Below are 57,671 nucleotides of genomic sequence, written 5' to 3' on the forward strand. Positions count from 1 at the left end.
TCCTGCGCGACCAGTACGTCAAGGACCCCGCCAACGCCGAATTCCGGTTCGCGCTCACCGAGATCGCCGACGAATGCAGGCACTCGATCATGTTCGCGCGCGCCTGCGCGAAGATGGAGGTGCCCGCGTACCTGCCGCCGCCGTTCGTCGCGCAGCTCGGCCGGTTGTTCAAGACGGTCGCCAGCGCCGAATCCGCCTACGGCGGCATCCTCGTCGCCGAAGAGGTCCTCGACGTCATGCAGCGCGACTGGATGCGCGGCGACGACGTGCTGCCGATCGTGCGCACCACCAGCAAGATCCACGTGGTCGAGGAATCCCGGCACATGAAGTTCGCCCGCCAGGAGATCAAGGAGAGCCTGCGCGGCGCCGGCACCGTGCGCCGCCACGCCAGCGCCCTGCTGATCTCGCTGGTCGCGAACGTCGTCGTGACGAACATGGTGCAGAAGGACGTCTACAAGTCCGTGGGGCTCGACCCGGAACGGGCCATGGCCGCAGTGCGGCGCAACGAGCACCGCAAGTCCATGCTGCGCAACAGTTGCGTGCACCTGATGGACTTCCTGTCCGAAGCCGGGTTGCTCACCAAACCGGCAATGGCGATCTACCGCCGCACGAACATGATTTGAGGGTGTCCGGGTCGTTCGGCGCAGGGGGCAGGTGGCGGAACCTCACTGCCTGTCCTTGATCTTGTCGTTCCAGGTGAGCGGCGTTTGCTGGTCGTTGTCCTGTCAGCGGCGAAGCCGCTGAGCAGCGACCACGCACGCAGCCGGACCACCCGCGGGTTCTCAGCGGTTTCCTCGCGAGGACAGCTTTTTTCCTCGTGGCGGAGCCACTTGGAAAAAAGATCCCGCAGCGAGGAAACCGCTGAGGTTCCGCCACCCGACCCGCTACGCAGGCCAAGTCGAAGACAGGCAGTCACATCCGAGAACAGGGTTTCCGTCATGGCGTATGCGATCACTCAGACCTGCTGCAATGACGCGTCGTGCGTGTCGGTGTGCCCGGTCAACTGCATCCACCCGACCCCGGAGGAGCCGGGCTTCGGGAGCACCGACATGCTCTACGTCGATCCGCAGACGTGCATCGACTGCGGGGCGTGCGCCGACGCCTGCCCGGTCGACGCGATCTTCCCGGTGGATCGGCTGCGCGGTGCGGACACCATCTACGCCCGGCTCAACCGCGAGTACTACGAGACGACGCCGACCTCCCACGAGTGGGGCGCGCCGCGGTTCCCCCGATCGCTGCCCGCTTCGGTGGGCACGCTGCGGGTCGCCATCGTCGGCACCGGACCGGCCGCCGCCTACACGGCGCAGGCGCTGCTGCGGGACACCGGCGCCGAGCTCACGATGATCGACCGGTTGCCGATCGCGGGCGGGCTGCTGCGCTCCGGAGTGGCGCCGGACCACCAGTCGACGAAGAAGATCGGCGACGGATTCTCCTGGCTCTACCGGCATCCTCGGCTGAACCTGCACATGAACGTCGAAGTCGGCCGGGACATCACGCACGAGGAACTGGCGGCGCACCACCACGCGGTCATCTACGCCGTGGGCGCCGCCGCCGACCGCGAGCTCGACGTCGACGGTGCCGACCTGCCCGGCAGCATGTCGGCGACCTCGTTCGTGGCCTGGTACAACGCGCACCCGGACGCCGCCGACGTGGAAGTGGACCTCTCCGCGGAACGCGCCGTCGTCGTCGGCAACGGCAACGTGGCGCTGGACGTGGCGCGCATCCTGCTCAGCGACCCCGAACGGCTCGCGAGCACCGACATCGCCGACCACGCGCTGCGGCGGTTGCGCGGGAGCGAGGTGCGGGAGGTCGTGCTGCTCGCCCGTCGCGGACCGGAGCACGCCGCGTTCACCACCCCGGAATTCCTCGCCATGCGGGAGATCCCGGGCGTCGAGCTGGTCGTGCGGGACGGGCCGGAGGCGCGCGCGGCCTTCGCCGACGCGGAACCCGGTGGCAAGGCGGCGCTGCTCGCGGAGCTGCCGATCGAGGACGCCGACCGGCAGGCGCCGCCCGGCGACGGCAAGCGGCTCGTGTTCGCGTTCGGGACGGAACCGGTCGCGGTGCTCGGCGACGACCGGGTGGACTCGGTGCGGGTGCACGACGCCGGCGGCGAAGGCGCGATCAGCACCGGGCTGCTGATCAGGGCCATCGGCTACCGCTCGTCGCCCATCGCCGGATTGCCCTTCGACACCACGACGTCGACGGTGCCGAACGAGTCCGGCCGGGTGCTCGCCGGAGCGGGCGAACCGATGCCGGGGACCTACGTCGTCGGCTGGGCCAAGCGCGGCCCGTCCGGCGGGATCGGGACCAACCGCGGCTGCGCGGGCGAGACCGTCGGGACCCTGATGGACGACGCGGCGGCGGGACGCCTGGCGCCACCGGAGAAGACCGGGTTCGACCGGCTGGTGCGCACGCGCGCGCCGGGCTCCGTCGGCAGCCGCGGCATGCTCGCCATCGACAAGGCCGAACGCGACCGCGGCGCGCGGGAAGGCAGGCCCCGCGTCAAGTTCGCCACCACGCCGGAACTGCTCGGCGCGGCGAACCGGCGGTTCGGCAGGTAGTCAGCCGATCTCGCGCAGCAGCGGCGCGATCTGCTCCGCCACCACGGGATCGTGGCTCGCGGTGGTGCTGATCATGGTGATGAGCTGATCGGTGAGCCAGTCCTCGAACACCTCGCGCGGCGGGTTGTGCGTCTGCAACCAGGTGACGCACGTCGTCTCCACCAGCGCCACCCAGCCTCGCAGCGTCAGCAGCAGCAGCGGGGCGGGATCGTCGATGCCGACGCGCTGGCGCACGATCTCCACCACGTGGTTGCGCACCTTGTCGATGAGCGTCTCGGTCTCGCTGGTCGCGATGGTGGAGCCGCTGCGCAGCAGCGCGGTGTAGCTGCTGGCGAAGACCTCCACGGACGAGACGAACTCGGCGAGCCCGAGGCGCAGCTGCGTGATGAGGTCGCCTTCCTGCGGCAGCGCGATCCGCTCGATCAGCCCGTCGACGACCGTGGTCAGCGCCGCGACGTGCACTTCGCGCAGGTTCGAGAAGTAGCGGTAGAACAACGCCCGCGACACCCCGGCCTCGGCGACGATGTCGTCGATCGTCACGTCGTCCATCGCGCGTTCGCCGTAGAGCTGCAAGGCCGCGCCGAGCAGGTGCTCCCGGCGCTCGGCGGGACTCATCCGGCGTCGCGGACGTTCGGTGCCCGAGGCGGCCTCGGATCGGGGCGGTGCGGACGTGTCTCTGGTGCGCGGCATCGTCCCTACATCATCACATGTTTGCCCACGTCAGTCCCACCCGTGCTGGTCACAGGGCACCGCTGCGCACCGCGTTCCGTCCACTGTGCGCAGCCGGAGCGAAGTGGACGGTGCGCCGACGTGCGATCCGATGCGCCGGTGGCGGCGCGACGAATGCACCATGACTCCCCGGAACGGGCCGTGCGCATGTCATGCGGAAATCGGCGGAACCATGAGTGCGATGCGCGGAAAATGTGCACCGCCGATTTTCCCCATGTCTGCTGACAATTCCACGATGGTGATCTCGTTTCACCGATGAACGCCGGTTCGAGTGAAGATTGTTGCTTCGTCGATCGGGACTTGGTCTGATTTTTTGTATTCGCCGCGTCCGGAATCGACGACGCGGCCCGGGTGAGATCAGGGGAGTTTTCATGGGGAAATCCAGCACGTCCGGTATCGGAGCGAAGAAGGCCGCCGGCATCGCCGCGGCCGTGCTCTGCTGCATCGGCGCGACGATCACGACGACCTCCGCCGCGGCGGCCGACGACACCGCGGCGCGGGCGACCTCCGTTCGGTGTGACGCCGGCGGGAGAGTGGAGTTCAGCCCCGGCCTGCTCCCGATGCCGCAGGACGTGACGGCGTCGGTGACCAGCACTCGGCACTCCTGCACGGACTTCAGCGGCAACGGGATCGCCCGCGCCTCGTTCGAAGGCGTCTTCGGGGCGAGGCTGTCCTGCGGGCTCGGTGCGGGCACCGGAACGCCGGGAAGCGCGCGAATCGGCTGGGAATACGAGAACGGCACGACCGCGGAGAGCGCGGCCGAGGTGACCTTGACCGGGCAGACGCTCAACCAGGGCAATTTCACCGGAACCGTCGAGGACGGTCCGTTGGCGGGGCAGAGCGTAGAAGGGAACTTCGCCGTCGATCTCGCCTCGGGCGGTATCGGTTGCGCTCAAGGGGCGCCCACCGGCGGATTGACGACCGCCAAGTTCACCGGTGGGTTCACCATCGTCGAATGATCCGAAACGGATGCGCGTTGCCGATGTGCGGTGCCCTCGGTACGAGGCACCGCACATCGGCGTGCACGTCCCGGAGTCCGCGAACAGGCCGTCCCGCTCAGCGGGAGTGCGGATCCGGCGGGGTGCGCGGGCCGGTGTGCAGCAGCGGGTCGCGGTGGGCGTTCAGGCGGGACGTCGCCAGGTCCTTCAGCCGACGCAACTTCGCCAGCGGGGAGTTCGTGGAGTGGCGCATCTCGTCCTCCTCGTCAGTCGTCGGGTGATCCGCATCCGCCGGTTTTCCACACCTGGCTCCGGAAAAACCTCTTTCCGCGGAACGTCACCGGAGATCCGCGATCACCCCAGGGCGCGCACGGCGACGCGGGTGGCTTCCGCGATCAGGGCGTTGTCGTAGTCGGCGTCCGGAGCGGGCCGGTCGGACAGCACCGCGAGCATGATCGGGGCGCGGTGCGGCGGCCGGATGATCGCGATGTCGTTGCGCGTTCCGTAGTCCGCGGCACCCGACTTGTCGCCGACCACCCAGCCCTCGGGAACACCGGCCGGGATGAGCTCCTGGGTGATCGGGCTCCCGGTCATCGTGTCGTTGAGCAGCGCGCGTTGCGGCTCGGGCAGCACGTCACCCGCGGTGAACGCGCGCAGGGTGTTCGCGAGGGCGCGGGGTGTGCTGGTGTCGCGCGGATCGCCGGGGGAGGTCCGGTTCAGGTCGGTCTCCGTCCGGTCGGAGCGGGTCGTCGCGTCGCCGAGCGCGCGCAGCGCGGCGGTGAGCTCGCCGGGGCCGCCGAGCTCGCGGAACAGCAGGTTCGCGGCGGTGTTGTCGCTGTAGCGGATGGCGGCGTCGATCACCTCGCGCAACGTCATCCCGTCGGCCACGTGCTGCTCGGTCACGGGCGAGTTGTCCACGAGGTCGTCGGCGGAGTACGTGATGCGGCGTTCGAGCGCGTCGATCGTGTTGCGCCGCAGCACGACGCCGGCCGAGAACGCCTTGTGCGTGGAGGCGAAGGCGAAGCGGTCATCGGCCCGGAACGCGACCTCCCGGCCGGTCCCGGTGTCCAGCGCGTACACCCCGAGGCGCGCGTCGAAACGGCGCTCCAGGTCGTCGAACTCCGCGTAGTGGACGGTGGCCGCGGTCGCCGGGGGAGCGGGCGTGGTCGGTGCCGCGTCGACACCCGAGCAGCCCGCGAGGGCGAGCAGGGTCGTGGCGGCGACGGTGGCTTGGCGCAGGCGCTGCGTGAGCACGGTGTTCCTCTCATCGGTGGTGGTCGCGATCAGTCTTGCGAGCACCGGTGATGCTGTCCAAGACGAAAACGATCGGTTCCATGCCGAAAGCGCATACACTGAGGTGGTGGATCTCGTGGGCGGCTGCCGGGCGTTCGTCAGCGTGAGCGAAGTCGGCAGCTTCACCGGCGGTTCGGCGGCGGCGGGCATCCCGCAGCCGGTCGCCAGCCGGCGCATCGCCGCGCTGGAACGCCACCTAGGGGAGCGGCTGTTCGACCGCTCGGCCCGGCGGGCGCGGCTGACCCCGTTCGGCCGGGACATGCTGCCCCGGGCACGCCGCCTGGTGCGGCTCGCGGACGCGCTGGAGCAGGACGCGAAGCGCGCGCGGTTGCGGCCGCTGCGGCTGGCGGTGCCCGCGACCTGCCCCACCCGGGCGCTCGCGGAGCTCGACGCCGAGGCGCGCTCGCACGAGCTGTTCCTCGAGTTCCGCCCGGCCGCCCCCGCGGAACGGCTCGACTTCGCCCACACCCACGACGTGCGCGCCGCGCTCACCGCCGTGCCCGCCGACGAGGCCGTGTGGACCGTGCCGCTGGGCGTCGCCTCGGCCGTGGACCTCGATCGGGCGGCGGTGCACCTGGATTCGCTGCGCGCCGGTCGCACCGGCCGGGCGCCGCGCCGCCGGGTGTGGATCCAGCCGGAGGACGACGTGCCGCACGTGCGGGACCGGCTGCTGCGGGTGCGCGACGCGGTGGGGCTGCGGCCCACGCAGGTCGTCGTGGCAGAGTCGTTGAGCGCGGGCGTCGCCGACGTCCTGGGCTCGGCGGACCTGCTGCTGTGCTCGCGGGCGCAGGCGGACGAGTTCGCGTTGCACTGGCGTCCGATCGCCGAGCTGCCGCTGGCGCGCGGCTACGACGTCACCGCGGAGGCCGGTCCCGACGCCGACCGGTTGCGCACCGCGTTGTGGCGGGGCATCGCCCGCTGCCTCGGCGCGGACGCCTGACCGCCCGTCCCTGCCGAGGACTCCTTTCGAGATGATCTTTTGATCGGTCTCTTGTCAGTGGCCGGAGCCGCTGAGCGGTGACCGGCTTGAGCAAGGTGACCATCGGCGGGTTCTCAGCGGCTTCCTCGCGATGACAGCGATTTCGTGGTGTATGGACATACATGAGAAAGCGATCCTGCGGCGGCGGAGCCGCTGAGGTTCCGCTACCCGACCAGCCACGCAGGTCATTCTGAACCGCCCCCGAACCGGAGAACCAGTTGAACGCCGAAGCACTGATCAGCGATCTCGTCGCCGAACTCGACGACGGGGGCCTGCGCGGCTCGTTCCTGGTGCGCGACCTGCGTTCCGGGCGGGAGATCGGCATCGAACCGGACGTCGCCCACCCCGTCGCCTCGCTGATCAAGATCCCGCTGGCCGCCGCCACCGCGGAGCGCATCCGCCGCGGCGAGCTCGACGGCGCCACCGAACTGCTGGTGCTGCCCGGCCAGGTCACCACCCCCGGGCCGACCGGGCTGAGCCGGTTCCGGCATCCGGCGCGGGTGGCGGTCGACGACCTGATGTACCTGGCGATGGCGCTGTCCGACAACGTCGCGGCCGACTCGCTGTTCGCGATCACCCCGCCCGCGGAGGTCACCCGGATGCTGCGGGACTGGGGGCTGCGCGGCATCACCGCGCGGCACCGCGTCGGTGACCTCAGCGAGACGCCCGCGGAGCGCTTCGACGACGCGGACGTGCACCTGGCGCACTCGCTGGCGATCGGCGCCGCCACCGCCGGGCGCGGGCACCCGATCGCGCAGCTCGACGTGACCCGCGCGAATTCAGGTTCGGCGCGCGATTTCGTGAACCTGCTGCAGGCGCTGTGGACGCCGTCGTCGATCGACGGCGGTGTCGCCGAGCGGGTGCGGGAGCTCATGGGCGCCAACCTGATCCGGCACCGGCTCGCGCCGGACTTCAGCTCCGACGCCACGTCGTGGTCGTCGAAGACGGGGACGGTGCTGAACCTGCGCCACGAGGTCGGCGTCGTCGAGCACGCGGGCGGCGGGGTGTTCGCCGTCGCGGCGCTCACCGAGTCGCGAGTGCCCGCCGCGACGCAGCCGGAAGCCGAAGCGCTCATGGCGCGCGTCGCCCGCGTGCTGCACGACCGGTTGCGCACCGGCTGACGCGGCGGTCGCGCGCGGCGGACTCCGATCAAGTCAATTCGGGTATCGAACGGTACCGATTCGGGTTTGGACGCGCGGTGATCACCGCTCCTACGGTGAGGCGCGTCCGGTGCCGGGCCGCGACCGAAGGAGTGACCGATGTCGTTCACGCCCGATCAGCACGATTCCGCGCTGAACGCCGCCATCGGCAAGATCTTCCGGCGGATCGTCCCGCTGTTCGTGATCATGCTGATCTGCAACCAGCTCAACCGCTCCAACATCGGCTACGCGGAGAGCCACCTGGAAGCCGACGTCGGCATCGGTGCCGCCGCCTACGGATTCGGCGCCGGGTTGTTCTTCATCGCCTACGCGCTGTTCGAGCTGCCCAGCAACGTGCTGATGGAGCGCTTCGGCGCGAAGATCTGGCTCACCCGGATCATGGTCAGCTGGGGGCTGGTGTCGGCGGCGATGGCGCTGGTCTCCAGCCCGGAGATGTTCTACGTGCTGCGTTTCCTGCTCGGCGCGGCCGAAGCCGGCTTCTTCCCCGCGGTGCTGTTCTACTTCACCCGCTGGTTGCCGGATTCGCACCGGGGCCGGGCGACCGCGCTGTTCGTCGCGGGTTCGTCGATCGCCGCCGCCATCTCGGGTCCGCTGTCGGGCCCGCTGCTGTCGATGGACGGGCTGCTGGGCGCGCACGGCTGGCAGTGGATGTTCGGGCTGGAAGGCGCGCTGTCGGTCGTCGTCGGCATCATCGCGTTCTTCTTCCTCGACGCCCAGGTCCGCGACGCGCGCTGGCTCACCGACGGCGAGAAGGACGCGCTGACGAACCGGATCGCCGCCGAGGACGCGGTGAAGTCCTCCGGTGATCGCGGCGGTTCGCGCTGGCGGCTGCTGGCGCAGCCGAAGCTGCTGCTGTTCTGCTGGATCTACTTCGCCATCCAGTTGTCCATCTACGCCAACACGTTCTGGTTGCCCTCGATCGTGCGGCGCATCGACGGGACCGACGACGTCACGGTCGGACTGCTGTCCTCCTTGCCGTGGATCTGCGCGATCATCGCGATGTACCTGGCGGGCCGCGCCGGGGACCGGATGGGCGATCGGCGCCCGCTGCTGATCATCGCGCTGCTCACCGCGGCGGTCGGGACCTGGCTGGCGGCGGTCGTGTCGCCGTGGCCCGCGCTGGTGTTCCTGTGCCTGGCCGCGATGGGCTTCAAGAGCGCCAGCCCGCTGTTCTGGTCCATCCCGCAGCAGACCTTGAGCCCGCGCATCGTCGCCCCCGCCATCGCCGTGATCAACTCGCTGGGCAACCTGGGCGGTTTCGTCGCCCCGTTCGGCTTCGGCGTCCTCAAGGAGCAGACCGGCACCGTCACCTACGGCCTCTACGCCCTGGCCTTCGCCTCGTTGCTGGCGGCGGCATCGGTACTGGTCATGCGGAGCGGAAAGGCAAGGCCCGCAGCGGAGACGAACGAGCCCGCGGCGCGGTGAGGAAGCCACTTGCCGAGCGACCACCCGGGCGAACCGAGCAGCGCAGCGATCACCCCGGCAGCGCGCCGATCTCCGGGCTGTCGGGGCCGAAGGTGCGGCGCAGGTCCCGCTGCGCGAAGCGGTCGCCGGCGCGTTCCAGGTAGCGGCGTCCGCGGCGGCTGCGGGCGATCAGCCCGGACCGCACGAGGTTCGTCGCGACGATCGGCGGGATCGCCCAGATCGGCGTCACCGGCAGCTCCAGGTCGCGCAGGTCCCGCTTGCCGAGGAAGTACCGCAGCATGCTCAGCAGCCGCAGCCGCGCGTACGGTCCGGCGATCGCGCCGAACCGGCCGTGGTCCAGGTTGCGCTTGCCTTCGACCAGCGCTCCGGACAACGCCGCGCCCGCCGGCGTGACGTCGTCCTGCACGCGCAGGATGTGGTAGTTGAAGCGGTTTTGCTCGCGTTCGGTGTCGAACAGGCAGTCCTCGTCGACGCCCATCAACCAACCCACGTACTTCCACGCGTGCATCACCGCGCGCGACTCCGCGGGCGTCACGATCCAGCCGAGCGCGCGCACCCCGAGCAGCAGGGTGCTGTTGAACAGGCCGAGCGTGGAGGCCTGATCGGCCTGGTTGATCGGCAGTCCCCACCGCTGCGCGTCCCACCGGCCGTTCGTCTCGAAGCGGTGGTTGATCAGCGCGTGCATCGCCCGCACGTGCACGGTGAGCTTGAAGCCCTCGCCGTCGCGGCGCATCCCGCCCGGCCGGCTGATGGCCAGCGCCCACTTCTTCGTCTCACCGAGCCTGCGCATCGCGGTGGAGCCGGTCAGCCCACCGGTGGCCACCAGCAGATCCGCGGGCCCGCCGAACCGATAACCGCCGATCAGCGACAGCTGCAGCAGCACGTCGTCCACGCTGCGGCCCATCCGGCGGATCGTGCGCGCTCCGCGCTCCACCTCGTCGAAGTCGACCCAGTCCGGAACCTCGTCCACCACCGCGAAGAACTCGCGCAGCGGCTCCGGCGCGTCCGGCACCGAGTCGATGCCGTGCTCCAGCGCCTCCCCGAACCGGGCCATCGTCACGCGCTCCGCGTCCGGCCGATCCCGGCCCATCGCGCGCACCAGCCGCGCGCCGACCTCGTCGCGGGTGGACATCTTGCGCCCGATCCGGTCCACCAGTTCCTCGTCGAGCTCCTTCACCCCGGCCGCCAGGCGCAGGACGCGCCCGATGCGCTCGGAGCGCTCCGGCGCCCCGCGGAACCGGGTGGGGTACGCGGTCTCGGAAGGGCGTTGCGCCACGGAGGTCATGTGAACGATGCTGACACGAAGATTCATTCGCGTTCAATTCGCTTTTGCGGGATCGGGGAGGGCTTTTCGGTGTCCGGGTGGCGGAATCCCAGCTGCTCGCTCGCTGCGGGATCTTCTCGCGAGCGGCTCTCCTACGGGGGAAGAAGCCGTCCTCCCGAGGAAATGGCGGAGACACCGCCGGTGGCCGGTTCGCTGCGGCGGTCGGTCGCCGCCGAGAGGACGGGGCTCAACGCGCGGTGGCTATTCGTCGAGGAGTGGTCGTGACGTCGCGTGCTCGGCGGCCGGTGCGCCGCGAACCCCGGCAGGAGCGGTCCCGCGCGATGGTCGAGCGAATCCTCGACGCGGGTCACGCGGTCCTGCTGGAGCACGGCTACGACCGGGCGAGCACCAGCCGCATCGCCGCCGCCGCGGAGATCAGCCCCGGCTCGCTGTACCAGTACTTCCCGGACAAGCACGTGCTGCTGGCCCAGGTCATCGACCGCTCCACCGATCGGATGCACGCTCGCATTTCGAGCGCGTTCGTCGGCAACCTCGCGGGCGGATCGCTGACGGGCGCGGTGCGCGGCAACGTGCTCGCGCTGCTCGACGCGTTCGAGGAGAACGCGGGCCTGGTGCGGGTGCTCCACGAGCAGCTGCCGCCCGCCGCCGACACCCGGCGGGGCGACTTCAAGCAGCGCATCGACGAGCTGGTGACGACCACGCTGCTGCTGCACGACGGCGGGCGCGGCGGCCGGGTGGACGCGGTCGCGTGGGTGCTGGTGCGCACCGTGGAGTACCTGACGATCAGCTACGTCCTGGACCGCCCGCGCATCGACCGCGACACCGTCGTCGACGAGATCACCGGCCTGCTCACCGGCTACCTCGCCGACCGGATCGGCGCCCGGCGGCCCGGAACCGGGTGAGCGGGCGACGTCAAGCCGCACGGCTCCCGGATGTCCCCGCACCGCACGGGATCCGCCGCGCCCGAACTCACTCGACGGCGCGCGGGTCGACCGACAGCAACGGCCGGAACGAGGCGATGTTCGCGTCCTCGCCCACCGCGCGCCCCTCCGCTTCCACCCACGCGTGCGCGCCGAACGGCGCCGTGCGCGCCCCCACCCGCCAGCTCGGCCACTGGCCGCGCATCCGGCTCAGCAGCGCGGTCGCGATCGAGCGCGGCAGGCATCCCTTGCCCGCGCAGGTCACGCTGATCGCCACGACCGCCCGCCTGGCCGCCAGCACCTGATCGTGCTCGGCGGGCCGCGCCCGGCCCCGCACCGCCACGAGCACCGCCCTGATCCGCCGCGGTGGCAGCCGCGACAACCCCAGCGCGAGCACGACGGCGAGGCGGGCGGCGAGCCGGATCCGCAGCGGGGCGCGGTCGTCGTGGCGGAACAACGTCTCGGGTGTGCTCATGAGCGCACCGCCAGCTTCGCTGCCGTCAGCTGCTCCGCCAGCTCGTGCACGTCCGCCAGCACCTGCGCGGGGTCCACCTCGCCGGGCGGGCACTCGGCGACGAGCGCGGTCGCGACGTCCTGCTCGCAGGCTCCGTCGAGCAGCATCCGCACCGTGGTCGCGGCCGTGCGGTTGAGCTGCCAGTACTCCCCGGAGCGCTGGTCGAGAAGCACGCCGCCGTCGTCGGTGCCGACCAGGGAGACGTCCCGGTGCAGGCGCACGGTCATGAGGTCACCTCGGTGCGTTCGGCGAGCACCCGGGGCGCGGTCCGCTCGTCGAGATCGCGCAGCCAGCGCTCGCAGCTGAACGTCATGGACATCGCGTACGGGGTGAACAGGCGCAGCTGGAAACCGGTGCACACGGCGCGCAACCTGCTCTCGTCGATCAGGCCCAGCCCCGCGAGGCGCGAGTCCTCGCACAGCTCGGTCAGCGCGGCCACGTTCCGGCGGATCCCGGCGTGCTCCAGGTTGGAACCCTCCGCCTTGGTGACCCGCCGCAACGAGCGGTCCGGCACGATCCCGCGCATCGCCTCGGTCAGCAGCGGCTTGTAGCGCCACGGGGAACGACGCTCGTAGGGGCGGGCGGCGACGCACGCGGCGATGACCGCGTCGTCCAGGTACGGCGAGCTGAGCCGGATCCCTTCGGCGGCGTACACCGGCACGGTGCCGCGCACCAGGTTCGCGCACAGCCGGATGCCCCACATCGTGTGGTGCTCGGTCCAGCCGACGTCGTGGCGGCCCGCGGCGTCGGCCTCCTCGACGAGCAGTTCCCGCACCGCCTCCACCGCGTCCCGGGTCGCCCACGGCGGTAGTTGCAGCAGCGCCGAAGCCCCTTCGTCGTCCAGCGGGGAGGCGATCACGCGGCGCGCGCGGTCGGCCAGCCAAGCCGGGTAGGTGCGGCGCTGCTCCCACGCCATGCGGGCGATGTCGGCCCACGTCCAGTGCTCCAGCGCGCGGTATCCGCGCAACTGGGAGAACGCGGTCCACGGCCGGGTGTGCATGAAGTCGAACACGCCGGACGACCCGCCGGGCAGCACTTCGTCCCCGCCGTCCCCGGTGAGGTGCAGCTCCGTCCCGGTATCGCCGAGGTGCGCCGCGAGCGCCCGGTACATCGTGCGGTCCTCGATGCCGGGGAACGGTTCCTCCCCGGCGGGCCCGGCGCGCAGCAGGTCGTCGTAGGGCGTGGGCAGGTCGGCGAACGCGAATTGCAGGCGGCGCACACCGGGAAGGGCTTCGGCGGCGAGGTCCGCCCAGTGCGGGTCGTCGTCGCCGACGTCGGTGGCCAACGTGGTGAGCGTCGTCAGCGGTCGTCCGCCCTGGGCGGCGAGGAAGCACAACGTCGTCGAGTCGAGGCCGCCGGAGAGGTCGCTGCTCACGGTCAGCCCGGAGTCCACCCGCGCCCGCACCGCGTGGTCGAGCGCCACGCGCAGCCGTGCCGCCGCGTCCCGCAGCGGAACGTCGTCGGGAGGCGGGCTCCACCGCCGGTGCACCTGCGCCCGCCCCTGCTCGTCCAGCACGAGGCAGCCGTCCTCGTCGACCGCGTGCAACCCCTGCCACAGCGGGGTGTTCACCGTGTGCAGCGCGACTTCGGAGAGCAGCAGCCGCAGCAGCAGCCGCCGCGGGTCCACGTCCGCTCCGGTGATCGCGCCGAGCACGTCGGCGCGGGTGGCGGCCACGGTGATGCCGCCGACCCGGGCGTGCACCAGCCTGCGCAGCCCGGACAGGGTTCCTTGAGCGCGCACCACGCCGCGCACCGACGCCAGCAGGTGGTAGCAGCCCGCCTGCTCGAACGCCGTCCCGTCGAGGTCCGCGACCGAACGGGTGCGGTCGGCGATCCGGCTCAGCACTTCGGGGTCCGCGGCGCACGAGCCGAGCGCGGCGACCTTCGTATGGCCTGCCACGCCGACCCGCAGGTCCGCCGCACCCCAGTCGCCGACCAGCCAGGGACGTCCGGACGGGTGGTCGACGCGGTGCGCGCCGCCCAGCTCGTCCGCGATCGGGGCGGACGACGGGTGGTCCGGCAGGACGACGAGCCACTCGCCCGCGCGGTTGAAACGGTTCATGGAAGAGGCCTCCAGCCGGGAACGGGCGAGCGATTGGCGCGAGCCACGGTGGCCCGTGGCTCGCGCTCCTGTCCGCGGTGCTCGGTGGCTCAGAGCAGGATGTGCCGGGGGCGACGGCGCCCGGCCTTGTCCTTCTTCGCCGGCCGGCTGTGCTGGGTCAGCTTCTGGAAGCCGCCGACCTTGAGGATGCTGGGCTTGGAATACATGGCCACTCCTTGGAATCGGTGGTGCCCTGTTCTCATTTCCCTAGACGCTGATCAGCGTAATGATGATGCTATCCGGGGTGTGGCCGGCAATCCATGTCGAGCCGGGATTCCGGCTGCCTTTCCGCGGTCGGAAAGTGTCGTTCGCGATGGCGCGAAAGGCGCACTTCGATGGCACGTACGTGCAGGTGGTGGCCGTTTCCATGGCGGATTCGTGACGTGTCGTCAGGTATGTTCGACAGGATTCTGGAAGTAATCGCGTCGATTCCGGTGATTCATCGTGATCGTGGGTCGTTACCCTTTTTCGGGCGTGCGAGAAGGGCTTCGCCGGAATGGTTCGGCGAAGCCCTTCTCGGGTGCGGACGCGCTCAGTTCGCGGTGGTTCCGGTGACCCGGCCGGCGTCCAGCGTCACCACCGCGTCCGCGGCGCGCACCGTGGACGGGCGGTGCGCGATCACCAGCAATGTGCACTCGTCGGAGACCTTCGCGATGGTCTCGGTCAGCGCCGCCTCGTTCGCGCTGTCGAGCTGCGAGGTCGGCTCGTCCAGCAGCAGCAACCGGGGCCGCGGCAGCAGCGCGCGGGCCAGCGCGATCCGTTGCCGCTCGCCACCGGAGAGCAGATCGCCGTGCTCACCGACGGGCGTGTCCAGCCCGTGCGGCAGTCGCCGCACCAAGGTCTCCAGCGCCGCCAGCCGCAGCACGCGCTGGACCTCCTCGGCGGGAGCGTCCGGGCGGGCGTAGGCGATGTTCTCGCCCAAGGTGCCGTGCATGATCGGGCAGTGCTGCTCCACGAGGCTCAGCTGCGCCCGGCACTCGCGGCGGCTCATGCCCTCGCGCACGTCGACGCCGTCGAGCAGGATCCGCCCGCTGTCCTGGTCGTAGAACCGGGCCAGCAGCGCGAAGATCGTCGACTTGCCGGCGCCGGACGCCCCGACGAGCGCGACGTGGGTGTTGCGCGGCACGGCGAACGAGACGCCGCGCAGCACCGGTTCGTCCGGGTCGTAGCCGAACCAGACGTCGCGCAGCTCCACCGCGGGCACCTCCGGCGCGACCGGTTCGCGCGGTGTGGTGGTGACCGGGGCGCGATCCTCCTCCACCGGCATCCGCGTCACGTCGTCGACGCGCTGCAACGCGGCCAGGCCGCGCTGCAAGGTGGCCATCACGTCGAAGATGTTGGCCATCGGCGTGGCGATGTAGGTGACGTAGAGCAGGAACCCCACCAGGTCGGCGAGCGTCGAGGCGCCGCTGACGACCCGGATGCCGCCGACGACGAGCACCGCGATCAGCGAGGCGTGCATGGCCAGCGTCATCGCCGGGTTCACCACGGAATCCCGTTTGGCGGCACCCAGGTTCTGCTCGTACACCTGCCGGGCGCGCCGCCCGATGCGCTCCTGCTCGCGGTCCTCCGCGCGCAGCACCCGCACCGTGCGGATCGCCGAGAGCGCCCGCTCCAGTTCCGCGGTCATCCCGCCGAGGCTGTCCTGCGCGTCCTCCACGTTCCGGCGAATCCCCGCCAGCAGCAGCATGGTCAGCGCCCCGATCGCCCCGATGATCACCAGCACGATGAGGAACATCGCGGCGTCCAGCCAGATCATCATGGCGGTCCCGCCGAGCACGACGAACACGCCGACGACGACCTCGGAGAGGTCGTAGGCCAAGGTGTCCCGCAGCAGCGTCGTATCGCTGGTGGTGCGCGCGAGCAGGTCGCCGAGCCGCCGCTGCTCGTAGCGGCGCATCGGCAGCCGCAGCAGCGTGCCGATCACCCGCAGCCGCAGGCCCAGCACGATGCCCTCGCCGGAGCGTTCCAGCGCGTAGTGCCCGAGCGCGGAGACCACGGCCTCGCTGAGGAACACCGCGGCCAGCAACCAGATCAGCGGCAGGTACGGCTGCTGCCGGGAGAACGCGTCGATGGCGCGACCGGCAAGCAGCGGCTGCACCAGCCCCAAACCGGCGCCCAGCAGCGAGAGCACCAGCGCGATCATGATCGCGCGCTGGTGCCCGCGGGCGACCCTGATCAGGTCGCGGACGCCGACCCGCCTGGCCGGTTCGTCCGGGACCTGCTCGTCGACGAGTTCGGGGGAGTCCTCCTCGTCGTCGTCGCCATGCCTGGTCGGCCGGAAGACTTGTAGCACGTGACTCCTTCGGGGCGTTGATCGAGGAACTTCCGGGGAATCCGGGCGGATCCGCCGGCGCGAGTCAGTGGCAGCGGGCGCGTGGCGGCGGTCGTCCGGCCGCCTCCGAGCCCGCCGCGGTCGCGCTTTCGTCCCCTGAGATGAGTCCCCACCGCGTGGCGGTGGCGATGGCCTCGCTGCGGTTGCGGGAGCCCAGCCGGTGGTAGATCTCCCGGACCAGCCGGTACATCTGCCGTTCCGAGTACCCGGCGGACTTGGCGATGTCGGCGACGGGACTGCCCATCGCCAGCCGGGTCAGCAATTCGCGATCCACGCCGGTGAGGTTCAGCGCGGTCGGCGGGCGGGTGGTTCCGGCCGACAGCGACCGGGCGACGTCGAGCGGCAGCAGGACCGACCCGCGCAGCGCCAGCCGCAGCACGGTGATGATCTCGTCGAGCGCCGCGTCCTGGGCCACCAGGCCGTCGGCTCCGAGGCGCAGCGCCGCGCGGTAGTCCTCGGGGTCCGGCTCGTCGAGCAGTGCGATCAGCACTCGGGCCCGCCGGGTCGCGCGCAGCGTGGCCAGCATCGTGGCGTCGGACCGCGACACCTCGACGAGGCACGCGTCCCACTCGCCGGTGTCCGGCGCGTCCGCCGGAGCGGACTCCTGCACCGCGAATTCTGATTTCTCCAAGCCCAGCGCGAGCCCGTAGCGGTAAGCGGGAATGCCGTGCGCGATGAGGATGGCCGCATTCCGTGTGGACCCGTCACCGGAAATGCTTCCCCCCACTGTTCCTCCTCCGGATCGTCTTGCTCATCGAACGCGCATGGTGCACGTGTTCGGTGCAACGGCGGATGTCCGGCTGCCCGGCGGGTGCGGCGCGCGAATCGACGTCGATTCGCGCGCCGCGATGGCCCGTCCCGCGTCAGCGGTCTGATTTCCCGACGTCAACAGGTGCGGAGCCCGGTCGACGCGGGCCGTACGGCATCGGTCGGATCACGCCACATCTGATGTGATCCGATGCCGCCGACCGAATCGGGTCGATCACCTTCCCAGTTCTTCCAAGTTACTGGAAGTGGGCGGTAATCGCATACGTCCCTTCGGGTGTCACGCTCGTGCGCAGGAGTGTTCTTCGCGCGCTCTACCGGTTTCCCATTGCCGGTTCTGTTGTTCCGCATGCCGGTCGGAAATTCCTGTTTCGGATACCGTGCGGATTGTTCTGATCGGCCGGGATCGTCTCAGCGGATTCCTCGCCGGTGCCGCCCGATCAGCTCGGCCCGTCCGCTTCGCGCAGTGCACCGCCGGACAGGTGCAGTCTTCGGGTCACGCCGATCTCGGTGAGGAACCGGTCGTCGTGGCTGACCACGACGAGGGCGCCTTCGTAGGCGTGCAGCGCGCTCTCCAGCTGACCGACGCTCACCAGGTCGAGGTTGTTCGTCGGCTCGTCGAGCAGCAGCAGCTGCGGCGCGGGTTCCGCGCACAGCACGCAGGCCAGCGTCGCGCGCAGCCGCTCCCCGCCGGAGAGGACTTCGACGGGCAGGTGCATCCGGTCGCCCTTGAACAGGAACCGGGCCAGCACGTGCATGAACCGCGACTGCGGCAGTTCCGGCGCGAACGCCCGCAGGTTCTCGGCGACGGTGCGGCCGGTGTCGAGCAGGTCCAGCCGCTGCGAGAGGTAGGCGATGCGCCCCTCGGTCCGGGTGATCTCGCCGTGCTCCGGGGCGAGCTCACCGGTGATCAGGCGCAGCAGCGTCGACTTCCCGGACCCGTTGGCCCCGGTGAGCGCGACGCGCTCCGGACCACGGATCGCCAGGTCCACCCCCGGCTCGGCGAACACGGGCGGACCCGCGTAGCCGACGCGCAGCCCTTCGCCGAGGAACACCGTGCGCCCGGCGGGCACGCGGGTTCCGGGCAGTGCCAAGGAGATCTTCTCGTCGTCGCGCAGCGCCCGACCGGCCTCGTCGAGCTTGGCCTTGGCCTCCTCGACCCGCTGCGCGTGCGTCCCGTCCGCCCGGCCCGCGGATTCCTGCGCGCGGCGCTTGCGGGCTCCGGCGAGGATCTTCGGCAGCCCGGCGGACTTGACGTTGCGGGCGGCGTTGCTCGCGCGGCGGTCCGCGCGTTCCCGAGCCTGCTGGCGTTCCCGCTTCTCCCGCTTGACCTCGTGCTCGGCGTTGCGGACGTTGCGCTCGGCGACCTCCTGCTCGGCGCGCAGCGCGGCCTCGTAGTCGGTGAAGTTGCCGCCGTACCAGCGCATCTCACCCCGGTCGAGCTCGGCGATGCGGTCCATCCGGTCGAGCAGTTCGCGGTCGTGACCCACCAGCAGCAGGCACCCGCTCCAGTCCTCCAGCACGGAGTGCAGGCGTCGGCGCGCGTCGCGGTCGAGGTTGTTGGTGGGCTCGTCCAGCAGCAGCACGTCGGGCCGCTTGAGCAGTTGCGCGGCGAGTCCGAGGGACACGACCTGGCCGCCGCTGAACGTGCCCAGCGGCCGGTCCAGCGCCACGTCGCCCAGCCCGAGCCGATCCAGCTCGGCCCGAGCCCGTTCTTCGATGTCCCAGTCGTTGCCGACGACGGCGAAGTGGTGCTCGTCGACGTCCCCGGCTTCGATGGCGCGCAACGCGGCGAGCACCGGGGCGATCTCCAGCACTTCGGCCACGGTGAGCTCCCCGGCCAGCGGCAGGTTCTGCGGCAGGTAGCCGACGACGCCGTGGACGGTGACGGAGCCGGACCGCGGCCGGTGCCGCCCGGCGATGAGCTTGAGCAGCGTGCTCTTGCCCGCGCCGTTGGGCGCGACGAGCCCGGTGCGACCCGTGCCCGCGGTGAACGACAGCTCGTCGAACACGGGCGTGTCATCGGGCCAGGAGAAGGTGAGATCGGAACACACGATCAGTGCGTCGGGCATGGAGGATGCCTTCCAACGCCGGGCGGGCGCGCCACCGCGGCCCGCTGAGCGGACGGGGAAACAGGTACGACGACAAGACCTCCCGGACCACCCGGAGACGGGTGCGGAGGTGCTCGGGCTCCGGAATCACCCGGAGATGTCGTCGTCGCTCACCACGTCGGAACTCCCTGCTCAGCGGCACCGCAGAACCTCGTCCTGCGCTCGTACGGCACCGTAACAGCCGACCTCACCCCGGCGACAACGGTTTTTCCCGCCGAGCGGGTGCGGCGTCAGTACAGCCGGCGGTACCCGGCCTGCAGCTCGCGTTCGAGCACCGCGGGGTCGATGTCCAGGCCCGCCTGCGAGGCGGCGATCTCGCCCGGCGACGGGATTTCCTGGGCGAGGGCCTGGCTGTCCGGATCCCACAGCCGGGACCGCAGCAGCGCCCGCCCGCAGTGGAAGAAGACCTGCTCCACTTCGACGATCAGCGCGAACTGCGCGTCCCTGCCGTCGACCCGCATCCGGGCGAGCACGTCGGGTTCGTCGGTGGCGTAGGCGCTTCCGTTGACGCGCAGCACTTCCGCGACGCCGGGCACGAGGAACAGCAGCCCGATCCCGTCGTTCTCGGCGAGGTTGTGGAACGAGTCGGCCATCTTGTTGCCCGGACGGTCCGGGATCGCCAGCGTGCGCTCGTCGAGCACCTTCACGAACCCGGGCTGATCACCGCGCGGCGAGCAGTCGGCCCGGCCCGCCGCGTCGGAGGTGGCCATCGACAGGTACGGGGAGTGCGCGATGAAGCGGTGCACGTGCTCGTCGACGCGGTCCCCGGACTTGAGCGCCTTGAGCATGTCGTCGGGGTGGCCGAGCCGTGCGCGCAGCTCGTCCATCGACACCCGGCGGGGGCGGGTTCGGGCGTGAGTCATGGTCGGTTCCTCCCACGGCGGGAAATGTCGGGTCAGCCCACCGGTGATGGCCACATCACCGCAGGCTGTGGCACAATTATGAGCAATTGTTCGCTTCGTGCGCTACTCGCTTTCCGGCGCACTCCAGGAGGTGCCGTGAACTCGGGTGAGCGTCGGCTGCGACCACGCAAGCAACCGCGCCAGGTCCGGGCCGAACTGACCCGGCAGCGCATCCTCACGGCGGCTGCTCGCGTTTTCACCGAGCACGGCTACGCCGCGGGCACCACCAACCGCATCGCGGAGCGGGCGCGGATCTCCATCGGCTCGCTGTACCAGTACTTCCCGAACAAGGACGCGATCCTCGTCGAGCTGCTGACCCGCCACCTCGACGACGGCCTGCGCAACACCCGCGAGCGGTTGCCCGAGCCGCTGCCGGACTCCGTCGAGGACACGATCCGGCTGTTCGTCCGCGCCGCCATCGACAACCACCTCGACGATCCGAAGCTGCTGCGCATCATGATCGAGGAGGCGCCGCGCTCGCAGGCGCTGCTGGACAAGATCGCGCGCGTCGAGCGCTTCCACATCACCTACGCCCGCGACCTGATCGAGCAGCACCCCGCGGTCCGAGTGGCCGATCCGCACACCGCGGCCCGCCTGGTCGTCTCCACCGTCGAGCTCGTCGTGCACCGGCTCATCGCCGCCGCCGACCCGATCGACATCCCGAGCTTCGAGAACGAACTGGTCGCCATGCTGACCCGGTACCTCACGGCGGGCTGAGCTCCGCGCCCCGGAATTCCGCTCGACCGCAGCCTGTTCGAGTCGAGCTGCTGAACGTCGTCCGCCGGCACCGAAGGCGCGCTGCGCCGCCGCCCGGACCGGCGTCCACCCTCCGCAGGTGGCCGGGTTCGGAGTTCGGGAAGGGTTTCCCTGCGCAATCCGGCGCGACCCCGGTCCGCCCGACGTGCCGACCGGTGTTCCGGTCGACTCGGTGGTGCGGGGGCTGATCCGACCAGGGGGAATCTCGTTCATCGCGCGGCGGGTGCGCCGCGCGGCGAATCCCTGCGATCTCCGCCCCCGGGAATGGGGCGAGGCCGACCGGCGAGAACGCGTCGGTCCGGTCGGCACGCCGTCACGCAGGTCGACGAAGGGATCACTGTGAAGAAGTTTGCGACCGGTGCCGCGCTCGGGCTCGGAATGCTGCTGGCCACCGCGGCGCCCGCCGCCGCGGAGGGCTACGTCTACACCGGCAAGTGGTACAACACCGCCGCCGCGTGCGAGAAGGCGTGGGACGACGCGCACGGCGGCGGCCCGAGCCTGGGCCACGAGTGCCGCCGCAACGCCGTCGGCGTGTACGAGCTCTGGGCCTACCAGCTCTGACGCCCCGGCAGTGACCGGCTGACCCGGCGAGGCCCCCTCCGGCGGCGGAGGGAGCCTCGCCGAACGCCGCGATCGCCGCGATCGCCGGGTTCGCCGGGTTCGCCGACGATCGTCGTCCGGGCGCCTCACTGCTGGGCCAAGGGCACGTCACCTGTGCGCCTGGCCGTTCCGGCATCAACTCGCGGTGTCCGGCCGGACTCCAGGGGGCGATCCGGATCAAGATCGGGGATCTGGTGAAACGCCGTCCGAACGAGCGGCCTGGGAGAGCTCGGATGTTCGCGGGCGGCCGGGAAACCCGCCATGACAACGAATCGTGGCGGTGCGGCCTCCGCGAAGTGCTTCCGGGGTCGCGGACTCAGCCGTGGAGGGCGGCGTTGATGGTGCGGTGGGTGAAGTCGTCGAGGGTGCTGGGCTGGTGAGTGCGTTCCAGGGGGAGGGTGCCGGTGATGGCGGCGCCGAAGACCTCGCGGATCTCGTCGGTGCCGTAGAAGGCGCGGACCCGGCCGAAGTGCTCGACGAGCCGGTCCGCCGAGCGGGTCAGCACGTCGGTGCCGGTGACCGGGTCGAGGAAGGCGTTGGCGAGGTTCCACGAACCGTGCTCGCGCACCACGGCCAGCACCACCTCGGGCACGGTGCGGGCGGCGGTGGCGTTCGGGCCGCTGCCGGGGACGGCGTGCACCGTCGAGCGCAGCCAGAGCTTCGCGGCGCGCTCGACGAGTTCGCGGTCGCCGCCGAGGTTGTGCGCGAGTCGAGCCAGGTCGAGGCGGGCGTAGCGGTAGTAGCACGCGGCGTCGACCTCGACGGTGCCGTCCGGTGCCGCGTCGGCGCCGGACTCGGCGGGGTGGGTGGACAGCGCGTGCGCGACCTCGACGGCGGGCTCGGCGCTGAAGCCGTCGTACTCCGCGATCCCGCTGCCGTGCAGCGCCACGTCGAGGGCCTGGCGGGGAGCGAGGATGCGTTCGGCCGCCGCGAGCTGCTCCTCCTTGGTCTTGACGTTCGGGAGCTTGAGCTCGTCCGCCCGCGCGTGCTCGGGGTTCTCGGCGTTCGCGTGGATCTTCTTGCGCCGGTCGGCGCGGTCGGCGTAGTCGTCCCAGTCGTCGAGGCAGAACCGGGCGAGCTCCTCGCTCGCCCGCTGCCCGGTGAACATCACCGACGGGGTCAGATCCGCTTTGGCGACGCCGAATCCGAGTTCGTAGAAGGCCTCCCGCACGGCGTCGTCGGTGTCGTCGCTGGGATCGTCGAGGCAGCTGGCCGAGTCGATCCATCGGCCCGCGTCGGAGACCAGCCGGCGGGTGGAGATCCCGGCGGAGGAGAGGTCCGCCCCGCTCTCGGCGAGCAGGCCGCGCGTGGAGCGGCGCAGGAAGTGGGCGGAGATCGAGCCGCGGGCGACGTTGCCGAAGCCGGTGTGCCGAGGGTGCTCCACGTCCTCCCGGTTGAGCGTGCTCGCCGGAACGGACTGGAGCAGGTGTAACTCGACGATCATGGCGGGTTCTTCCTCCGGGGGTTCGCGTGATGTCGCGTGCTGGGGAGAGCGGCGGACGTCACGGACCACCGCGGGTGGAGTCGGGTGCGCGCGCGGCGCGGAGCTGTCAGGTCGTGGCACCGGCCGGGGACGACATCGATGTGGTCCACCGGTCGCCCGCGAATTCCGTTGCGGGCGAAGGGAAATGCGGTGCCGCGACGTCCACTGGGGACCGGGGTCGGCTTCGCCGCGCTTCGTGCATCCGCACCGCGGCCGAGCCGGCCGTGGCGGCACGCCGGGGCGCGCGGATCGGGGAGATCCGCGGTCCGTCCAGCGGGCCGGAACTCACTGGCTTTCCTCCGGGGAAGCAGTGGGGCACAACGAATGAGTGGCGCCGACGACTAGGGGCGTGCTGCGAGTCGCGTTGCTCGGTGCTGCCGGACGTCCCGGTTCTGCTGATGTGCAGGGGAAATCTGCTGTGCACTCCGCGCTGAGTGCGATCCGGAATGCGACTTCGAGGTGACGGTAGCAAGTCCCGCCGGTGATGCCAACGTGACCCCGTGCTATGCGCGCGACGCTGTGAACTGCGAAAACGTGGTATCGGCGGAAGTGGTTTCAGCGTGAACCGTCGGATCACCTGCGGTCGTTCCGGCGCCACCAGGGCGGATGCGCGAACCCGTTCTATTCGAAACCTCGCGGTCTCGATGGTCGTGATCGTGCTGTGATCTATGCTTCGCTCTCGCGCGGCGCACGAGGAGTCCCGCCGGGCCGGCGCGCGGCGGTGGTCGGCGGGGGCGCGGGCTCCGCCGCATTGCGGACCGGAGTTTTCCGGTATTGCCGTTGTCGAGCGGCGAGGGGAATCAAGCCGACGTATACAAAGAGGCGTCGGCGTCATTATTCGGTGGGGGATGTGCCGGTGGCGTCTCGTCGCGGGTATCGGGGCGGTCCGCTATTCGCGGGCGTGCGCGCCGAGTGGTGGTACCGGGTGTTCCGGGAACGGGTTCACCGTTCCCATGACGAATGCAATGGTCTCGCGTCGTGCTGCCGGTCGGGAATCCCGGAGGTGCTCGATTCGAATGTTCACCCCGCGTGTTCGCATGGTGACGCGGCCGGATGCGCGGGCGACGTCCGGTCGGCGGTGCCGAATCCCTCCGCTGGCCGCTGCGTGGGGTGTGAACTGGGAATTCTTGCTCCTGATGGGGGTGGACTCGGGCCGTCCGGTGTGTGACCCTGATCCGGCGCAGAACGAGGAGCGCCATTCGGCTCCGCGCGCGATGCGGCTGGGCGCTATTCCTAGGGGAATCACCCACGAGTCGTTTCGCCTGGGAAGACGGTTGCCGGTGGTCTCGCCGAGTCGGTGGCTGGGGCGAATGGGTTAGTTGCTGGTGATTTCCTTAGAAGTGCCTCTGGGGATTTCACTAGATGTCCGTCGGGCGCAGTTCTGAAGATTGCGAACAGTTCCGGAGCGTCTCTAGCGTGCTGATGAGATCGGCTCTGCTGATGGGGTCGTCGTGCAATCAGGAGGCACTCGATGTGGCGAGGTCGCGCCCTGTTCCGGAACACCACCGCGGTGTCGGCATGAGTGCTGCCGTCGCGGGCGCGCGTTCCGTGCTCTTCCCCGGCCAGGGATCGCAGGCCGTCGGCATGGGGGCCGGATTGTTCGAGCGCTACCCGCGGCTGGCGGAGCGGGCGAGCGACGTCCTCGGCTACGACCTCCCCCGGTTGTGCCTGGAGGACCCGGACGGGCGGCTCGACGACACCCGCTACACCCAGCCCGCGCTGTACGCGGTCAACGCGCTGTCCTACGTGGACTCGCTGGAGCGCGGTGAGCCCGCTGGCGACTACCTGCTCGGGCACAGCCTCGGCGAGTACAACGCGCTGCACGCCGCCGGCGCCTTCGACTTCGAGACCGGCCTCAAGCTCGTGGCCAAGCGCGGCGAACTGATGGCACGGGCCGAGAACGGCGCGATGCTCGCCGTCGTCGGGCTCGGCGTCGCCGACCTGAGGGCGTTCCTCGCCGAGCACGAGCTGACCCGGCTGGACCTCGCGAACATCAACACCGACAGCCAGCTGGTGCTCTCCGGCGACCGCGCGGAGATCGACCGCGCGCAGCCGCTGCTCGACGAGCGCCGCGTCCGCACCGCCCGGCTGAAGGTCTCCGCCGCGTTCCACTCCCGGTTCATGGCGCCCGCCCGCGACGAGTTCGCCGCGTTCCTCAAGGGATTCCGGTTCGGCCCGCTCAACGCCACCGTGATCGCGAACCTCACCGCGCGCCCCTACGCGGAGCAGGACATCGCCGCGACGCTCAGCGAGCAGATCGCCGGGTCGGTGCGCTGGCTGGAGAGCGTGCGCTACCTGATGCGGCACGCCTCGCTGGACGACTGCCGCGAAGTGGGGGAGCGCCAGGTCCTCACCCGCATGGTCAAGCAGATCGACGCCACCCCGGAGGCGCCGAAGGTGCGGCCCCGGCTGTTCTGCGTCGCCTACGCGGGCGGCGACGAGCGCGCCTACGCGGGCCTGGCCGAGCACACCGACCTCGACGTGGTCACGCTGGAGCGGCCGGGCCACGGCAAGCGGATCTCCGAACCGCTGCTGCACGACCCGGTCGCGATCGTCGACGACCTGCTCGGCCAGCTGCGCGGCAGGCTCGACGCGCCGTTCGCCGTGTACGGGCACAGCCTCGGGGCGCGGCTGGCCTTCCTGCTGTGCCACCGGCTGCGGGCCGAAGGACTGCCCGCGCCGGAGCACCTGTACGTCTCCGGCGAGAGCGGACCGGTGATCCCCAGCCGGGAGCGCGACACCTGGCGGCTGCCCACCGACGAGTTCTGGGCGCACCTGGACCGGCTCGGCGGGCTCCCCGCGGAGCTGCGCGACCACCCGGACCTGATGGCGTTCTACGAGCGAATCCTGCGCGCCGACTTCACCGCGCTCGGCGCCTACGCGCACCCCGACGCGGCACCGCTGGACATCCCCATCACGGCGATGAACGGCGCCGCCGAGTGGTTCACCCGCGCCGACGTCGACGCCTGGCAGCGGGAGAGCACCCGGCCGCTGACCACGCACCTGTTCCCCGGAGACCACTTCTTCATCCGCGACCGGTGGTCCGCGCTGGCGCGGATCGTCGGCTCCGGATTCGCGGTCACCTGACCGAGCCAGCACCCGCAACGACAACCCGAGGGCAGAGGACGGCCATGAAGGACGAACTGAAGGCGTACCTGGAAGAGCAGTTCATGTTCGAGTTCGACGCGGAGATCACCGAGGAGACCGACCTGTTCAAAGCGGGCATCCTCGACTCCTTCGGCTACATCTCGCTGATGACGCACATCGAGCAGTCCTACGGCGTGCAGTTCGGCGAGGACGAGCTGCTCGGCAACGTGATGGTGTCGCTGGCGGGCATCGCCGAGTTCGTCGACGGCGCCCGCGAGCGGGCCCTCGAAAGCCGGTGACGCGATGTGCGGCATCGCGGGTTTCTACGGCAGTTCGCTGCATCCGGAGCAGTACCGGGACCTGATGCACGACATGCTCGCGCAGATCGAGCACCGCGGACCGGACGAGGCGGGCTGCTACCTCGACGACCGGCTCGCGATGGGCACGGTGCGGCTGAGCATCATCGACCTCTCCAGCGGGCAGCAGCCCGTCGGCAGCGCGGACGGGCGCTACTGGCTCTGCTACAACGGCGAGCTCTACAACTACCGCGAGCTGCGCCGCGACCTGATCGCCCGCGGCTTCGCGTTCCGCACCGAATCCGACACCGAAGTGGTGCTCAACGCGTGGGCGGCGTGGGGCCCGGACTGCCTGCCGCGGTTCAACGGGGCGTTCGGCTTCGCCGTGTACGACTCGGAAACCGGTGAGCTGCACCTGGCGCGGGACCGCTACGGCAAGCGCCCGCTGTTCGTGGCCCGGCACGAGGGCGCGTGGCTGTTCGCCTCCGAGATGAAGGCGTTCCTGGCCTACCCCGGCTTCCGGTTCGAGTTCGACCCGGCCGAGCTGTCCTCCATCTTCGCGACCTGGACCCCGCTGCCCGGCCAGAGCGGCTACCAGGGCGTCGAGCAGGTCCCGATGGGCGAGTACCTGTCGTTGCGCGGCGACGAGGTGCGGCGCGGCCGGTGGGCTCCGCTGGACCTGTCCGCCGGTGCCGCCCCCGAATCCGAGCAGGAGGCCGTGGAGCTCATCCGGGCCGACCTGGAACAGGCCGTGGACGTGCGGCTGCGCAGCGACGTCGAGGTCGGCGTGTACGCCTCCGGCGGGCTGGACTCCTCGATCATCGCGCACCTCGCGGCCCGGCGCACCGACCGTCCACTTCGGACGTTCTCGATCCAGTTCGAGGACGCCGAGTTCGACGAGTCCGCCGAGCAGGACGAGCTCACCGCGCACCTGGGAACCCGGCACTCGACGGTGCGGGTCTCCGACGCCGACGTCGCCGAAGCCTTCCCGGAGGCCGTCCGGCACGCCGAGGTGCCCGCGTTCCGCACCGCGTTCGTGCCGATGCACCTGCTGGCCCGGCAGGTCCGGCGCGAGGGCATCAAGGTCGTGCTCAGCGGGGAAGGCGCCGACGAGGCGTTCCTCGGCTACGGGATCTTCAAGGACACCCGGCTGCTGTCGGAGTGGAACGAGCTCGACGACGAGACGCGCCGGGAGCGGATGGGGCGGCTCTACCCGTACCTGGCGCACTTCAACGGTGCCGACGAGCAGCGCCGCATGCTGGGCCTCTACCAGCAGTTCTCCACCGAGGACCGGCCCGGCCTGTTCTCGCACCAGATGCGGTTCCAGAACGGCCGCTTCGCCGCCCGCCTGCTCGCCGAACCCGGAGATCCGCTGGGCGCGATCGAGAAGCTCGTCGCCGACGAGCCGGGCTTCGCCGAGCTCAGCGCGGTGCAGAAGGCGCAGTGGCTGGAGTTCCGCACCCTGCTGTCCGGCTACCTGCTGTCCACCCAGGGCGAGCGGATGGCGCTGGCGCACGGCGTGGAGAACCGCTGCCCGTTCCTCGATCCGGCCGTGGTGCGCCGCGCCGCCTCCGTCAACGGCCGCTTCGGCGACCCGTACGACGAGAAGTACCTGCTCAAGCAGGCCTACGCCGACGTGCTGCCGGAGCGGATCGTGAAGAAGGGCAAATTCCCCTACCGCGCACCGGATTCCGCGGTGTTCGTGCGGTCCCGTCCGGACTACCGCGACCTGCTGCTGGACCAGGACGCGCTCGACGAGATCCCCGCGCTCGACTCGCGGTTCGTGCGCAAGTTCGTCACCCGCGTCTTCGACACCCCGCCGGAACGCATCGGCACCAAGGAGAACCAGGCGTTCGTCTTCCTGGCCTCCACGGTGTGGCTGCACCACTGGTACGTCCGCGGCCACGCCCGCGACCACGAACCGCTGGCGGTGCCGCTGCGGGTGGTCGACCGGCGTTCCAGCGCGGTGGCGGCCTGACCTCCGCCCGCGCGCACCAGGCGGCCGTGCCGCCGACCAGACACCAGGCCGCCCCCGGCCGAAACCGACAGGCCGAGGACCGGCGCTGAGATGGAGCAACCTCCCATGGACCACCCCACCGGTGACCACGACATCGCCATCATCGGCACCTCGTTGCGGCTGCCCGGCTCGCGCACGATGGACGAGTTCTGGGGGCACCTGTCGGCCGGCCGGTCGCTGATCAGCGAGGTCCCCGCGCGCCGCTGGCGCAAGGAGGACCACCTCGGCGATCCGCGCCGGGAGTTCAACAAGACCAACAGCGCCTGGGGCGGTTTCGTCGACGACGTGGACTGCTTCGACGCCGAGTTCTTCCAGATCTCCCCGCGCGAAGCCCAGGCGATGGATCCGCAGCAGCGGATGGCGATGGAGCTGAGCTGGCACGCGCTGGAGGACGCCGGGTACCGCGCGGACCGCCTCGCGGGCTCGGCGACCGGCGTGTTCATGGGCGTGTGCCACTGGGACTACGCGGAGCTCGTCGAGCAGGAGGTCGCCGAGGTCGACGCCTACTACCCGACGGGCGCGGCCTACGCGATCATCGCGAACCGGGTGTCGCACCACTTCGACTTCCGCGGCCCCAGCGTCGTCAACGACACCGCGTGCGCGAGTTCGCTGGTGGCGGTGCAGCAGGGCGTGCAGGCGCTGCTGTCCGGCGACTGCGAGTACGCCCTGGCCGGTGGCGTGAACCTGACCTGGTCGGCGCGGCACTTCATCGCGTTCGCCAAGGCGGGCATGCTCTCGCCGGACGGGCTGTGCCGGGCGTTCGACGCGGGCGCCAACGGCTACGTGCGCGGTGAGGGCGGCGGGGTGGTGCTGCTCAAGCGCGCCGCCGACGCCCGGCGGGACGGCGACCCGGTGCACGCGGTGATCAAGGGCATCGGCAGCAACCACGGCGGGCGCACCAGCTCGCTCACCGTCACCAACCCGGACGCCCAGGCCGACCTGATCACCGGGGTGTACCGGCGGGCGGGCATCGCGCCGGAATCGGTGACCTACGTGGAGACCCACGGGCCGGGCACGCCGGTCGGGGACCCGATCGAGATCCGGGGGTTGAAGAAGGCGTTCGCCGCGCTCGGCGGCGAGGCCGAGGGCCACCGGTGCGGCGTCGGCTCGGTGAAGACGAACATCGGGCACCTCGAAGGCGCGGCGGGCATCGCGGGCATGCTCAAGGTGATCCTCGCGATGCGGCACCGGCAGCTGCCGGAGACGGTGAACTTCCGCAAGCTCAACCCGCTGATCAAGCTCGCGGGCAGCCCGCTCTACATCGTGGACGGCCTCACCGGCTGGGAGTCCGGGCAGGGGCCGCTGCGGGCGGGCGTGAGCTCGTTCGGCTTCGGCGGAACCAACGCGCACGTGCTGCTCGAAGCGGGCGAATCCGTCGAGGCGAGCGGCGACGACGACGGGGAGCAGTGGATCCCGGTGTCGGCGCGCGACGAGGAGCGGCTGCGGGAGACCTGCGCGGCGCTCGCGCACTGGGTGCGGGAGCGCGACGAGCGGCCCGCGCTGGCCGACGTCGCGCGCACCCTGCGCCAGGGGCGGACGCCGATGCGGGAACGGATCGTGTTCCGCGCCGACGACCTCGACACCTGGGTCGCGCAGCTGGAGAGCATCGCGGCGGGGGACAAGCGGGTGCCCGCGCGGTGCAAGCGGGGACGGGCCGCCGACGGCGCTCCCGACGGGCTCGACGCCGACGACCTCACCGAGCTGGGCGCGCGGTGGCTGGAGCAGGGCCGCTACGAGAAGTTCGCCTCCGCCTGGGCGACCGGGCTGCCGGTGGACTGGGAGCAGTGGCCGGAGCAGGGCAGGCGGCTGCACCTGCCCGGGTACGCGTTCGCCCGCACCCCGCACTGGTTCACCCCGACGGCGCCTTCGAACCTGAGCCCGGCCGTCGCGGCAGCCCCGGTGGAGCAGGCCGCGACCGAGACGGCCGCGCTGGGGCAGGCGAGCGCCGAGGACGGCGGCTGGTCGTTCCCGGTCCGCTTCGACGCCACCCAGGGCTTCGTGCGCGATCACGTGGTGAACGGGGCCCGGATCGTGCCGGGAGTCGCGGTCCTCGACCTCGTCATCGCCGCCGCCCGCCAGCACGCCGAGGGGCGGATCCCGCGGGTGCGCAACGCGGTGTGGATCCGCCCGCTGGTCGTCGGGGAGGACGGCCTGGCGGCGCGGCTGCGGCTGACCCCGGGCGGCGACGGCCACGACTACGCGATCGTCGACGCGGACGGCTCGCCCTACGCCAGCGGGCGGGTGGACTACGGGCCCGCCGCCGCCGAGACCTTCGACCTGGCGGCGCTGCGGGAGCGGCACCCGCGGCGGCTCGACGCCGAGGCGGGCTACGCCGCGCTGCGCGCCAGCGGCATCGAGCACGGGCCCGCGCTGCGCGCGCTCACCGGCCTGCGCAGCGGTCCCGACGGGGTGCTCGCCGAGCTGCGGCTGCCCGCGGCGGCCGCGCCCGGATCGGCCTTGCAGCCCGCGATCCTGGACAGTGCGCTGCTCGCGGCGCTCGCGCTCGGCGCGGCGGACGGCGGCTGGCGGGTGCCGTCGGCACCGGCGGTGCCGTTCGCGCTCGACGAGCTCACCGCCCACGCGCCCACCACGGCGACCATGCACGCGTGGCTGCGGCCCGCGGAGGGTTCCCGGGCGCGCGGCAAGGTCGACGTGGACCTGCTCGACGACGAGGGCCGGGTGTGCGTCCGGTTCACCGGGTACACCTCGCGTTCCCTCGGCGGCGAACCGGCGGACCGGCGTCCGGACGGGGATCTGCTGGAGGTCACCGGAACCTGGGTCGACGCACCGTCCACATCGGAGGGACCGGCGGCACCGGTGGTGGTGCTCAACGCGGTGCTGGACGAAGACCTGGTGGCCGCGAGCGCGGCTCGGCTCGGCGCCGAGGTGGTGGCGCTGCCGGTGCCCGCCGCGGCAAGCGACGCCGACGCGATGCGGGCCGCCTTCGAAGCCTGCTACGCGCAGCTGCAGCGGATGCGCGGCAAGGGCCGGGTGCTCGTCGTGGCTCCGGGCGCGCCGGACTCGCCGGTGTACGGACCGCTCGCGGCCCTGCTCAAGACCGCGCGGCTGGAGAATCCCGCGTTCCACGGGGCGGTCGTGCTCGTCGAGGACTTCGCGCCGCGCGACGCCGCCCGCTTCGAACGCATCGTGCACAGCGAGGCCGGGAGCGCCGACACCGAGATCGCCCACACCGCAGGCGGGCGGCGGCTGCGCCACGAGACCGCGCCGATCCCGGCGGACGAGTCCGGGCGGAGCCTGCTGCGCGACGGCGGCGTTTACTGGATCACCGGCGGCGCGGGCGGCATCGGGCGGATGCTCGCCGAGCACCTGTGCCTGCGCCACGGCGCCACCGTCGTGGTCAGCGGCCGTTCCGCGCACAGCCCCGAAGTCGACGCGCTCGACGCCCGCCTCACCGGCGGCCGGGTGCGCTACCGGCAGGCCGACGTCACCGACGAGGGCAGCGTGCACGCCGCCGTGGCCGCCATCCGCTCCGAGCACGACCGGCTGGACGGCGTGTTCCACGCGGCCGGGGTCCTCGACGACGGGTACCTCGCGACGAAACCGCTGGCGAGCACCACCGCCGTGCTCGCGCCGAAGGTGGACGGCACCGCGCACCTCGACGCCGCGACCCGCGAGCTCGACCTGGATTTCCTGCTGCTGCTCGGTTCCGTCGCGGGCGCGTTCGGCAGCGCCGCGCAGGCCGACTACGCCGCCGCCAACGCGCACCTGGACGCCTTCGCCGCGCGGCGCGAGGCCGCCGGAGCGACGACCCGGGTGATCGACTGGCCGCTGTGGGCCGACGGCGGCATGCGGATGGACGAGGCCACGCTGTCCTACCTGCGCAAGCGCACCGGCACCGTCCCGCTGCCCGGTGACGTCGGGCTCGCCGCGATCGAGCGGGCGCTGCGCACCGACTCGCCGGTGCGCCGCGTCGTGCTGTTCGGGGAGACGCCGAAGCTGCGGGTGTACGCGGGACTGGACCGGCCCGCGACCGCCCCGGCCCCGGCGGCGCCCGCCCCGATCGCGCCGGCGGCGCTCGGGGAGGACGAGCTGGTCAACCGCACCCAGGACTTCCTGCGGGAGGTGTTCGCGAAGGTCACCCGCCAGGACGCCGACGACATCCTGGTGGAGGAGAAGCTGGAGCACTACGGCATCGACTCCATCGCGATCGTCGACCTCACCAGCACGCTGGAGGACACCTTCGGCTCGCTGCCGAAGACGTTGTTCTTCGAGTACGTCGACCTGCAGGGCGTCGCCGAGTACTTCGTCGCCGAGCACCGGGACCGGCTGCTGGAGCTGTTCGCGCCGCAGGAATCCGCTCCTGCCGCGCCGGTGGTCGCAGAGGTGGAATCCACCGCTCCCGCAGGGGAAATCGCCTCCCCGACCATCGCGCCAGCGGCGATCAAACCCGCGCCGATCACCCCCGCGACCGCGCCCCCGACGTCGCCGCCCCCGGCCCTCGCCGCGCCCCGGCCCGCCGACCCGCGCGCGGACGCCGACCACCACGACATCGCCGTCGTCGGCATGGCCGGTCGCTATCCCGGCGCCGACACCCTCGCGGAGTTCTGGGACCTGCTCAGCGAAGGCAGGCACAGCTTCGAAGAGGTCCCCGAATCCCGCTGGCGCCACGGCGACGTCTACTTCGACGAGCGCGACGTGCTCGGCAAGACCGTCGTGCGCACCGGCACCTTCCTGCGCGACGTGGACGCCTTCGACCCGCGCTACTTCAACATCTCCCAGCGCGACGCCGAGATCATGTCGCCCGAGGTGCGGCTGTTCCTGCAAGCGGGCGTGACCGCGCTGGAGGACGCCGGCTACTCGCGGGAGACGTTGCGCCGCCGCTACGACGGCGACGTGGGCGTGCTCGTCGGCTCGATGAACAACAGCTACTCGCTCTACGGCTTCCAGAACATGCTGCAGCGCGGCACGACGACCAGCGGCAGCGAAGTCGGCGTGATGGCGAACATGCTGTCCTACCACTACGGCTTCACCGGGCCGTCGGTGTTCGTGGACACCATGTGCTCGTCGTCCTCGGCGTGCGTGCACCAGGCGGTGCGGCTGCTGCGCGACGGCGACACCCGGATGGTCGTGGTCGGCGGGATCAACCTGATGCTGCACCCCTACGACTTGATCTCCACCTCGCAGGCGCACTTCACCACCAAGTCCGCCGACGTCGTGCGCAGCTACGGGCTCGGCGCCGACGGCACCATCCTCGGCGAGGGCGTCGGCGCGGTCGTGCTCAAGCCGCTCGGGGAGGCCGTCGCCGACGGTGACCACGTCTACGGCGTGATCAAGGGCAGCGGCCTCACCAACGCGGGCGTGCGCAACGGGTTCACCGTGCCGAGCCCGCAGCAGCAGGCGCGCGCGGTGGAGCGGGCGCTCGACGACGCCGGGGTGGACGCGCGCACCATCAGCTACCTGGAGGGGCACGGCTCGGCGACCTCGCTGGGCGACCCCATCGAGATCAAGGGCGCCAGCCTCGCGTTCGGCAGGCACACCGAGGACCGCGGCTTCTGCGCGATCGGTTCGGTGAAGTCGAACGTGGCGCACCTGCTGTCCGGCTCCGGGCTGGTCGGGTTGACGAAGGTGCTGCTGCAGCTGCAGCACCGCACCCTGGCGCCGTCGCTGCACTCCGAGACGCTGAGCCCCGCCATCGACTTCGACGCGACGCCGTTCACGGTGCAGCGCGACCGGGCCGAGTGGCGCCGCCCCGTGGTGCGGGGCGAGGAGGCGCCGCTGCGGGCGGGCATCACCTCGATCGGCGCGGGCGGCATCAACGTGCACCTCGTGGTGGAGGAGCACGACGGCACCGTGGTGGCCGCGCCGGACAGCGGCAGGCCGCAGGTGCTGGTGCTCTCCGCGATGACCCCGCAGGTGCTGCGCGCGGTGCTGCGCGACGTGCGCGACCACGTGCGCGCGCAGCGGCCGGGCCTGGACGCGCTGGCGTACGCGTTGCAGACGGGCAAGAACGAACTGCCGTGCAGGCTCGCGTTCGTGGCCACGAGCACCGAGGACGCGCTGCACCGCCTCAGCCGTCTGTCCGAAGTGGACTGGACGGCGGAATCCCCTGCCGTGCCGGACGGCGTGCACTTCACGGCGAGCACCCTGCGGCAGCGCCGCACCGCCACCGCCGCCACCGTCGAACAGGCCGTGGCCGAGCGCAGGCTCAGCGAGCTCGCGCAGCACTGGGCGGCCGGTTCGGCGGTGGACTGGGACCGGCTGTGGCCGCTGGGCACCCGGCCCGCGAAGCTCTCGCTGCCCGGCTACCCCTTCGACAAGGTCAGCTGCTGGTACCCCGAGTTCGACGACGCCCCGAGCGTGCTGCGGCCGATCGCGTTCGCCCGCCGCGCGCACCCGTGGGTGGGGGAGAACCGCTCCGACCTGCACGGCGTGCGCTACGGCCTGACGTTGCGCGGGGACGAGCTGCTCGACTACGCGCACACGGCGGGCCGCAAGCGCCGGTACGCCACGATGGCGCTGCTCGACGGCGCGCTGGCCTTCGCGCGGCTCGCGGGCCTCGGCGACGGCCCGCTGCGGGTGCGCGACGCGGAGTGGGCCGCGCTGCCCGCGCCCGGCGACGACCCGGCGGCGCTGGAGTGGCGGCTGGGCGGTTCGGCCGGGGCGCACCGCGCCGAGCTGTGGCACGCCGACGGCACGCTGCGCTTCGCCGCCACCGTCGAACCCGGCGCGGGCGCGGAGGTTCCCCCCGGACCGGTGCACGCCGCGCTGTCGCTGGACCAGGACGGTTTCTACGCGGCGCTCGGCGAGCTCGGCATCGACGCGCGGCCCTACTCGCGCAGCGTCGACGGCGTCGCGCCGCTCGACGGCCACCGGCTGCTGGTGCGGGTCGCTGAACCGGCGATGTGCCAGGACCCGCACAAGCGGCAGGTGCACGTCCCGGCGTGGGTGTTCGCCGGTGTGCTGCAAGGGGTTCAGCACGCGCTCGGGCAGGCCGACGCCGCCGTGGTGCGGGTCGCGGCCGTGCACGGCGCGGACCTGGAGCGGACCCGCGCGCTGCTGCTGGAGCGGACCTCGGAGACCGCGTTCCGGGTGGACCTGCTCGACGAGCACGGGCGCGGACTGGGCCGGATCGAGGGCGCCGAGTTCGGCCCCGGGCCGCTGCCGGCCGCGTTGACCGGCTCGGGTGCGACCGCCGCCCCGGTGTCGATCGCCGAGTCCGCCACGATCGCCGAGCCCGCCACGATCGCCGAGCCCGCCACGATCGCCGAGCCCGCCACGGTCGTCGCCTCGACGACCGCGAACGTCTCCGAGCCCCCCGCGTTGCCGGAGCCGGTGGACGGGCAGGACGCGCTGATCGCGGCGCTGCGGGAGGTCGTCGCCGACCTGCTGAAGTTCGACCTCGCCGAGATCGACGCGGACACGCACTTCCACGCCTACGGCTTCGAGTCCATCGCGCTGGCGAAGTTGTCCACCGAGGTCAACGGCCTGTTCGGCGTGGAGCTGAGCCCGGCGGTCTTCTTCGAGTGCCCGAACATCCGCAGCCTCGCCGAGCATCTGGTGGAGCGCTACGGCGACAAGCTGACAGTCCCGGACCAGGCCGCGGAGGCCCCGGCCCCGGCCCCGGCCCCGGCCCCGGCCCCGGCGACTCCGGCGATCCCGGCGGCGCAGCAGGCTCCGGCGGCGAGCGCCGTCTCGTCGACGGCCGCGACCGCCGCGCCCGGCCCTGCCGACGACGACGCCGTGGCGATCGTCGGCGCGGCCGGGAAGTTCCCCGGAGCCGGTGACCTCGACGAGTTCTGGCGGCGCCTGCGCGACGGGGACGACCTCATCACCGCCTACCCGGGCGACCGCTTCGACTCCCGCTACGCCGGCACCGTCGCGGGCGCGGACTTCCCGAAGTTCGCCGGGCAGCTCGACGACGTGGACCGGTTCGACGCCGACTTCTTCAACCTGTCCCGCCTCGAAGCGGAGCTGATGGACCCGCAGCAGCGCCTCGCGCTGGAAGCGGTGTGGACGGCGCTGGAGAACGGCGGCTACGCCCCGGCCCGGCTGCCGGAGAGCACCGGCGTCTACTTCGGGGTGTCCGGCAACGACTACCACCACCTGCTCAACGCCAGCGGCGTCGCGCCCGACGGCTACACCGCCACCGGCAACGCGCATTCCATCCTGGCCAACCGGATCTCCTTCGTGCTCGACGTGCACGGACCGAGCGAACCGGTCGACACCGCCTGCTCCAGCTCGCTGATCGCGCTGCACCGCGCGGCCGAGAGCATCCGGGCGGGGCGCTGCGAGATGGCGCTGGCGGGTGGGGTGAACCTGCTGCTCAGCGTCGACACCTTCGCCGCCACCCAGCAGTCCGGGATGCTCAGCCAGGACGGCCGGTGCAAGACGTTCTCCGCCGACGCCGACGGGTACGTGCGCTCCGAGGGCGTCGCGGTGGTGCTGCTCAAGCCGCTCTCTCGGGCGCAGCGCGACGGCGACGCGATCTGGGGCGTGCTGCGGGGCGGTGCGGAGAACCACGGCGGTCGCGCCGGTTCGCTCACCGCGCCCAACGGCAAGGCGCAGGCCGCGCTGATCAAGGACGCGATGCGCGGCATCGAGCCCGGCAGCATCGGCTACGTCGAAGCGCACGGCACCGGCACCGGCCTGGGCGACCCGGTGGAGGTCAACGCCCTCGCCGCCGCCTACCGGGAGCTCGGCGGGCCGGGTGCCGACGGCAGGCCGTGGGCGCTGGGGTCGGTGAAGACGAACATCGGCCACCTGGAGTCGGCCGCGGGCTTGGCCGGGGTGCTCAAGGTGCTGCTGGCGATGCGCCACCGCGCGCTGCCGCCGACGTTGCACTGCGAGCGGCTCAACCCGCACCTGCCGCTGTCCGGCGGCGAGTTCGAGGTGGTGCGCGAGCCGCGCCGCTGGGAACCGCGCACCGACGCGACCGGGCGGGCCTGGCCGCTGCGGGCCGGGGTGAGCAGCTTCGGCTTCGGCGGCGCCAACGCGCACGTCGTCCTGGAGGAGGCGCCGCCGTCCCCGGCGCCCGCGGGGGACCCCGGCGGGCCGCAGGCCGTGGTGCTCTCGGCGCGCGACGACGAGCGGCTGCGCGCCTCGGCGCAACGCCTGCGCGACTTCCTGCGGACCGGCGAACGTCCCGCCCTGGCGGAGCTGGCGCGCACCTTGCAGGTGGGCCGGGAGGCGATGGAGCGGCGGCTCGGTTTCGTCGCGGGCTCCGTCGACGAGGTGCTCGGCGCGCTGGACCGCTACCTGGCCGGGAACACCGCGGGCCTGCACCTCGGCGGCGTGCCGCGCTCGCGCGGTACCGGAGTGCGGCGGACGCCGGACGAGTCGCCGGAGGTGACCCGCGCGCTGCGCGACGGACGGCTGGACGCGGCGGTCGCGCTGTGGTGCGACGGAGCTTCCGCGGACTGGGCCGCCCAGCACCCGGCCGGACGGCGCACGGTGCGGCTGCCCGCCTACCCGTTCGCCCGCGAGCGCTACTGGGTGCCGGAGTCCGCCGGGGTTCCCGCGGTCTCCGGTCCGGGCGGCGCCGCCCGGGGAACGCCCGAATCCACTGCCATGAGAGGGAAGTCCGCGCTGAACGGAGCCGACCGGGCCGCCGCCGCGCCACCGGAGCCGGAGTTCGACACCGGCGCCTACGCGGCCCTGCTGGACGCGGTCCTGGACGACCGCCTCGGCCCGGACGCCCTCAGCGATGCCTGACCGCTTCACCGCCCCCGCGCAGACCGGCCCCGCCGTCTCGCGCCCTGGAACGGAGCTCAACGTGAGTCGACAGATCCTTCGCCTGCCGGTGTGGCGCGACGAGCCGGTGCCCCCGCCCGCCGCGCCGGCCGGAACCCGGCGGCTCGTCGTGCTCTGCGACGTCCCCGACGCGGCGGTCGCCGAGCTGCGCGAGCGGCTTCCCGAGGTGTCGGTGGCGCGGATCGAACGCCGGGACGACGGCCCCGCCGCGGCCTACGAGCACGCCGCGACCAGGCTGCTCGGCGAGCTCCAGCGGCTGCTGAGCCAGCCCTCCGGCGGGACGTGCACCGTGCAGGTGGTGTGCCAGGAGGGCACGGCGTCCGGCTACGCGGGTCTGCTGGGCATGCTGCGCACCGCCGGGCAGGAGGACCCGGCGCTGCACGGCCACCTCGTCGAGTTCACCCGGCTCCCGTCCGGCGCGGAACTCGCGGAGGTGCTGGAAGCCGAGCTCGGCGGCGGGCAGGTGCACGTGCGCTACGACGGCGGACGCCGCCAGGTCCGCGACCGGGAACCGGCCGCGCGCCCCGAGGCCGCACCGGTGTGGCGTCCCGGTGGCGTCTACCTGATCACCGGCGGCGGGGGCGGTCTCGGCGCGCTGCTGGCCGAGGACATCGCCCAGCAGGCGCCCGGCGCGCACGTCGTCCTGTGTGGACGGTCGAGCGGGAAGTCCGTGCCGCACGGCGAATACCGGACCCTGGACGTCACCGACCGGGCGGCCGTGGCACAACTCGTCGCCGATCTGGTGCGCGCCCACGGGCGCATCGACGGCATCGTGCACGCCGCCGGGCTGATCGACGACGACTACCTGATCCGCAAGTCGCACCAGCGGGCGCAGCGCGTGCTCGCGCCGAAGGTCGCCGGACTGGTGCACCTCGACGAGGCGACGCGGGACCTGCCGCTGGACTTCCTCGTCGCGTTCTCCTCCGGAGCCGGGGCGCTCGGCAACGCGGGCCAGGCCGACTACGCCGCCGCGAACGGGTTCCTCGACGCCTACCAGACCTACCGCGCCGGACTGGTCGCCGCCGGGCGGCGCCACGGGCGCAGCGCCTCCGTCGGCTGGCCGCTGTGGCGCGACGGCGGCATGACCGTCGACGCCGCCGAGGTCCCCGCGCTCACCGCCCGCTTCGGGCACCCGCTGCCGACCGCCACCGCGATGCGCGCCCTGCGCGAAGCGCTGGCGAGCGGCGCACCCCAGCTACTGGTCATCGACGAGGAGGGCGACGTGCAAGCGCAACCGGCGGGGGACCTGCGGGCCCGCGTGCTGCCCGTGTTGAAGGATCTGATCGCGGCGACGGTGCGGCTGGACCCGGCGAAGCTCGACGCGGGCGCGCCGCTGGACTCCTTCGGCATCGACTCGCTCGCCGTGACCCGGCTCAACCGCGAGTTCGCACAGTGGTTCGGCGCGCTGCCCAAGACGCTGCTCTACCAGCACCCGACGCTGCACGACCTCGCCGGGCACCTCGCCGAGCGGCACCCGGAGGGCTGCCTGCGGTGGCTCGCCGACGCGGCGGACACCGTTGGTGCGGCGGAGGAATCGTCCGCGCCCGCACGGACCGAGCAGCGCGCCACCGGTCTCGACGTCCCCGCTGAGCACCCCCGCCGGGCGGCATCCGCCCCACGTGGAGCGCACGGCCCGTCCGGCTCCCGTCCCGCGGACACCACGCGGGACGAGCCCATCGCGATCATCGGGCTCAGCGGGCGCTACCCGGACGCGCCGACCGTGGGAGCGTTCTGGGAGAACCTCCGCACCGGCCGCGACAGCGTCCGCGAGATCCCCGCCGAGCGCTGGTCGCTGGAGGGCTTCTACGAGCCGGACGCGCAGCAGGCCGTGCAGCGGGGCGCCAGCTACAGCAAGTGGGGCGCGTTCCTCGACGACTTCGCCCGCTTCGACGCCGCGTTCTTCGGCATCGCGCCCCGCGAGGCCGCCGACGTGGACCCGCAGGAGCGGTTGTTCGTGGAGAGCGCCTGGTCGGTGCTGGAGGACGCCGGGTACACCCGCGAACGCCTCGCCGAGCGGCACGGCTCCCGCGTCGGCGTGTTCGCCGGGATCACCAAGACCGGCTTCGACCGCAACGGTCCACGAGCGACCGACGGGGTCCCCGGCGCGCCGCGGACCTCGTTCGGATCGCTGGCCAACCGCGTGTCGTACCTGCTGGACCTGCGCGGCCCGAGCATGCCGATCGACACCATGTGCTCGGCGTCGCTGACCGCGATCCACGAGGCCTGCGAGCACCTGCGCCACGGCGCCTGCGAACTCGCCATCGCCGGTGGTGTCAACCTGTACCTGCATCCGTCGACCTACGTGGAGCTGTGCCGGTCGCGGATGCTGGCCGCCGGTCCGGAGTGCCGCAGCTTCGGCGACGGCGGCGACGGTTTCGTGCCCGGCGAGGGCGTGGGTGCGGTGCTGCTCAAGCCGCTGTCGAAGGCCGAGGCCGACGGCGACCCGATCCACGCGGTGATCCTCGGTTCCGCCATCAACCACGGCGGGCGCAGCAACGGCTACACCGTCCCGAACCCGCGCGCGCAGGCCGAGCTGATCCGGGAAGCGCTGGACCGCGCGGGCGTGTCGGCCGACGAGCTGGGCTACGTGGAGGCGCACGGCACCGGGACCGAGCTGGGCGACCCCATCGAGGTCGACGGGCTCACCGAGGCCTTCGCGGGCCGGACCGGCCGGTGCGCGCTCGGCTCGGCGAAGTCGAACATCGGCCACCTCGAAGCCGCCGCGGGCATCGCCGGGCTCACGAAGGCGGTGCTGCAGCTCCAGCACGGCGAGCTCGCCCCCACGCTGCACGCCGAGCGGCCCAACCCGAACATCGACTTCGGCGCGACTCCGTTCACCTTGCAGACCTCGGCGGCGCCGTGGTCCCGGCGCGCGGACGGGGCGCCCCGGATGGCGGGTATCTCCTCGTTCGGCGCGGGCGGCGCCAACGCGCACGTGATCGTCGCCGAGTACGAGCACGTCCCGGAGGCGCCCGCTCCGGAGCGGGCGGTGCTGCTGCCGCTGTCGGCGCGCACCGGCGACGACCTGCTGGCCCGAGCCGAGCAGCTCGCCCGGTGGCTCGACGCCACGACCGAGGTGGACCTGCCCGCCGTCGCCGCGACCCTGCAGCTCGGCCGGGAGCCGATGGACGAACGGGTGTGCTTCGCGGCGAGCACCGCCGGCGCGTGGCGCGAGCAGCTGCGGGCGTTCCTGGCGGACCCCGAGGGCGACGGCGAGTGGTGGCGCGGCCGGGTCCGGGCGACCCGCGAGACGTTGAACGCGTTGGCGGGGAAGGCTGAACTCCGCGCCCTGGTCGCGCAGTGGATCGCCCGCGACGAACTGGCCGAGCTCGCCGCGTTCTGGGCGAAGGGCATGCCGCTGGACTGGAGCGCGCTGGGTTCGGACGCCGCGACGCGGGTGCACCTGCCGAGCTACCCGTTCGCGGGCCGCCGGTTCTGGTTCGAGCCCGCCCGCCCGGAACTCGCCCAGTCCCAGCCGGAACCCGCCGTCGCGCCCGCTGCGGCGCCGCGCGGGGCGACGGCCGCCGAGGTGGAGCAGGTGCTGCTGGACGCGGTCGCCGAAGCCCTGGACATGCCGGCCGCCGAGATCGAGCGCCGCCGCCCGTTCGCCGACTACGGCCTGGACTCGATCCTCGGCGTGAACCTGGTGCACACCCTCAACGCCGCCTTGGACGCCGAGCTGGAGACCACCGACCTGTTCGACCACGGCACGGTCGAGCGCCTGCACGCCTTCCTGCTGGAGTCCTACGGCGACGCGCTCCGGGCGCCCGGGGTGAACGCCGCGGCCACCGCGCAGCCCGCTCGTCCCGCCGCGGCGGCGACGTCCGCCGACCGCGCCCCCGCCGACCGCGCCCCCGCCGACCGCGCCTCTGCCGACGGCGCGGACGACGACGCCATCGCCGTGGTCGGCATGGCGGCGCGCTACGCCGACGCCGAGGACCCGCGCGCCCTGTGGGACCACCTGCTCGCCGGTGCCGACCTGCTGGAACCGGTCACGCGCTGGCCGCTCGGCCCGGAGATCACCTGCCGCTCCGGGAGCTTCCTGCGCGGCATCGACCGGTTCGACCCGGTGTTCTTCGCGATCTCCGGGGTCGAGGCCACCTACATGGACCCGCAGCAGCGGATCTTCCTGGAGCAGTGCTGGAACGCCCTCGAAGACGGCGGCTACACCGGGGAGCGGCTGCGCGACCGCAACTGCGGCGTGTACGTCGGCTGCTACACCGGCGACTACTACGAGCACCTCGACGAAGCCCCGCCCGCGCAGGCGCTGTGGGGCACGATGGGCTCGGTCGTGGCCTCGCGCATCGCCTACCAGCTCGACCTGAAGGGCCCGGCGCTCACCACCGACACCTCCTGCTCCAGTTCGCTGGTGGCGCTGCACCTGGCCTGCCGCGACCTGCGCTCCGGGGCCGCCGACATGGCGATCTCCGGCGGAGTGTTCGTGCAGACCACGCCCCGGCTGTACCGCTCGGCCAGCCGCGCCGGGATGCTCTCGCCGTCCGGGCGCTGCCACGGTTTCGACTCCCGCGCCGACGGGTTCGTGCCGGGTGAGGGCGCGGGCGCGGTGCTGCTCAAGCGGCTCGCCGACGCCGAGCGCGACGGCGACCACGTCTACGGCGTCGTCCGCGCCTCCGGCACCAACCAGGACGGCACCACCAACGGCATCACCGCACCCAGCGCCGCCTCCCAGGAGCAGCTGCTGCGCGACGTGCACGCCGAGGGCGGCATCGCACCGGGCGGCATCCAGCTCGTCGAGGCGCACGGCACCGGGACGCAGCTCGGCGACCCCATCGAGTTCCGCGCGCTCAGCCGCGCCTTCGCCGGAGCCCCGGCCGGGGGAGCGGTGCTCGGGTCGATCAAGAACAACCTGGGCCACACCCAGTTCGCGGCGGGCATCGCCGGAGTCGTGAAGTCGTTGCTGGCGCTGGAGAACCGGCGCATCCCCGGCTCCCCGGACTTCGCCGAGCCCAACCGCGCGGTGGCGCTGGAGGGCAGCCCGTTCCGCATCGAGCGGTCCGCGCGGACCTGGCAGGCGCCGCCGGCCGGGCCGCGCCGCGCGGCGGTGAGCTCGTTCGGCGCCAGCGGCACCAACGCCCACGTCGTGCTGGAGGAGCACTCCGCGGCCCGGCCCGCCGACCCCGGTGGGGAGCACGCCTTCCTGCTCTCGGCGCGCACGCCCGCCGCGCTGCGCGCCGTCGTGGAGCGGCTGCTCGCGCACCTCGACCGGGAACCCGCGCTGCCCGCCGGTGCGGTGGCGTACAGCCTCGCGGCCGGTCGCGGCCACTTCCCGCACCGGCTCGCCACCGTCGCCGCCGACCTGCCCGCGCTGGCCGCGCGGCTGCGCGGCTGGCTGGCCGGATCCGCCGACGACGCCGTGCTGACCGGCGAGACCGCGGCCGACCCGCGCACCGCCGACGGCGCGCGGGCGCAATCCCCGGCCGAGCTGGCGCGGGCCTACGTGCGCGGCGAGGTCGACCGCTTCGGCGAGCACTTCCCGGCCGCCGCGCGGTACCAGGTCTCGCTGCCGACCTACCCGTTCGAGCGGCAGCGCTACTGGATCGACCGGCCCGCCGCGCAGATCGCCGCCGAGCCGCCGGCGGAGCGCACCGAACGGCCGGGCGCGCACCGGCTCCGCCTCACCGGCGAGGAGTTCTTCCTCGCCGACCACCACGTCAACGGCCGGGCGGTGCTGCCGGGCGTGCTGTCGCTGGAGGTGGCCCGCCAGGCGGCCACCGGCGACCGGAGCACGCCGGTGCGGTTGCGCGACGTCGTGTGGCCCGCGCCGTTCCCCGTGCAGCAGCAGGGCGCGGAGCTCAGCGTGCAGCTCGACGGCGAGGCGTTCCGGGTGCTGCGCGACGGCTCCGAGGTGCACGCCCAGGGCCGCATCGGCACTCCCGGCGCCCCGGAGCCCGTCGCGCTGGCGGAGCTGCGGGCTCGCTGCGGCCTGCGCACCCTGTCGCGGCAGCAGTGCCACGACGCCCTCGAAGCCGTCGGCATCCGCCACGGCGACCGGCTGCGCGCCATCGACGAACTGTCCATAGGAGACGGTGAGGTGCTGGCGCGGCTCGTGCTGCCCCCGGGCGCGCACGACGCGGAGTTCGCGCTGCACCCGGCGATGCTCGACAGCGCCATCCAGGCCGTCGTCGGGCTGCACGGCGACGCCACCGGCGCGCTCGCCGAACGCGCCGGCGCCCCCGCGCTGCCGTTCGCGCTGGACATCATCGACATCTTCGCCCCCACCTCCGAGCGCATGTGGGCCCACCTGCGCCACACCGCGGGCTACGAGCCCGCGGCCGACCGGGACGTGACCAAAGTGGACATCGACCTCTACGACGACGGCGGACGCCTCAGCGCGAGCCTGCGCGGCTACGCCTCCCGCCAGGTGACCGGCCCGGCGGGCGACGCCCCGAAAGCGACGCTGCTCGCCCCGGTGTGGGACGCGCTGCCCGCCGAGGACACCCCGCGCTGGCCCGCTCCGGGCGCGCGGGTGGTGCTGCTGGGCGGCGACGCCGCCGAGCAGGCCGAACTGCGGCGGCTGCACCCGACGGCGACCGTGCTCGACCTCCGCGCCGGCGAACCGGCCGAGCAGCTCGCGACCCGGCTGCCCGCCGACGTCGAGCACGCCATCTGGATCGCCCCCGCCACGGACACCGCGGCCGACGCGCCGATCGCGCTGTTCCGCCTGGTGAAGGCGCTGCTCGCCGGTGGCGCCGACGCGCGCGAACTCGGCATCACCGTCGTCACCCGCGGCGGTCGCCTGCTGCCCGGCGACACCGGCGGCGACCCGGCGCAGGCCGGGGTGCACGGCCTCGCGGGCACGCTCGCCAAGGAGTACCCGCACTGGCACTGCCGCGTCGCCGACGTCGCCGGACCGGTGCCGTGGGCGCAGCTGCTCGCGCTGCCCGCCGATGCGCGCGGTGAAGCGCTGGCCCACCGCCACGGTGAGTGGTACCGCCAGCGGCTGCTCGAAGTCGCCGAACCGGGAACGGCGCACGAGGCACCGGAACCGGGCGGCGTGCTCGTCGCCATCGGCGGCGCCGGGGGCATCGGCGTCGTGTGGACCGAGCACATGATGCGCCGCCACGGCGCCCAGGTCGTGTGGATCGGCCGCCGCCCGCTGGACGCCGAGATCGCCGCGAAGCAGGACGCCCTCGCCGCGCACGGACCCAAGCCGGACTACGTGCAGGCCGACGCCACCGACCGCGACGCGCTGGCCCGCGCCCGCGACGAGATCGTGCGCCGCCACGGCCCGGTGCGCGGTGTGCTGCACACCGCGATCGTGCTCGGCGACCAGACGTTGGCGCGGATGGACGAGCAGCGGTTCCGCACGACGTTCGCGGTGAAGGCCGGCGTGTCGGTGAACCTGGCCGAGGTGTTCGCCGGGCAGCCGCTGGAGTTCGTCGCGTTCTTCTCCTCGATGCAGGCGTTCTTCAAGGCGCCCGGCCAGGCCAACTACGCGGCGGGATGCACCTTCGGCGACGCCTACGCCGAACGCCTCGAAGCGCGGCTGGGCTGCCCGGTGAAGGTGATGAACTGGGGTTACTGGGCCGGGGTCGGCATCGTCACCGCCGACGGCTACCGGCAGCGGATGGCGCAGCTCGGCCTGGGCTCCATCGAACCGCACGAGGGCATGGCCGCGTTCGACGCGCTGCTGGCCTCCCCGCACCGGCAGCTGGCGCTGCTCAAGGCCACCGATTCCCGCAGCATCGACGGGCTCTACTCCGAGGACGCCGTCACCGGGCTGCCCGCCACCGTCCCGTCGCTGATCACCGAGCTCCGCGACGGCAGGCCGGACCGGCAGGCGGAGGTCGCGAGCCTGCGGGCCAGCGCCGACGGGCACGCGGGTTCGATGCACGACGCGCTGGTGCGGATCACCTGGGCGCTGCTGCGTTCGCTGGGCCTGTTCGGCGACGACCGCTCCGCCACCGCGGCCGAGTGGCGCGCCGCCGGCGGCATCCAGGACCGCTACCAGCGCTGGACGGAGCACAGCCTCACCGTGCTCGCCGAAGCCGGGCACCTGCGCCACGACGGCGACCAGCGCTACTCCAGCACCGACACCCGCCCGGTGTCCCTGGACGCGGCGTGGACCGAGTGGGACCGCGACAAGGACCGGTGGGTCGCCGAGGAGGCCAAGCGCGCGCAGGCCGTGCTGGTCGACACGACGCTGCGGGCGCTGCCGGACATCCTCACCGGGCGCCGTCCCGCGACCGACGTGATGTTCCCGAACACCTCGCTGGAACTGGTCGAGGCGGTCTACAAGAACAACCCCGTCGCCGACTACTTCAACGACGTTCTCGCCGACACCCTCGTCGACTACCTGGAGCGCAGGCTCGCCGCCGACCCCGCGGCGAAGCTGCGCATCCTGGAGATCGGCGCGGGCACCGGCGGCACCAGCGCCGTGGTGTTCCGGCGGTTGCGGCCGTGGGCGCAGCACGTCGAGACCTACCGCTACACCGACATCTCCAAGGCGTTCCTGCTGCACGCCAAGAAGACCTACAGCGACATCGCGCCTTACCTGGACGGGCGGATCTTCAACGCGGAGAAGCCGCTCGCCGGGCAGGACACCGATCCGGGGCAGTTCGACGTGGTGATCGCCACCAACGTCCTGCACGCCACCCGCAACATCCGCAACACGCTGCGCAACGCCAAGGCTGCCGCGCGCCCGAACGCGGTGCTGCTGCTCAACGAGCTGTCCGACAACATCGTGTTCAGCCACCTCACGTTCGGGCTGCTCGACGGGTGGTGGCTCTACGACGACCCGGCGCCGCGCATCGCCGGCTCTCCCGGCCTGGCGCCGCGCGACTGGCAGCGGGTGCTCGGCGAGGTCGGGTTCGGCTCGGCGTTCGTCGGGGCGGAAGGAGCCGACGACCTGGGCCAGCAGGTGATCGTCGCCGAGAGCGACGGACTCGTGCGCCAGCCCCGGCCGGACGGCGCGTCGGCGTTCCGCGGCGCGCTGCCCGAGGCGGCCCCGGTCGTGGCGGAAACGCCCGTCGTGGCAGCGGAACCCGTCGCGAACGGCGAGGCCGTGATCGCGGTGTCCACTTCGGACTTCGGTGATCGCGAGGAGCGGTTGCGGGGGGCGGCGCGGGACTTCTTCCGCGGCCTGGTCGCGGACACGCTGCAACTGCCGGTGTCCGACATCCGCGGCGACGTGTCCTTCGACCGCTACGGCATCGACTCCATCCTGGTCGTGCAGCTGACCGACGCGGTCCGCAAGGTGCTCGACAACGTCGGCAGCACCCTGTTCTTCGAGGTGCGCACCATCGACGGCCTGGTCGGCCACTTCCTGCGCACCCAGCCCGACGCGCTCGCCGAACTCGTCGGCCTCACCGACGAACCGGCCGCACCGGCTCCGGCGGCGCCCGCTCCTGTCGTGCCCGCCGCGACGCGGCCGGTCGAGGTGTCCGCCCCGGCTCCCGAGCCGAAGTCCGCCGAGGGCACCGCCATCGCCGTCGTCGGCATGGCCGGGCGCTACCCCGGCGCCCGCGACCTCGACGAGTTCTGGTCCAACCTGCTCGCGGGCCGCGACAGCATCACCGAGGTCCCAGTGCAGCGCTGGGACCACGACCGCTACTTCGACGCGCGCCGCGGCGTGCCCGGCAAGACCTACACCAAGTGGGGCGGGTTCCTCGACGGCGTCGACGAGTTCGACCCGCTGTTCTTCGGGATCTCGCCGAAGGCGGCGTCCACGATGGACCCGCAGGAGCGGCTGTTCCTGCAGACCGCCTACTCGACGCTGGAGGACGCCGGCTACACCCGCGACGCGCTGCGCGCCGCCGCCCGCGCCCGCGTGGGGGCCGACGCCGGGGACGTGGGCGTGTTCGTCGGCGCCATGTACTCCGAGTACCAGCTCTACGGCGCGGAGCGCAGCGCCCTCGGCGACCCGGTAGTGGTGCCCGGCAGCCTCGCCTCCATCGCGAACCACGTGTCGTACTTCTTCGACGCGGGCGGCCCCAGCGTCGCCGTCGACACCATGTGCGCCTCGGCGCTGACCGCGATCCACCTGGCCATCGCCGCCATCGAGCGCGGCGAGTGCGGCGCGGCGCTGGCCGGGGGCGTGAACCTGTCGCTGCACCCGAGCAAGTACCTCATGATCGGGGAGAGCCAGTTCGCCGCGAGCGACGGCCGCTGCCGCAGCTTCGGCGAGGGCGGTGACGGCTACGTGCCCGGTGAGGGCGTCGGCGCGGTGCTGCTGCGCCCGCTGGCCGACGCGCTCGCCGACGGGGACCGGGTGCTCGGCGTGATCCGGGGCAGCGCCGTCAACCACGGCGGCCACACCCACGGCTTCACCGTGCCCAACCCGAACGCGCAGGCCGCCGTCATCCGCAACGCCTGGCGCCGGTCCGCCGTGGACCCGCGCGACATCGGCTACATCGAGGCCCACGGCACCGGCACCTCGCTGGGCGACCCCATCGAGGTCGCCGGTCTGTCGGCCGCGTTCGGCGAGTTCACCGCCGACCGCGAGTTCTGCGCCCTCGGCTCGGCGAAGTCCAACGTGGGGCACCTGGAGTCGGCGGCGGGCATCGCGGGCCTGAGCAAGCTGCTGCTGCAGCTGCGCCACGGCACCCTCGTCCCGTCGCTGCACGCGGAGCGCACCAACCCGAACATCGACTTCGCGCAGAGCCCGTTCGTGCTCCAGCGCGAAGCCGCGCCGTGGCGGCGCGACGGGGACAAGCCGCGCCTGGCAGGGCTGTCCTCGTTCGGCGCGGGCGGTGCGAACGCGCACCTGCTCGTCGAGGAGCACCGCGCGCCCGAGCCGTCGCCGCGCGCGGCGGAACCGGTCGTGGTGGTGCTCTCGGCCGCCGACGCCGACCGGTTGCGCGCGTCGGCCGGCCGGTTGCGCGACGCGCTGCGCGCGGGCGACTGGTCGGACGCGGACCTCACCGACATCGCCTACACGCTGCAGGTGGGCCGGGAGGCGATGAGCGCCCGGTTCGCCGTGGTGGTGCGCGACCTGGCGGGGCTGATCGACGCGCTGGACACCTGCGCGGGCGGCGGCACGCCCGACGGCGGCCACGTCGAGACCGGCAGTCGCGGCGCGGCAAAGGGGTTCATCGCCGACGACGACTTCCAGGAGACCGTGGTGCGCTGGGCGCGGCGCGGCAAGCTCGCCCCGCTCGCGGAGGCCTGGGCCAGCGGACTGCACGTGGACTGGGCGCGGGTGCACGCCGACGGACCCCGGCCGCGCAAGGTCGGGCTGCCGGGCTACCCGTTCGCCCGGGAGAAGTACTGGTACACCGACGGCCTCGCGGAACTCCCGCAGCGCCCGGAAACCCCGGTGGCGCACCAGGTTTCGAGCACGCCGGTCACTGCTGAGCGAGCCGGCGCGCAGGTCACCGGTGCCACCGCTCCGATCGCCGCCCAGCGCGTCGGCTCCCAGGTCACCGCACCTGCCGGACCGGTCGCGGGGGCGCACGAGATCCCCGCGGGCGACCTCACGCTGCACCCGGTGTGGGAGCCGACGCGGCTGCTGCGCGGCAAGCCCTTCCCGAGCGACCGCTCCCGGCTGATCGCCATCGGCCTGGCCGCCGAGCAGCTGGCCGCGCTGCGCGACCGGTACTCGCAGGTCGTGGAGCTCGGCGCCGACGACGCGGCGGCCCTGGCCACCGCGGGTCCCGTCGACCACGTGATCATGCGGTTCCCCACCCGCGTCCTGACCGGCGCCGACGCGCAGATCGCCGAGCAGCGCGCCGCCACCCGCCGCATGTTCCGGGTGCTGCGCGCGATCACCGCGCTCGGCCTTGCGGACGAGCCGCTCGGCCTGACGCTGATCACGCACGGCGCGTTCGACCCGAGCGGCACCGAGACGGCCGACCCGGCGCAGGCCGGGCTGCACGGCCTGCTCGGCGGGCTCGCGAAGGAGCAGCCGCACTGGCGGCTGCGCGCGGTCGACCTCGCCGACGGTGAACCGTTCGTCCCGGCCGAGGTCTTCGCGCTGCCCGCGGACCGGCGCGCGCACCCGTTCGCGCGCCGCGGCGGCCAGTACCTGCGCAGGCAGCTGCTGCCCGTGGAACCCACCCCGGAACCGGCGAACCCGGTGCTGCGCCGCGGCGGCGTGTACGTGCTCGTCGGCGGCGCCGGTGACCTCGGCGTCATGCTCACCGAGTACCTGCTGCGCGCCCACGACGCCCGCGTGGTGTGGGTGGGCCGCCGCGCCGAGGACGACGGCATCCGGGAGAAGGCGGCGCGGGTCGCCGCCGGCGGCCGCGCTCCCGAGTACCTGCCCGCCGACGCCGCCGACCCGGCGGCGCTGGCCGCGCTGCGCGACGAGGTGCTGCGCCGCCACGGCCGAATCGACGGCCTGGTGCACCTGGCCATGGTGTTCAGCCACACCCCGCTCGCCGAGATGAGCGAGGCCGAACTGGACGCCACGCTGGGCGCGAAGGTCGACCCGTGCGTGCACTTCGCGGACGTGTTCGCGGGGCACCGGCTGGACTTCATCCTGCTGATCTCGTCGCTGGTGAGCTTCATCCGCAACGCCAACCAGGCGCACTACTCGGCGGCCTGCGCGTTCGAGGACGCGCGGGCGGCGGAGCTGCGCAAGAGCCTCGGGTTCCCGGTGAAGGTCGTGAACTGGGGCTACTGGGGCAACGTCCCCGACGAGCTGCTGCGCGACGTGACCGCGATGGGCCTGGCTCCGATCGACGTGGCCACCGCGATGGGCGCGATCGAACGGCTGCTGGCCGGGCCGCTGGACCAGATCGGGTTCATGCGCCTCGGCAGGCCGCTGCCGGTCGAGGGCGCGCTGACCGGCGAAACCCTGAGCCTGCACCCGCACGGCCCGGCCGCGCAGGTCGAGCCGGCGCCGGTGGCGCTGCCCGCCGGGCTCGCCGAGTACCACGCGGGTCCGGTGCCCGCGGAGATCGACGCGGCGCTGCACCGCTGCCTGGCGGCGGAACTGCGCGGCACGGGGCTGGATCCGGCGGGCGACGTCGAGCAGTGGAAGGCGCGCAACGGCGTCGCCGCACGTTTCGACGGCTGGCTGACCGCGACGCTGCGCACCCTCACCGAGCACGGCCTGATCGACGCCGCGGGCCGCTGGAGCCCCGGCACCGAGGACGCCGCGGCGTGCCGCGCGGAGTGGCTGCGCGGCGCCGAGCGCTGGGCGGAGCTGAACTCCGACCTGCGCGCCCCGCTGCGGCTGCTGGAGCGCACCCTGCCCGCGCTGGCCGACATCCTGCGCGGCACCACCACCGCGACCGACGTGCTGTTCCCGCAGGGCTCGTTCGACCTGGTGTCCGGGGTGTACCGGGACAACCGGGTCGCCGAGCACTTCAACGCGGTGCTCGCCGAACAGGTCGTCGCCTTCCTGCGCGCCCGCCGCGCGGCCGACCCGGCCGCGACGCTGCGGGTGCTGGAGGTCGGCGCCGGTACCGGCGGCACCACCGGACCGGTGCTGGAAGCCTTGGCGCGCAACGGGATCGACGTGGCGGAGTACTGCTACACCGACCTGTCGCAGGCGTTCCTGCACAACGCGCAGGACACCTTCGGGCCCGGCCGGGACTTCCTGACCTACCGCCTGTTCGACGCGGCGAAGCCGCCGCACGGCCAGGGTCTCGCCACCGGCGCGTTCGACGTGGTGATCGCCGCGAACGTGCTGCACGCGACCGAGAACATCCGGCCCGCGCTGCGGCACTCGAAGGCGCTGCTGCGCGGCGGCGGGATGCTGGCGCTCAACGAGATCAGCGGCTTCTACCTGGTCAACCACCTGACGTTCGGGCTGCTCGACGGCTGGTGGCTCTACGACGACGCCGAACTGCGCGCTCCCGGCAGTCCCGCGCTCTCGCCGCACAGCTGGCGCCGGGTGCTGCACCAGGAGGGCTTCGCCGAGATCGGGCACCCGGCGGCGGACTCGCTGTCGCTGGGGCAGCAGATCGTCGTCGCCCGCAGCGACGGCAAGGCCCGCGGCCCGCGCGGCGGAAACCCCGACGCGGCGGCGGAATCCGCCCCGCAGGCTCCGGCACCCGTCGTCGAGCAGGCGCCGGTCGCCGACGTGTCGGTGGCGGACGTGGTGCTGGCGGCGCTCGCCGAAGCACTGCGGATGCCCGCCGAGCGGATCGGGCTGGAGCAGGCCTTCGCCGACTACGGGCTGGACTCCATCGTCGGCGCGAAGTTCGTGCAGCGGCTCAACGAGGAACTCGGCGTCGACCTGCTGACCACGGTCATCTTCGATTACCGCAGCGTCACGCAGCTCGCCGAGCACATCGCCGAGAGCCACGACCCGCGACTGCCCGCCCCGGTGGCACCGGCCGCCCCGGTGGCTCCCGCCGCACCGGTCGCGCCGCCGCAGGTCGCGCCGCCCGCCCCCGCGCCGCAGACCGTGACCTCCGCCCCGGCACCCGCCGGTGGCGGGCAGCGGGAGCCGATCGCCATCGTCGGCATCAGCGGCCGGTTCGCCGGATCTCCGGACCTGGACGCCCTGTGGGCGCACCTGGCCGCGGGCGACGACCTCGTCGGCCCCATCGAGCGCTGGGACCTGTCCGATGTGGACGACCTGACCTGCCGAGCGGGCAGCTTCCTCGACGGCATCGACGAGTTCGACGCGAACTTCTTCAACCTCACCGGCATCGAGGCCACCTACACCGACCCGCAGCAGCGCCTGTTCCTGGAGCAGGCCTGGACGGCGCTGGAGAACTCCGGGCACGCGAGCGCCGAGCTCAGCGGGCGCCGCTGCGGGGTGTACGCCGGGTGCACCGGCGGCGACTACGCCGAGTGGTTCGAGCAGGCGCCGCCCGCGCAGGCCGCGTGGGGCAACGCCCCGTCGGTGGTGCCGGGCCGCGTCGCCTACCACCTGAACCTGCACGGACCCGCCATCGCGGTGGACACGGCGTGCTCCAGTTCGCTGGTCGCCGTGCACCTCGCCTGCCAGGGCCTGTGGGCGGGGGAGACCGAACTCGCCATCGCGGGCGGGGTCAGCGTCACCACCACCCCGGACACCCAGCTGGCCGCGGGCCGCGGCGGCATGCTCTCGCCGACCGGGCGCTGCCACACCTTCGACGCCGCCGCCGACGGCTTCGTGCCCGGTGAGGGCGTGGGAGTCGTGGTGCTGCGCCGGTTGTCCGACGCGCTCGCCGACGGCGACCACGTGCACGCCGTGATCCGCGGTTCGGCGGTGAACCAGGACGGCGCCACCAACGGCATCACCGCGCCCAGCGCGCTGTCCCAGGAGCGGCTGATCCGCCAGGTGCACGCCGACTTCGGCATCGACCCGGCGGAGATCGGCGTCATCGAGGCGCACGGCACCGGCACCCAGCTCGGCGACCCGCTCGAATGCCAGGCGTTGAGCGCGGCGTTCTCCGGTGCGCCGGGGCCGATCGCGCTCGGGTCCATCAAGACGAACCTCGGGCACACCACCTCGGCGGCGGGCGTCGCCGGGCTGCTCAAGCTGGTGCTCGCGCTGCGGCACGGCCAGATCCCGGCCTCGCTGCACTACCGGGAGCAGAACCCGGCGATCCGGCTCGACGGCGGTCCGCTGCACGTGAACACCGCGTTGCGACCGTGGGAACCGAACGCGCGCGGTGGACGCGCGGCGGGGCTCAGCGGCTTCGGGTTCAGCGGCACCAACGGGCACCTCGTCGTCGGCGACGCCCCGGTTCCCGCGCGCGGCAACACCGGTGGCACCCACCTGTTCGTGCTCTCCGCGCCGAAGCAGGACGTGCTGCGGCAGCGCGCCGAGGACCTGCTGGCGCACCTGCGCCGCACCCCGGACGCGGTGCTCGGCGACGTCGCCCGCACCCTCGCGCTCGGGCGGGACCACTACGCGCAGCGGGCCGCGTTCGTCGCGGCGAGACGGGATTCGCTGCTGCGGCAGCTGGAGACCTGGCTCGCGGGCGGCGTCGTCGAGGGCGACCGCGGCGACGCGCACGAACTCGCCCGCACCAGGTACCTGGAGGGCACGCCCGCGGACCTGGCGGGCCTGTTCACCGGACTCGACGTGCGGCGGACCCCGCTGCCGACGTACCCCTTCCAGCGCAAGAGCTACTGGGTCACCTCGGAGCTGCCCGCGCGCGGTTCCGCGCAACCCCGCGCGGAGGTCCCGGTGGCGCCGGAGGCCCCGGTCCCGGCGGCGCTGGACGACACGGCGGTGCGCTACCTCGTCGGCGAGCGCGTGCTGGGCGAGCTGTCCCGCGTGCTCATGATGGAACCCGACGAGATCGACCCGCAGGCGTCGTTCTCCGATTTCGGCGTCGACTCCATCCTCAGCGTGAAGCTGGTGCGGGCGGTGAACGAGGCGCTCGGCGTGGACCTGGCGAGCACGGCGCTGTTCGAGCACAGCTCGCTGGAGCGGCTCGTCGAGCACCTGCTGGCGCGCTACGGCGCCGAACTCCGCACGTCCGGCACGCTCGGCGGCGCGGCGGAGCAGGCCCTGGCGGAAGCGCCGCTGGAGGCGCTGCCCGCGACGGGCTTCGACGTCACCGGCGCGCAGAAGTCCAGCGGTGCCAACGGAGCCGCCGCGAACGGGTCGCTCGCGAACGGGAACGGATCGCAGGTCGCGAACGGTGCGAACGGCCACGGCTCGGCGAACGGCCACGGATCGGCGAATGGCCACGGATCGGCGAATGGCCACGCCTCGGCGAACGGACACGGCGCCCCCGGCGAATCGCCGCACGGCGCCTCCTCCGGCGGAGCCCACCTGCCCGACGAGGGCATCGCCGTGGTGGGCCTGGCCGCGCGGTTCGCGCAGTCCCCGGACGCCGAGGCGCTGTGGAGCCACCTCGCTGCCGGTGACGACCTCGTCGGCGACGTCACGCGCTGGGACCTGCGCGCCGAGCTCGGCGCGGACGTGCCGCGCCAGCAGGGCAGCTTCGTCGAGGACATCGACCGCTTCGACGCCTGGTTCTTCCGGATGTCCGGCAAGGAGGCCACCTACACCGACCCGCAGCAGCGCATCTTCCTGGAGGAGTGCTGGCACGCCCTGGAGGACGCCGGCTACGCCGGGGAACGCCTCGACGGCAGCGGCTGCGGCGTCTACGTCGGCGGGCCGCCCAGCGACTACCAGCAGCTCATCGGCGAGGACGCGCCCCCGCAGACCTTGTGGGGCAACATCTCCTCGGTCATCGCCTCGCGGATCTCGTACTTCCTGGACCTGCAAGGCCCGGCGATCTCGGTGGACACGGCGTGCTCCAGCTCGCTGGTCGCCATCCACCAGGCCTGCCAGGACCTCCGCCAGGGCGCCACGTCGATGGCGCTGGCCGGTGGCGTGTTCATCCAGTCCACGCCGATCTTCTACCGGTCCGCGGTGCGGGCGAACATGCTCTCCACCCGGGGCCGCTGCCACACCTTCGACTCCCGCGCCGACGGCTTCGTGCCCGGTGAGGGAGCCGGGGTGATCGTGCTCAAGCGGCTGTCCGACGCGCTCGCCGACGGCGACCACGTGTACGGCGTGATCCGCGGTTCCGGGGTGAACCAGGACGGCACCACCAACGGGCTCACCGCGCCCAGCGCCGGATCGCAGGAGCGGCTGCTGCGCGGCGTGTACGAGCGCACCGGGGTGGACCCGGCGAGCGTGCAGCTCGTCGAGGCGCACGGCACCGGCACCCCGCTGGGCGATCCGATCGAGTTCTCCGCGCTGCGCGGCGCTTTCGGTGACGCGCCGGCCGGGGGCACCGCGCTCGGCTCGATCAAGACGAACGTGGGCCACACCCAGTTCGCGGCGGGCGTGGCCGGGGTGCTCAAGGTGCTGCTGGCGCTGGAGCACGAGCAGCTGCCGCCGACGCTGCACTTCCAGGAGCTCAACCCGGAGATCTCCCTCGACGGCAGCCCGTTCCACGTGAACACCGAGCTGCGCCCGTGGCCCGCTCCGGCGAGCGGCCCGCGCCGCGCGGCGGTGAGCTCGTTCGGCGCGGCGGGCACCAACGTGCACGCCGTCATCGAGCAGGCCCCGGCCGCCTCCGGCGGGCACGCCGACCGCGCCGGGTGGCTCGTGGTGCTGTCCGGGCAGGACGAGGACGTGCGCCGGGAGCAGGTGCGGCGGCTGCTCGCGCACGCCGAGGCGCACGAGGACCTCGACGTGGGCCAGGTGTCCTACACGGCGGCGACCGGGCGCAGGCACTGCGCCCACCGCTGGGCGGCCGTCGTCGCCGACCGGGGCGAGCTGATCACCGCGCTGCGGACCTGGCTGCGCGACGGCCGCGCCGAGCGGGTCGTCACCGGCACCGCCGCCGACGGCCACCGCCGTCAGGACCCGGCCGAGCTGAGCCGGATCCAGCGGTTGCTGACTGCTGGCGACGACCCGGCGGCGCTGCGGGAACTGGCCGATGCCTTCGCGCGGGGCGCGGACATCCGCTTCGCGCCGCTGTTCGCCGACGGCGGGTTCCGGATCACCTCGCTGCCGCCCTACCCGTTCGCGGGGGAGCGGTACTGGGTCGGTTCCCGCGAGCAGGCTCCGGCGGGGTCCCCGCTGGCCGGGCGCGAGGTCGACGGCGGCTACGCGGTGGAGCTGACGGGGCGCGAGTTCTTCCTCGACGACCACCGGGTGCGGACGGTGCCGGTGCTGCCCGGCGTGGCGTACCTGGAACTGGCCTGCGCGGCGGCGCGAGCGGACGGCGTCGAACCGGTGGAGACCCGGCTGCGCAACGTCGTCTGGTCCCGGCCGTTGGAGGTCACCGGACCGGTCACCGCCGAGATCGCCCTGCACGAGCAGGGAGACGGCTTCGGCTTCGAGATCACCACGCCCGCCGGAGCGCACGGCCAAGGACGCGTCGAACGGTGCGCGGCCGAGTCGGCCGCACCGCTGGACGTCGAGGCCCTGCGCGAGCGCTGCGCTCGCCGGGTGTCGCACGAGGAGTTCTACGCGCACTTCGACCGGATGGGCATCGGCTACGGCCCCGCCTTCCGCGGGGTGCGGGAGCTGCACGTGGGCGACGGGCTGGCCGTGGCCCGGCTGCGGCTGCCGGAGGCGGCCGGCACGGCGGGCTGGACGCTGAACCCGGCGATGCTCGACGCCGCCGTGCAGGCCACCCTCGGGCTGTCGTTGTCCGGCTCCGCCGAGGTCGCGGCGGCGCTGCCGTTCGTGCTCGAAGAGGTGCGGGTGCTCGCGCCGAGCCCCGCCGCCGGGTGGGCCGTGGTGCGGCCCGCCGCGCACGACCGCGGCGGTGCGGTGCGGCGGATGGACGTCGATCTCTGCGACGAGCAGGGCGCGGTGTGCGTGCGGCTGCTCGGCTTCACCGCCCGGCTGCTCGCCGCCGAACCGGAAGCATCCGGACAGGACGGTTCCGAGCTGGTGCTGATGACCACCGGCTGGCGTGCCGCCGCACCCGCGGACGTCGCGGAAGCGCCCGCGCGGCACGAGGTTCTGCTGGCCGTGCCCGGCGTCGACCCGCGCGCGATCCAGGACGAGCTGCAGGTGCCGTGCACGGCGCTGCCGCAGGACGCCGACCTCGCGGAAGGTTTCGCCCGGCAGGTCGAGGCGGTGCTGGCGCGACTGCGCCCCGCGATCCGCGCGACCCGCGAAGGCCGGGTGCTGCTGCAGGTGGCGGTGCCCGCGCACGGGATCTCGGCCGCGCTGGCGGGCCTGCTGCGCACCGCTCGCCTGGAGCACCCGAAGCTCGCGGCCCAGCTCGTCGAGGTGGACGCGACGATCAGCCCCACCGAGCTGGCCGCGCACCTGCGGGCCGAGGCCCGCACGGACGCGGTGGTGGTCCGCCGCACCGGCGGGAACCGCGCAGTGCCGCAGTGGACCGAACTCTCGGGTGCGCCGGAAA

General features: G+C 72.8%; 26 protein-coding genes (2 of these 26 only partly in view). 14 read left to right on the top strand and 12 right to left on the bottom strand.

The features are described 5' to 3' along the window. Positions 1 to 623, top strand: the 3' portion of a protein-coding gene (locus BJ969_RS10610) for an AurF N-oxygenase family protein (protein WP_184478777.1). 289 nt of this gene lie to the left of the window's left edge; the window shows 623 of its 912 coding nt (coding positions 290-912); the start codon falls outside the window, past its left edge; it ends in the stop codon at positions 621 to 623. Between the two features lie 315 nt (positions 624 to 938). After that, on the top strand, positions 939 to 2,561 hold the full coding sequence (locus BJ969_RS10615; protein WP_184478778.1) for an FAD-dependent oxidoreductase: 1,623 nt from the start codon (positions 939 to 941) through the stop codon (positions 2,559 to 2,561). On the opposite strand, the gene BJ969_RS10620 is transcribed toward BJ969_RS10615, so the two are convergent. Next, the gene (locus BJ969_RS10620) at positions 2,562 to 3,251 is read right to left on the bottom strand and encodes a TetR/AcrR family transcriptional regulator (RefSeq protein WP_246456738.1); all 690 of its coding nucleotides are present in this window, start codon (positions 3,249 to 3,251) and stop codon (positions 2,562 to 2,564) included. Between the two features lie 410 nt (positions 3,252 to 3,661). Between BJ969_RS10620 and BJ969_RS10625 the strand changes: the two genes are divergently transcribed. Beyond that, a complete protein-coding gene (locus tag BJ969_RS10625) occupies positions 3,662 to 4,249 on the top strand; it encodes a hypothetical protein (protein WP_184478779.1) in 588 nt (195 codons plus the stop codon). Between the two features lie 97 nt (positions 4,250 to 4,346). Here BJ969_RS10625 and BJ969_RS30535 read toward each other — a convergent pair whose 3' ends face one another. Both BJ969_RS30535 and bla read right to left on the bottom strand, forming a co-directional pair. Then, a complete protein-coding gene (locus BJ969_RS30535; protein ID WP_281398310.1) occupies positions 4,347 to 4,481 on the bottom strand; it encodes a hypothetical protein in 135 nt (44 codons plus the stop codon). Positions 4,482 to 4,582: 101 nt separating this feature from the next. Beyond that, entirely contained in the window at positions 4,583 to 5,482 is a 900-nt protein-coding gene (gene bla, locus BJ969_RS10630) for a class A beta-lactamase (protein ID WP_184478780.1), read from the bottom strand. A gap of 106 nt (positions 5,483 to 5,588) precedes the next feature. On the opposite strand from bla, the gene BJ969_RS10635 reads away from it, so the two are divergent. From BJ969_RS10635 to BJ969_RS10645, 3 genes are all read left to right on the top strand, one after another. After that, entirely contained in the window at positions 5,589 to 6,461 is an 873-nt protein-coding gene (locus BJ969_RS10635) for a LysR family transcriptional regulator (RefSeq protein WP_184478781.1), read from the top strand. Between the two features lie 257 nt (positions 6,462 to 6,718). Then, positions 6,719 to 7,621 (top strand): serine hydrolase, encoded by a 903-nt coding sequence (locus tag BJ969_RS10640; protein ID WP_184478782.1) that lies wholly within the window; start codon positions 6,719 to 6,721, stop codon positions 7,619 to 7,621. Positions 7,622 to 7,759: 138 nt separating this feature from the next. Beyond that, positions 7,760 to 9,085: an MFS transporter gene (locus tag BJ969_RS10645; RefSeq protein ID WP_184478783.1), complete on the top strand. Its 1,326-nt coding sequence runs from the start codon at positions 7,760 to 7,762 to the stop codon at positions 9,083 to 9,085. 49 nt (positions 9,086 to 9,134) lie between these two features. Here BJ969_RS10645 and BJ969_RS10650 read toward each other — a convergent pair whose 3' ends face one another. After that, positions 9,135 to 10,370 carry an oxygenase MpaB family protein gene (locus BJ969_RS10650; protein ID WP_184478784.1) on the bottom strand — a complete coding sequence of 412 codons (1,236 nt, stop codon included), beginning with the start codon at positions 10,368 to 10,370 and terminating at the stop codon, positions 9,135 to 9,137. Between the two features lie 260 nt (positions 10,371 to 10,630). On the opposite strand from BJ969_RS10650, the gene BJ969_RS10655 reads away from it, so the two are divergent. After that, a complete protein-coding gene (locus BJ969_RS10655) occupies positions 10,631 to 11,272 on the top strand; it encodes a TetR family transcriptional regulator (RefSeq protein WP_221315773.1) in 642 nt (213 codons plus the stop codon). Between the two features lie 67 nt (positions 11,273 to 11,339). Here BJ969_RS10655 and BJ969_RS10660 read toward each other — a convergent pair whose 3' ends face one another. From BJ969_RS10660 to BJ969_RS10690, 7 genes are all read right to left on the bottom strand, one after another. Then, the gene (locus BJ969_RS10660) at positions 11,340 to 11,765 is read right to left on the bottom strand and encodes a lasso peptide biosynthesis B2 protein (RefSeq protein WP_184478785.1); all 426 of its coding nucleotides are present in this window, start codon (positions 11,763 to 11,765) and stop codon (positions 11,340 to 11,342) included. Next, complete coding sequence (locus BJ969_RS10665) at positions 11,762 to 12,031, bottom strand: lasso peptide biosynthesis PqqD family chaperone (protein ID WP_184478786.1); 270 nt, start codon at positions 12,029 to 12,031, stop codon at positions 11,762 to 11,764. The genes BJ969_RS10660 and BJ969_RS10665 overlap by 4 nt, the downstream gene beginning before the upstream one ends. Then, positions 12,028 to 13,866, bottom strand: a complete 1,839-nt coding sequence (locus BJ969_RS10670; RefSeq protein WP_184478787.1) for an asparagine synthase — start codon at positions 13,864 to 13,866, stop codon at positions 12,028 to 12,030. Before BJ969_RS10670 ends, BJ969_RS10665 begins: the two co-directional genes overlap by 4 nt. Positions 13,867 to 14,437: 571 nt before the next feature. Next, on the bottom strand, positions 14,438 to 16,201 hold the full coding sequence (locus BJ969_RS10675; RefSeq protein WP_184478788.1) for an ABC transporter transmembrane domain-containing protein: 1,764 nt from the start codon (positions 16,199 to 16,201) through the stop codon (positions 14,438 to 14,440). A gap of 64 nt (positions 16,202 to 16,265) precedes the next feature. After that, positions 16,266 to 16,967 (bottom strand): response regulator transcription factor, encoded by a 702-nt coding sequence (locus tag BJ969_RS10680; protein WP_184478789.1) that lies wholly within the window; start codon positions 16,965 to 16,967, stop codon positions 16,266 to 16,268. A 478-nt stretch (positions 16,968 to 17,445) separates the two neighbouring features. Next, on the bottom strand, positions 17,446 to 19,077 hold the full coding sequence (gene abc-f / locus BJ969_RS10685; RefSeq protein WP_184478790.1) for a ribosomal protection-like ABC-F family protein: 1,632 nt from the start codon (positions 19,075 to 19,077) through the stop codon (positions 17,446 to 17,448). 269 nt (positions 19,078 to 19,346) lie between these two features. After that, entirely contained in the window at positions 19,347 to 19,979 is a 633-nt protein-coding gene (locus tag BJ969_RS10690) for an MSMEG_1061 family FMN-dependent PPOX-type flavoprotein (RefSeq protein ID WP_184478791.1), read from the bottom strand. Positions 19,980 to 20,114: 135 nt separating this feature from the next. Here BJ969_RS10690 and BJ969_RS10695 point away from each other — a divergent pair, with 135 nt between their 5' ends. Together BJ969_RS10695 and BJ969_RS10700 are read left to right on the top strand one after the other, a co-directional pair. Beyond that, a complete protein-coding gene (locus BJ969_RS10695; RefSeq protein ID WP_343071330.1) occupies positions 20,115 to 20,735 on the top strand; it encodes a TetR/AcrR family transcriptional regulator in 621 nt (206 codons plus the stop codon). A gap of 378 nt (positions 20,736 to 21,113) precedes the next feature. Further along, on the top strand, positions 21,114 to 21,335 hold the full coding sequence (locus BJ969_RS10700; RefSeq protein ID WP_343071331.1) for a hypothetical protein: 222 nt from the start codon (positions 21,114 to 21,116) through the stop codon (positions 21,333 to 21,335). 355 nt (positions 21,336 to 21,690) lie between these two features. Here the strand turns inward: BJ969_RS10700 and BJ969_RS10705 are convergent, their stop codons facing one another. Then, positions 21,691 to 22,818, bottom strand: a complete 1,128-nt coding sequence (locus BJ969_RS10705; RefSeq protein ID WP_184478793.1) for a type I-E CRISPR-associated protein Cas7/Cse4/CasC — start codon at positions 22,816 to 22,818, stop codon at positions 21,691 to 21,693. Positions 22,819 to 24,375: 1,557 nt separating this feature from the next. Between BJ969_RS10705 and fabD the strand changes: the two genes are divergently transcribed. From fabD to BJ969_RS10730, 5 genes are all read left to right on the top strand, one after another. Further along, a complete protein-coding gene (gene fabD, locus BJ969_RS10710; protein ID WP_184478794.1) occupies positions 24,376 to 25,944 on the top strand; it encodes an ACP S-malonyltransferase in 1,569 nt (522 codons plus the stop codon). A 44-nt stretch (positions 25,945 to 25,988) separates the two neighbouring features. Further along, positions 25,989 to 26,243, top strand: a complete 255-nt coding sequence (locus tag BJ969_RS10715) for an acyl carrier protein (protein WP_184478795.1) — start codon at positions 25,989 to 25,991, stop codon at positions 26,241 to 26,243. A 4-nt stretch (positions 26,244 to 26,247) separates the two neighbouring features. Then, a complete protein-coding gene (gene asnB / locus BJ969_RS10720; RefSeq protein WP_184478796.1) occupies positions 26,248 to 28,218 on the top strand; it encodes an asparagine synthase (glutamine-hydrolyzing) in 1,971 nt (656 codons plus the stop codon). A gap of 90 nt (positions 28,219 to 28,308) precedes the next feature. Continuing rightward, the gene (locus BJ969_RS10725) at positions 28,309 to 37,929 is read left to right on the top strand and encodes an SDR family NAD(P)-dependent oxidoreductase (RefSeq protein WP_184478797.1); all 9,621 of its coding nucleotides are present in this window, start codon (positions 28,309 to 28,311) and stop codon (positions 37,927 to 37,929) included. Positions 37,930 to 37,990: 61 nt separating this feature from the next. Continuing rightward, on the top strand, positions 37,991 to 57,671 hold the 5' portion of the coding sequence (locus tag BJ969_RS10730; protein ID WP_184478798.1) for an SDR family NAD(P)-dependent oxidoreductase. The gene runs 4,343 nt beyond the window's last position; 19,681 of the gene's 24,024 nt are visible here — the first part of the coding sequence; it begins with the start codon at positions 37,991 to 37,993; its stop codon lies off the right edge, out of view.

Origin of the sequence: Saccharopolyspora gloriosae, assembly GCF_014203325.1 — a bacterium.
GTDB classification, from domain to species: Bacteria; Actinomycetota; Actinomycetes; order Mycobacteriales; family Pseudonocardiaceae; genus Saccharopolyspora_C; species Saccharopolyspora_C gloriosae.

Excerpts from the sequence above, each read along its gene's own strand:
- BJ969_RS10615 (WP_184478778.1), top strand. The coding sequence starts at position 939 with ATGGCGTATGCGATCACTCAGACCTGCTGCAATGACGCGTCGTGCGTG.
- BJ969_RS10620 (WP_246456738.1), bottom strand. The coding sequence starts at position 3,251 with ATGCCGCGCACCAGAGACACGTCCGCACCGCCCCGATCCGAGGCCGCC.
- BJ969_RS10625 (WP_184478779.1), top strand. The coding sequence starts at position 3,662 with ATGGGGAAATCCAGCACGTCCGGTATCGGAGCGAAGAAGGCCGCCGGC.
- BJ969_RS30535 (WP_281398310.1), bottom strand. The coding sequence starts at position 4,481 with ATGCGCCACTCCACGAACTCCCCGCTGGCGAAGTTGCGTCGGCTGAAG.
- BJ969_RS10645 (WP_184478783.1), top strand. The coding sequence starts at position 7,760 with ATGTCGTTCACGCCCGATCAGCACGATTCCGCGCTGAACGCCGCCATC.
- BJ969_RS10650 (WP_184478784.1), bottom strand. The coding sequence starts at position 10,370 with ATGACCTCCGTGGCGCAACGCCCTTCCGAGACCGCGTACCCCACCCGG.
- BJ969_RS10660 (WP_184478785.1), bottom strand. The coding sequence starts at position 11,765 with ATGAGCACACCCGAGACGTTGTTCCGCCACGACGACCGCGCCCCGCTG.
- BJ969_RS10665 (WP_184478786.1), bottom strand. The coding sequence starts at position 12,031 with ATGACCGTGCGCCTGCACCGGGACGTCTCCCTGGTCGGCACCGACGAC.
- BJ969_RS10670 (WP_184478787.1), bottom strand. The coding sequence starts at position 13,866 with ATGAACCGTTTCAACCGCGCGGGCGAGTGGCTCGTCGTCCTGCCGGAC.
- abc-f (WP_184478790.1), bottom strand. The coding sequence starts at position 19,077 with ATGCCCGACGCACTGATCGTGTGTTCCGATCTCACCTTCTCCTGGCCC.
- BJ969_RS10690 (WP_184478791.1), bottom strand. The coding sequence starts at position 19,979 with ATGACTCACGCCCGAACCCGCCCCCGCCGGGTGTCGATGGACGAGCTG.
- BJ969_RS10705 (WP_184478793.1), bottom strand. The coding sequence starts at position 22,818 with ATGATCGTCGAGTTACACCTGCTCCAGTCCGTTCCGGCGAGCACGCTC.
- fabD (WP_184478794.1), top strand. The coding sequence starts at position 24,376 with ATGAGTGCTGCCGTCGCGGGCGCGCGTTCCGTGCTCTTCCCCGGCCAG.
- BJ969_RS10715 (WP_184478795.1), top strand. The coding sequence starts at position 25,989 with ATGAAGGACGAACTGAAGGCGTACCTGGAAGAGCAGTTCATGTTCGAG.
- asnB (WP_184478796.1), top strand. The coding sequence starts at position 26,248 with ATGTGCGGCATCGCGGGTTTCTACGGCAGTTCGCTGCATCCGGAGCAG.
- BJ969_RS10725 (WP_184478797.1), top strand. The coding sequence starts at position 28,309 with ATGGAGCAACCTCCCATGGACCACCCCACCGGTGACCACGACATCGCC.